The organism is Streptomyces sp. NPDC000075, from assembly GCF_040301925.1.
GTDB lineage: Bacteria > Actinomycetota > Actinomycetes > Streptomycetales > Streptomycetaceae > Streptomyces > Streptomyces polychromogenes.
In genome coordinates, this window is sequence record NZ_JBEPFL010000007.1 from 222,719 (window position 1) to 265,063 (window position 42,345).

The 42,345-nt window shown below is 74.0% G+C and carries 42 protein-coding genes and 2 tRNA genes (1 of these 44 running past the window's edge); 18 read left to right on the forward strand and 26 right to left on the reverse strand.

Translation table 11 applies throughout. From position 1 onward, the window contains the following. Window positions 1–46, forward strand: partial view of a tyrosine-protein phosphatase gene (locus ABT403_RS11685; protein ID WP_344154210.1) — the final stretch only. 890 nt of this gene lie to the left of the window's left edge; only the last 46 of its 936 coding nucleotides appear in the window; its start codon lies beyond the left edge, outside the window; it ends in the stop codon at window positions 44–46. Between the two features lie 81 nt (window positions 47–127). Here the strand turns inward: ABT403_RS11685 and ABT403_RS11690 are convergent, their stop codons facing one another. The 5 genes from ABT403_RS11690 to ABT403_RS11710 all read right to left on the reverse strand — a co-directional run bounded on the left by ABT403_RS11690 (window position 128) and on the right by ABT403_RS11710 (window position 5,011). Beyond that, on the reverse strand, window positions 128–1,804 hold the full coding sequence (locus ABT403_RS11690) for a DEAD/DEAH box helicase (RefSeq protein ID WP_344154207.1): 1,677 nt from the start codon (window positions 1,802–1,804) through the stop codon (window positions 128–130). 119 nt (window positions 1,805–1,923) lie between these two features. Next, window positions 1,924–2,127, reverse strand: coding sequence for a cold-shock protein (locus ABT403_RS11695; RefSeq protein WP_030662250.1), 204 nt, complete (start codon window positions 2,125–2,127; stop codon window positions 1,924–1,926). Window positions 2,128–2,328: 201 nt separating this feature from the next. Beyond that, complete coding sequence (locus ABT403_RS11700) at window positions 2,329–3,486, reverse strand: acetyl-CoA C-acetyltransferase (RefSeq protein WP_344154197.1); 1,158 nt, start codon at window positions 3,484–3,486, stop codon at window positions 2,329–2,331. Window positions 3,487–3,514: 28 nt separating this feature from the next. Further along, a complete protein-coding gene (locus tag ABT403_RS11705; protein WP_344154868.1) occupies window positions 3,515–4,129 on the reverse strand; it encodes a TetR/AcrR family transcriptional regulator in 615 nt (204 codons plus the stop codon). 75 nt (window positions 4,130–4,204) lie between these two features. After that, window positions 4,205–5,011: an SDR family oxidoreductase gene (locus ABT403_RS11710; protein ID WP_344154194.1), complete on the reverse strand. Its 807-nt coding sequence runs from the start codon at window positions 5,009–5,011 to the stop codon at window positions 4,205–4,207. 61 nt (window positions 5,012–5,072) lie between these two features. Between ABT403_RS11710 and ABT403_RS11715 the strand changes: the two genes are divergently transcribed. Beyond that, window positions 5,073–6,218, forward strand: a complete 1,146-nt coding sequence (locus ABT403_RS11715; protein WP_344154191.1) for an acyl-CoA dehydrogenase family protein — start codon at window positions 5,073–5,075, stop codon at window positions 6,216–6,218. Then, window positions 6,218–7,300: an acyl-CoA dehydrogenase family protein gene (locus ABT403_RS11720; RefSeq protein WP_344154188.1), complete on the forward strand. Its 1,083-nt coding sequence runs from the start codon at window positions 6,218–6,220 to the stop codon at window positions 7,298–7,300. Before ABT403_RS11715 ends, ABT403_RS11720 begins: the two co-directional genes overlap by 1 nt. Here ABT403_RS11720 and ABT403_RS11725 read toward each other — a convergent pair. Then, the gene (locus tag ABT403_RS11725) at window positions 7,267–7,992 is read right to left on the reverse strand and encodes a class I SAM-dependent methyltransferase (RefSeq protein WP_344154185.1); all 726 of its coding nucleotides are present in this window, start codon (window positions 7,990–7,992) and stop codon (window positions 7,267–7,269) included. The genes ABT403_RS11720 and ABT403_RS11725 overlap by 34 nt on opposite strands. A 50-nt stretch (window positions 7,993–8,042) precedes the next feature. Further along, window positions 8,043–8,378 (reverse strand): hypothetical protein, encoded by a 336-nt coding sequence (locus ABT403_RS11730; protein WP_344154182.1) that lies wholly within the window; start codon window positions 8,376–8,378, stop codon window positions 8,043–8,045. Window positions 8,379–8,445: 67 nt separating this feature from the next. On the opposite strand from ABT403_RS11730, the gene ABT403_RS11735 reads away from it, so the two are divergent. Both ABT403_RS11735 and ABT403_RS11740 read left to right on the forward strand, forming a co-directional pair. Continuing rightward, window positions 8,446–8,520 (forward strand) — tRNA-Ala (locus ABT403_RS11735). 30 nt (window positions 8,521–8,550) lie between these two features. Continuing rightward, window positions 8,551–8,624, forward strand: a tRNA-Ser gene (locus tag ABT403_RS11740). Here ABT403_RS11740 and ABT403_RS11745 read toward each other — a convergent pair. Both ABT403_RS11745 and ABT403_RS11750 read right to left on the reverse strand, forming a co-directional pair. Continuing rightward, window positions 8,587–9,618 carry an alpha/beta hydrolase gene (locus ABT403_RS11745; protein ID WP_351648785.1) on the reverse strand — a complete coding sequence of 344 codons (1,032 nt, stop codon included), beginning with the start codon at window positions 9,616–9,618 and terminating at the stop codon, window positions 8,587–8,589. The two genes, ABT403_RS11740 and ABT403_RS11745, sit on opposite strands and share 38 nt — an antisense overlap. Beyond that, on the reverse strand, window positions 9,615–10,343 hold the full coding sequence (locus tag ABT403_RS11750; protein ID WP_344154179.1) for an SDR family NAD(P)-dependent oxidoreductase: 729 nt from the start codon (window positions 10,341–10,343) through the stop codon (window positions 9,615–9,617). The genes ABT403_RS11745 and ABT403_RS11750 overlap by 4 nt, the downstream gene beginning before the upstream one ends. A gap of 119 nt (window positions 10,344–10,462) precedes the next feature. Between ABT403_RS11750 and ABT403_RS11755 the strand changes: the two genes are divergently transcribed. From ABT403_RS11755 to ABT403_RS11765, 3 genes are all read left to right on the forward strand, one after another. Further along, window positions 10,463–11,095 (forward strand): PadR family transcriptional regulator, encoded by a 633-nt coding sequence (locus ABT403_RS11755; protein WP_344154862.1) that lies wholly within the window; start codon window positions 10,463–10,465, stop codon window positions 11,093–11,095. Between the two features lie 77 nt (window positions 11,096–11,172). Then, a complete protein-coding gene (locus ABT403_RS11760) occupies window positions 11,173–11,886 on the forward strand; it encodes a VWA domain-containing protein (protein WP_344154859.1) in 714 nt (237 codons plus the stop codon). Window positions 11,887–11,922: 36 nt separating this feature from the next. Then, a complete protein-coding gene (locus ABT403_RS11765; protein WP_344154176.1) occupies window positions 11,923–12,432 on the forward strand; it encodes a pyridoxamine 5'-phosphate oxidase family protein in 510 nt (169 codons plus the stop codon). On the opposite strand, the gene ABT403_RS11770 is transcribed toward ABT403_RS11765, so the two are convergent. Beyond that, window positions 12,425–13,870 carry a DUF1906 domain-containing protein gene (locus ABT403_RS11770; protein WP_344154173.1) on the reverse strand — a complete coding sequence of 482 codons (1,446 nt, stop codon included), beginning with the start codon at window positions 13,868–13,870 and terminating at the stop codon, window positions 12,425–12,427. The two genes, ABT403_RS11765 and ABT403_RS11770, sit on opposite strands and share 8 nt — an antisense overlap. Window positions 13,871–14,132: 262 nt before the next feature. Between ABT403_RS11770 and ABT403_RS11775 the strand changes: the two genes are divergently transcribed. Beyond that, window positions 14,133–15,032, forward strand: coding sequence for a hypothetical protein (locus ABT403_RS11775; protein WP_344154170.1), 900 nt, complete (start codon window positions 14,133–14,135; stop codon window positions 15,030–15,032). 62 nt (window positions 15,033–15,094) lie between these two features. Further along, a complete protein-coding gene (locus ABT403_RS11780) occupies window positions 15,095–15,283 on the forward strand; it encodes a hypothetical protein (RefSeq protein ID WP_344154167.1) in 189 nt (62 codons plus the stop codon). Window positions 15,284–15,332: 49 nt separating this feature from the next. Here the strand turns inward: ABT403_RS11780 and ABT403_RS11785 are convergent, their stop codons facing one another. From ABT403_RS11785 to ABT403_RS11805, 5 genes are all read right to left on the reverse strand, one after another. Next, window positions 15,333–15,533, reverse strand: a complete 201-nt coding sequence (locus ABT403_RS11785) for a DUF397 domain-containing protein (protein ID WP_344154164.1) — start codon at window positions 15,531–15,533, stop codon at window positions 15,333–15,335. Continuing rightward, window positions 15,518–16,354 (reverse strand): helix-turn-helix domain-containing protein, encoded by an 837-nt coding sequence (locus ABT403_RS11790; protein ID WP_344154161.1) that lies wholly within the window; start codon window positions 16,352–16,354, stop codon window positions 15,518–15,520. Before ABT403_RS11790 ends, ABT403_RS11785 begins: the two co-directional genes overlap by 16 nt. A 183-nt stretch (window positions 16,355–16,537) precedes the next feature. Continuing rightward, a complete protein-coding gene (locus ABT403_RS11795; RefSeq protein WP_344154158.1) occupies window positions 16,538–17,998 on the reverse strand; it encodes a glutamate synthase subunit beta in 1,461 nt (486 codons plus the stop codon). Further along, window positions 17,991–22,529, reverse strand: coding sequence for a glutamate synthase large subunit (gltB, locus tag ABT403_RS11800; protein WP_344154856.1), 4,539 nt, complete (start codon window positions 22,527–22,529; stop codon window positions 17,991–17,993). The genes ABT403_RS11795 and gltB overlap by 8 nt, the downstream gene beginning before the upstream one ends. 400 nt (window positions 22,530–22,929) lie before the next feature. Continuing rightward, window positions 22,930–23,661 carry a VIT1/CCC1 transporter family protein gene (locus ABT403_RS11805; RefSeq protein WP_344154155.1) on the reverse strand — a complete coding sequence of 244 codons (732 nt, stop codon included), beginning with the start codon at window positions 23,659–23,661 and terminating at the stop codon, window positions 22,930–22,932. A 269-nt stretch (window positions 23,662–23,930) separates the two neighbouring features. Here ABT403_RS11805 and ABT403_RS11810 point away from each other — a divergent pair, with 269 nt between their 5' ends. From ABT403_RS11810 to ABT403_RS11840, 7 genes are read left to right on the forward strand one after another with little or no spacing between them, the layout of a single operon-like run. Next, window positions 23,931–24,911: an ADP-ribosylglycohydrolase family protein gene (locus ABT403_RS11810; protein ID WP_344154152.1), complete on the forward strand. Its 981-nt coding sequence runs from the start codon at window positions 23,931–23,933 to the stop codon at window positions 24,909–24,911. Next, the gene (locus ABT403_RS11815) at window positions 24,908–26,455 is read left to right on the forward strand and encodes an ADP-ribosylglycohydrolase family protein (RefSeq protein ID WP_344154149.1); all 1,548 of its coding nucleotides are present in this window, start codon (window positions 24,908–24,910) and stop codon (window positions 26,453–26,455) included. The genes ABT403_RS11810 and ABT403_RS11815 overlap by 4 nt, the downstream gene beginning before the upstream one ends. A gap of 7 nt (window positions 26,456–26,462) precedes the next feature. Next, window positions 26,463–27,605 (forward strand): ADP-ribosylglycohydrolase family protein, encoded by a 1,143-nt coding sequence (locus ABT403_RS11820; protein ID WP_344154146.1) that lies wholly within the window; start codon window positions 26,463–26,465, stop codon window positions 27,603–27,605. Next, window positions 27,605–29,161 (forward strand): ADP-ribosylglycohydrolase family protein, encoded by a 1,557-nt coding sequence (locus tag ABT403_RS11825; RefSeq protein ID WP_344154143.1) that lies wholly within the window; start codon window positions 27,605–27,607, stop codon window positions 29,159–29,161. Before ABT403_RS11820 ends, ABT403_RS11825 begins: the two co-directional genes overlap by 1 nt. Continuing rightward, complete coding sequence (gene rbsK, locus ABT403_RS11830) at window positions 29,158–30,069, forward strand: ribokinase (RefSeq protein WP_344154140.1); 912 nt, start codon at window positions 29,158–29,160, stop codon at window positions 30,067–30,069. The genes ABT403_RS11825 and rbsK overlap by 4 nt, the downstream gene beginning before the upstream one ends. Continuing rightward, window positions 30,066–31,400 carry a CaiB/BaiF CoA transferase family protein gene (locus ABT403_RS11835; RefSeq protein WP_344154137.1) on the forward strand — a complete coding sequence of 445 codons (1,335 nt, stop codon included), beginning with the start codon at window positions 30,066–30,068 and terminating at the stop codon, window positions 31,398–31,400. The genes rbsK and ABT403_RS11835 overlap by 4 nt, the downstream gene beginning before the upstream one ends. Further along, window positions 31,397–32,206, forward strand: coding sequence for an HpcH/HpaI aldolase/citrate lyase family protein (locus ABT403_RS11840; protein ID WP_344154134.1), 810 nt, complete (start codon window positions 31,397–31,399; stop codon window positions 32,204–32,206). The genes ABT403_RS11835 and ABT403_RS11840 overlap by 4 nt, the downstream gene beginning before the upstream one ends. Before the next feature lie 300 nt (window positions 32,207–32,506). Here the strand turns inward: ABT403_RS11840 and lgt are convergent, their stop codons facing one another. The 11 genes from lgt to hisI form a co-directional block, all read right to left on the reverse strand. Further along, on the reverse strand, window positions 32,507–33,517 hold the full coding sequence (lgt, locus tag ABT403_RS11845) for a prolipoprotein diacylglyceryl transferase (protein WP_344154131.1): 1,011 nt from the start codon (window positions 33,515–33,517) through the stop codon (window positions 32,507–32,509). An 89-nt stretch (window positions 33,518–33,606) separates the two neighbouring features. After that, window positions 33,607–34,542 (reverse strand): DsbA family protein, encoded by a 936-nt coding sequence (locus tag ABT403_RS11850; RefSeq protein WP_344154128.1) that lies wholly within the window; start codon window positions 34,540–34,542, stop codon window positions 33,607–33,609. Between the two features lie 95 nt (window positions 34,543–34,637). Further along, on the reverse strand, window positions 34,638–35,456 hold the full coding sequence (trpA, locus tag ABT403_RS11855) for a tryptophan synthase subunit alpha (RefSeq protein WP_344154125.1): 819 nt from the start codon (window positions 35,454–35,456) through the stop codon (window positions 34,638–34,640). Next, on the reverse strand, window positions 35,453–36,706 hold the full coding sequence (trpB, locus tag ABT403_RS11860) for a tryptophan synthase subunit beta (protein WP_344154122.1): 1,254 nt from the start codon (window positions 36,704–36,706) through the stop codon (window positions 35,453–35,455). Before trpB ends, trpA begins: the two co-directional genes overlap by 4 nt. A gap of 213 nt (window positions 36,707–36,919) precedes the next feature. Next, on the reverse strand, window positions 36,920–37,129 hold the full coding sequence (gene trpM / locus ABT403_RS11865; RefSeq protein WP_045950210.1) for a tryptophan biosynthesis modulator TrpM: 210 nt from the start codon (window positions 37,127–37,129) through the stop codon (window positions 36,920–36,922). A gap of 8 nt (window positions 37,130–37,137) precedes the next feature. Further along, window positions 37,138–37,947, reverse strand: coding sequence for an indole-3-glycerol phosphate synthase TrpC (trpC, locus tag ABT403_RS11870; RefSeq protein WP_045950211.1), 810 nt, complete (start codon window positions 37,945–37,947; stop codon window positions 37,138–37,140). Window positions 37,948–38,129: 182 nt separating this feature from the next. Next, complete coding sequence (locus ABT403_RS11875; RefSeq protein ID WP_344154113.1) at window positions 38,130–38,630, reverse strand: DUF2752 domain-containing protein; 501 nt, start codon at window positions 38,628–38,630, stop codon at window positions 38,130–38,132. Between the two features lie 53 nt (window positions 38,631–38,683). After that, the gene (locus ABT403_RS11880) at window positions 38,684–38,935 is read right to left on the reverse strand and encodes an HGxxPAAW family protein (protein WP_344154110.1); all 252 of its coding nucleotides are present in this window, start codon (window positions 38,933–38,935) and stop codon (window positions 38,684–38,686) included. A gap of 133 nt (window positions 38,936–39,068) precedes the next feature. After that, entirely contained in the window at window positions 39,069–39,704 is a 636-nt protein-coding gene (locus ABT403_RS11885) for a TIGR02234 family membrane protein (RefSeq protein ID WP_344154107.1), read from the reverse strand. 14 nt (window positions 39,705–39,718) lie between these two features. Continuing rightward, on the reverse strand, window positions 39,719–41,209 hold the full coding sequence (locus ABT403_RS11890) for an anthranilate synthase component I (protein WP_344154104.1): 1,491 nt from the start codon (window positions 41,207–41,209) through the stop codon (window positions 39,719–39,721). Window positions 41,210–41,228: 19 nt separating this feature from the next. Beyond that, window positions 41,229–41,594, reverse strand: coding sequence for a phosphoribosyl-AMP cyclohydrolase (gene hisI / locus ABT403_RS11895; protein ID WP_079425998.1), 366 nt, complete (start codon window positions 41,592–41,594; stop codon window positions 41,229–41,231). Between the two features lie 84 nt (window positions 41,595–41,678). Here hisI and ABT403_RS11900 point away from each other — a divergent pair, with 84 nt between their 5' ends. Further along, window positions 41,679–42,311 (forward strand): TIGR03085 family metal-binding protein, encoded by a 633-nt coding sequence (locus tag ABT403_RS11900; protein ID WP_344154098.1) that lies wholly within the window; start codon window positions 41,679–41,681, stop codon window positions 42,309–42,311. Window positions 42,312–42,345 lie beyond the last annotated feature (34 nt).

Sequence of the window (42,345 nt, forward strand, 5' to 3'; positions counted from 1 at the left end):
GGACCTGCGGACGCTGTCGAAGCTCCAGGACAAGCTGGTCCGCTGACGCGTACCGGGTGACGCGCGACGGCGCCGGGCGGTGTTCCGCCCGGCGCCGTCGTCGGTGTGTGCTTCAGGGGTCCGGGGCTCAGACCGCCCGGCGCCGGCCCTGGGTGCCGACCCGGCTGCGCGCCGAGGCCGCGGCCGCGCCGCCGCCGGAGGCGGAGCCGCCCGTACCGCGCCGGGACTGGCCGGCGGAGCCGGAGCCCTGGCCGCCCTGGCCGCGCCGGGACTGGCCCGAGCCGGAGCCGGCGGGGGCCTGGTTGGTGCCGCCGGACGCGCCGGAGCCGGAGCGGCGGCCGCGACCGCCGGAGGCGGGGGCGGCGGAGGCGCCGGAGCGCTGGCCGCCGCCCGAGCGGCGGCGCGAGGAGCCCGAGCCGGAGCCGTTGCGTGCCTTGGGCTGCGCGGGCGGCTGGGGGACCTCCAGCACGACGGGGATGCCGGAGGGCTCGCGGGCGCCGGTCAGCTCGGCGAGCTCCTCGTCGGAGGACTTGATCTGCGCGGTGCGCGGGGAGATCCCGGCGTCCGACATGAGGCGGGTCATGTCGCGCTTCTGGTCGGGGAGGACCAGGGTGACCACGCTGCCGGACTCGCCGGCGCGGGCGGTGCGGCCGCCGCGGTGCAGGTAGTCCTTGTGGTCGGTGGGCGGGTCGACGTTGACGACCAGGTCGAGGTCGTCGATGTGGATGCCGCGCGCGGCCACGTTGGTGGCGATCAGCGCGGTGACCTCGCCGGTCTTGAACCAGTCCAGGGTGCGGTTGCGCTGCGGCTGGGAGCGTCCGCCGTGCAGGCCGGAGGCGCGCACGCCCTCGGCGAGGAGCTTCTTGACCATGCGGTCGACGCCTCGCTTGGTGTCGACGAACATGATGACCCGGCCGTCGCGGGCGGCTATGCGCGTGGCCACGGCCTTCTTGTCGGTCTCGTCCATGACGTACAGGACGTGGTGCTCCATCGTGCTGACCGCGCCGGCGGACGGGTCGACGGAGAAGGCGACCGGGTCGGTCAGGAACATCTTGACGAGCTTGTCGACGTTCTTGTCGAGGGTCGCCGAGAACAGCATGGTCTGGCCCTCGGGCTCGACCTGCTTGAGCAGGGCGGTGACCTGCGGCATGAAGCCCATGTCGGTCATCTGGTCGGCCTCGTCGAGGACGGTGATCGAGACCTGCGAGAGGTCGGCGTCACCGCGGTCGATGAGGTCCTTGAGGCGGCCGGGGGTGGCGACGAGCACCTCGGCGCCGCGGCGCAGGGCCCCCGACTGCCGGTTGATCGACATGCCGCCGACGACGGTGGTGGTGCGCAGGTTGACGGCCGTGGCGTACGGGGCCAGGGCGTCGGTCACCTGCTGCGCGAGCTCGCGGGTCGGTACGAGGACCAGCGCGAGCGGCTGCTTCGGCTGCGCGCGGCGGCCGGCGGTGCGGGCCAGCAGCGCCAGGCCGAAGGCGAGGGTCTTGCCGGAGCCGGTGCGGCCGCGGCCGAGCAGGTCACGGCCGGCGAGCGAGTTCGGCAGCGTCGCGGCCTGGATCGGGAACGGCTCGGTCACGCCCTGGGCGGCGAGGGTCTTCAGCAGCGCCTCGGGCATGTCCATGTCCTCGAACGCGGCGATCGCCGGCAGCGCCGGGACGGTCGGCTCGGGCATGGTGAATTCCTGGGGCCGGGGAGCGGGGGCGGACTTCTGCCGTCCCGCACCAGCCTTCGGACGCCCCTGGGCCGCTCCTCGTCCCCGGGTGGGGCGGCGGCTGGGTCGTGCGGAGCTGGAGCTGGTCATGCGAGAAAGCCCTCCTGAAACCGGCACCGTCCTAGAACCGGCAGGTGCAAACAAAGGTCGAGACAGCAGACAAGCCGGGGCCCGCACCTCTCGGTGCGGACCCCGGCGTGCTGGAGGAATTAGGCGGGGACGATGTTCTCCGCCTGGGGGCCCTTCTGGCCCTGCGTCACGTCGAAGGACACGCGCTGGCCCTCGGTGAGCTCACGGAAGCCCTGGGTGGCGATGTTCGAGTAGTGGGCGAAGACGTCCGGACCGCCACCGTCCTGCTCGATGAAGCCGAAGCCCTTTTCCGAGTTGAACCACTTCACGGTGCCAAGTGCCATGTTAAATCTCCTGAATAGGCGGCAAGGGCCCCATCCGGGAGATTCCGGCAAAAACAATAAAAGCGCCTGCGGAGCAATCCCGTCAGGCGCACATAAAGTTCATGGGTACCACAACTGCAACACCACCAAGCTAGCACACCTCGCCCGGATCCCGCTGCGCCCCGCCGCCACGGCCCCGCCGGCGGGGCGGGGCCACCGGACTCAGAGGCGCTCGATGATCGTCACGTTGGCCTGGCCGCCGCCCTCGCACATCGTCTGGAGGCCGTAGCGGCCGCCGGTGCGCTCCAGCTCGTGCAGGAGCGTGGTCATCAGCTTCACGCCGGTCGCTCCCAGGGGGTGGCCCAGGGCGATCGCGCCGCCGTTGACGTTCACCCGGGCGGGGTCGGCGCCCGTCTCCTTCAGCCAGGCCAGCACCACCGGGGCGAAGGCCTCGTTGATCTCGACCAGGTCGACGGCGTCCAGGGTCAGGCCCGTCTTCTTCAGCGCGTGCGCGGTGGCCGGGATCGGGGCCGACAGCATCCGGATCGGGTCCTCGCCGCGCACCGACAGGTGGTGGATCCGGGCGCGGGGCGTGAGGCCGTGCTCGGCGACCGCCCGTTCGGAGGCGATCAGCAGGGCGGCGGCGCCGTCGGAGACCTGGGAGGAGACGGCGGCCGTGATGGTGCCGCCCTCGACGACCGGCTTCAGCCCCGCCATCTTCTCCAGGGTGGTGTCGCGGCGCGGTCCCTCGTCCACCCGCACGTCCCCGTACGGGACGGTCTCGCGCTCGAAGCGGCCCTCGTCGATCGCGCGGACCGCCCGCCGGTGGGAGGTGAGGGCGAACTCCTCCATGTCGCGGCGCGAGATCCCCCACTTCTCCGCGATGAGCTGCGCGCCGTGGAACTGGTTGACGGGGGCGTCGCCGTAGCGGGCGCGCCAGCCCGCCGAGCCCGCGTAGGGGCCCTCGGTGAGGCCGAGGGGTTCGGCCGCCTGCCGGGAGGCGAAGGCGATGGGGATCATCGACATGTTCTGGGTCCCGCCCGCGACGACCAGGTCCTGGGTGCCGGAGAGCACGCCCTGGGCGGCGAAGTGGACGGCCTGCTGGGAGGAGCCGCACTGGCGGTCGACGGTGACCCCGGGGACCTCCTCGGGCAGCCCGGCGGCCAGCCAGGCGGTCCGGGCGATGTCCCCGGCCTGCGGGCCCACCGTGTCGAGGCAGCCGAACACCACGTCCTCCACGGCGGCCGGGTCCACCCCGGTGCGCTCGACGAGTGCCTTGAGGACGTGCGCCCCCAGGTCCGCGGGGTGCACCTGGGACAGGCCGCCACCGCGCCGTCCGACGGGGGTGCGCACGGCGTCGACTATGTAGGCCTCGGGCATCGGGGGCTCCTCTGCTGGCTGCTGTTTCCTAGGGGCGTACGGCGATCCCGTCGAGCACCATCGACAGGTACTGGCGGGCGATCTCCTCGGGGCTGTGCTGTCCGCCCGGCCGGTACCAGGACGCCGCGACCCACACCGTGTCGCGCACGAAGCGGTAGGTGAGGCGGATGTCGAGGTCGGCCCGGAAGACCTTGGCGGCGACCCCCCGCTCCAGCGTCCCCAGCCACGCCTTCTCGAACTTCACCTGCGAGTCGGAGAGGTAGTGGAAGCGGGGCTGCGCGGAGAGGGTGCGGGCCTCCTTCTGGTAGATCGCGACGGCGGCGCGGTGCCGGTCGATCTCCCGGAAGGACTCGGTGACGAGGGCCTCGATGGTCTCCCGGGGGCCGAGGCCGGCGGCGAGGACGGTGTCGTACCCGTCCCACAGCTCGTTCAGGAAGGCCGAGAGGATCTCGTCGAGCATCGATTCCTTGGAATCGAAGTGGTAGTAGAGGCTGCCGGCGAGCATCCCGGCGGCGTCGGCGATCTTGCGGACGGTGGTGGCGTTGTAGCCCTGGGCGGCGAAGACCTCGGCGGCGGTGTCGAGGAGCTCGCGCCGCCGCTCGGGCGAGGGGGTCACCTGCGGCTTCTTCTTCGCACGCGGCACGGCGGCGGGCTCTGCGGCGGGCTCTGCGGTCGGCTCTGCGGTCGGCTTGTTCGTTGGCACGGGCCCATTCTGCGCTCAGGCGCGCTGGCTGCTGACCGAGACCGTCTCACCCGTCATGTAGGACGAGTAGCCGCTGGCCAGGAAGACGATGACGTTGGCGACCTCCCAGGGCTCGGCGTACCGGCCGAAGGCCTCGCGGGCGGTGAGTTCGGCGAGCAGTTCCTCGCTGGTGACCTTCACCAGGTGCGGGTGCATGGCCAGGCTCGGGGCGACCGCGTTGACCCGTACGCCGAACGCCGCCGCCTCCAGTGCCGCGCAGCGGGTCAGGGCCATCACGCCGGCCTTGGCGGCGGCGTAGTGGGCCTGGCCGGTCTGGGCGCGCCAGCCGACGACGGAGGCGTTGTTGACGATGACTCCCGCGCGGCCGGAGTCCTTGAAGGCGCGCAGGGCGGCGCGGGTGCAGCGGAAGGTGCCGTTCAGGGTGACGTCGAGGACGCGGTCCCACTGGTCGTCGGTCATGTCGACGAGGTCGGCGGTGCCGCCGAGCCCGGCGTTGTTGACGAGGACGTCGAGGCCGCCGTGGAGCCGTTCGGCGTGCGCGAAGAGGGCCCGGACCTGGTCCTCGTCGGTGACGTCGCAGGGCAGGGAGGCGATCCGCTCCGCGCCGAACTCTGCGGCGAGGGCGGTCTCGGTCTCCTTCAGCCGGCGGGCGTGCGCGTCGCCGATCAGCACGCGGGCGCCCTCCTCCAGGAAGCGGCGGGCGGTGGCCCCGCCGATCCCGGCCCCGGCGGCGGCCGTGACGACGGCGGTGCGGCCGCGCAGCAGGCCGTGGGCGGGGACGTACGCGGGCGCCTCGTTGCGGAACTCCTCGACGCTGCTCATGGCCGTACGTTAACCTACCAAACACTTGTTAGGGAAGGCTCCCGAAGGAGGCGGACGGCTGATGGATCTCGACCACTCCCCCGAGGTGGCGGCCTTCCGGGCCGAGGCCCGGGCCTGGCTGCGCGAGCACGTGCCCGACGGCCCGCTGCCCTCGCTGGAGACGGAGGAGGGCTTCGCGGCGCACCGGGAGTGGGAGGCGGAGCTGTACGCGGACCGCTGGTCGGCGGTGTCCTGGCCCGAGGAGTACGGGGGCCGGGGCGCGGACATCGAGCGGTGGCTGGTCTTCGAGCAGGAGTACTGGGCGGCGGGCGCGCCCGGCCGGGTCTCGCAGAACGGGATCAGCCTGCTCGCCCCGACCCTCTTCGACCACGCCACGCCCGAGCAGCGGGCGCGGGTGCTGCCGTCCATGGCGAGCGGCGAGGTGATCTGGGCGCAGGCCTGGTCGGAACCGGAGGCGGGCTCCGACCTGGCCTCGCTGAGGTCCCGGGCGGAGCGCACCGAGGGCGGCTGGCTGCTGTCGGGGCAGAAGACCTGGTCCTCGCGGGCCGCCTTCGCCGACCGGGCCTTCGGCGTCTTCCGCAGCGACCCGGGGGCCGCGAAACCCCACCACGGGCTGACGTACCTGATGTTCGACCTGCGCGCGCCGGGTGTGACGGTGCGGCCCATCGGCCGGCTCGACGGCAAGCCGGCCTTCGCGGAGCTCTTCCTGGACGGGGTCTTCGTCCCCGACGAGGACGTGATCGGGGAGCCGGGGCAGGGCTGGCGGATCGCGATGTCCACCACCGGCAACGAGCGCGGGCTGACCCTGCGCTCCCCCGGCCGGTTCCTGGCGGCCGCCGGCCGGCTGGCCGCCCTGTGGCGGGAGAAGGGGGACCCGGCGGACACGGCGCTGCGCGACCGGGTCGCGGACGCGGTGGTCGGGGCGCGCGCCTACGAGCTGTTCACCTGGGCCGCGGCCACCCGCTTCGCGGCGGGCGGGGAGATCGGCGCCGAGTCCAGCCTGAACAAGGTGTTCTGGTCCCAGTACGACATCGCCCTGCACGAGACGGCCCTGGACCTGCTGGGTCCGGACGCGGAGCTGGCGGACGGGCCGTGGGCCGAGCCGTGGGTGTTCTCGCTGGCCGGGCCGATCTACGCGGGGACGAACGAGATCCAGCGCGACATCATCGCCGAGCGGCTGCTCGGCCTCCCGAAGGGCCGCCGCTGATGCACTTCCTGCCGACCGGTGAACAGTCCGACTTCGCCCGGACCCTGCGCTCCCTGCTGGGCGCGGCGGAGGTCCCGGCGACCGCACGGGCCTGGGCGGCCGGGGACCGGGGGCCCGGGCTGGCCCTGTGGTCCCGGCTGGCCGGTACGGGCCTGTGGGCGCTGGCCGCGCCGCAGGAGTACGACGGGCTGGGGCCGCTGCCGGTGGAGCTGGCGCTCGGCTTCGTGGAGCTGGGACGGGCGGGGGTGGCGGGTCCCGCGGTGGAGACGGCCGCGGCGGTGGTCCTGCTGGGGGAGCTGGCCCGGCTCGGCGAGGAGGGCCCGGCGAAACGGTTCCTCCCGGGGCTCCTCTCGGGCGAGACCCCGGCCACCCTGACCCTGCCGGGCGGCTCCCCGTACGCCCTGGACGCGGACGCGGCGGGCTGCTGCCTCACGGTGACGGCGTCCGGGCCGCCGCCGGGCGGGGCGGCGGGCACGGGGGCCGGTGCGGCCCCGGCCGCCGGTGGGCTGTGGCTGGCGCCGGGGTGGGGGGAGCGGCTGGCCTCGCTGGACCCCACGCGCGGGCTCGGCGTCCCGGCGGCGGGCGGGGAACTGCTGGCGGCCGGGCCGGCGGTGGCGGCCGCCGCCCGGGTGGCCGCGCGGTGGGCGCGGCTGCTGACGGCGGCCCAGTGCCTGGGCGTCGGCGAGGCACTGCTGGGGCGCACGGTGGAGTACGTGAAGCAGCGCACCCAGTTCGGGGTGCCGGTCGGGAGCTTCCAGGCGGTCAAGCACCGGCTGGCCGACACCCTGCTGGACCTGGAGTTCGCCCGGCCGCTGCTGTGGGCGGCCGCGCTGTCCCTGGCGGACGGGGCCGTCGCGGCGGCGAAGCTGACCGCCGGCGAGGCGGCGTACGCGGCCGCCCGCACCGCCCTCCAGCTGCACGGCGCGGTCGGCTACACGGAGGAGCTGGACCTGTCGCTGTGGCTGCGCAAGGCCCGGCCGCTGCGCGACGCGTGGGGCGGTCCGGCGGAGTGCCGGGCGGAGGTGGTGCGCGGGCTGGAGTCCGGCGCTCAGACGACGGCCACGCGCAGGGTGACGACGTAGGCCTCCTCGACGGTCCCGTCGGGGAAGAGCTCCAGCAGCCGCGCCCGCTCGGCCCCGGTGAACTCCCGGGTGCCGGGCTCTCCGAGGAGGAGGAAGGCGGAGTGGCTGGCGAGGTTGGCGAGGTGCGCGTCCAGCGGGATCCGGCGCGACCAGCGGACCTCGCGGGTGGTGAGGCCGAGCTCCTGCGGATCCTCGCGCGGCTGGGGCCCGGGCCGCGCCCCGAACAGGCGGGCGATCCGCTCGTCCTGCTCGGCGATCCAGGGGACGGAGGGGTCCAGGTCGTTCCACCAGAGGGCGAGGGCCCCGCCCGGGCGCAGCACGCGGCGGGCCTCCGGGACGGAGCGGGCCGGGTCGGTCCAGTGCCAGGACTGGGCGTAGGTCAGGAGGTCGAAGCCGCCGGTGGCGAGCGGGAGGCGGTTCCCGTCGCCGCGCACGACCGGGAGGGCGGGGTGCGCGCGGCGGAACTCCTCGGCCATGCCGTCGCCCGGCTCCACGGCGAGCACCCGGGCGCCCCGGGCGTGCAGCAGGGCGCTGGCGATGCCCGTCCCGGCGCCGACGTCGGCCACGCGGGCTCCGCGCAGCGGCTGCCCGGCGAGGTGCTCGACGGCGTCGAAGAGGGCGTCGGGGTAGCCGGGGCGGGAGGCGTGGTAGAGGGCGGCGGCGGCATCGAAGGACCGGGCACGAGTCGTCATCCCCCCATTCTCCGCAGCCCCGCCAGGGGGCGGGGCGGGGGACGACCCCCTCAGCGACGGCGGCGTCGCGCCGGACGGCGCCGCCTGCCCACCGACAGCCGCAGCAGCGCCCCCGTCTGGAGGACCAGCAGCACCGCGAGCCCCGCCGAGGCCACGGCCCCGTGCCCCTCCCACACCGTGGCCCCGACCCGCGCGACGCCCACGGCGGTGGTCGCGACGAGGAACCGGGCCGCGAACTCCGCGTCGGTGCCGTGCGGTACGGCCGAGCCGGCCACGAACACGGCCAGCAGGACGGGGATCCACGGCGTCCCGGGATCGCGCAGCAGTGCGGCGGCCCCGGACTCCACGGCGAGGAGCAGGCAGGTGCGCAGGAGGAATCCAGGCATGAACACATCATGCCGGGGAAACCCCCGTGCGCACCCGCCACTCGACCGCCTAAGATCGAACACAAGGGCGGGGTCGTAGCACAGAGGTAGTGCGCCTACACAGCATGGAGGAGGACGCCGGTTCGAATCCGGCCACCCCGCCCCCCTACTCCTCTACGATCGTCCGCAAGGACGGGGCCGTAGCACAGAGGTCGTTGCGCCTCCCTGCTCAGGAGGAGGACGCCGGTTCGAATCCGGCCGCCCCGTTCCCCTGCTCCCGCCGCCCCGTTGCGGCCAGCCAGGCCGCCGCCCCCGCGCGTGCCGCCGCCCCGGCCGGCAGCGGCAGGCCGAGGAAGCCGTGGAAGACCCCCGGGTGGAGCCGGACCTCGCAGTCCACCCCCGCCTCCCCCAGCCGGCGCGCGTACTCCAGCCCCTCGTCCCGCAGCAGGTCGCAGTCGGCCAGGACGATCAGCGTGCGCGGCAGCCCGGACAGGTCCGGCGCGCGGAGCGGCGAGACGTGCGGGTGGGCGGGGTCGCCGCCGTACTGGTCCCAGTACCAGGCCATGTGCGCGGCGGTGTGGAAGTACCCCCGCCCGTACGCCGTGACCGACCCGGAACCCATCGAGGCGTCCAGCGGCGGGTACACCAGCAGCTGGCCGGCGACCAGTTCCGGTGCCCGCAGCGCGGTGACGGCCGCCAGGTTGCCCCCGCTGGAGTCCCCCGCCACCACCACCCGCTCCGCGTCGCAGCCCAGCCGGCCCGCCTCGGCGCGGGCCCACAGGAGCACCGCCAGCGCGTCGTCGGCCGCCGCCGGCCAGGGGTGTTCCGGGGCCAGCCGGTAGCCGGCCGAGACGACCACCGCCCCCGAGGCCGCGGCCAGTTCGCGGCACAGGGCGTCGTGCGTGTCGAGCCCGCACATCACCCAGCCCCCGCCGTGGAGGTACACGACGAGCACCCGCCCCCGCCCGCCCGGCGCGGGATCGTAGACCCGCACCGGCACCCCCGAAGCCACCCCCTCCCGCACCACCCCGGCCCGGGGCCACCGCGCCCCGTCCGCCCCCGCCCCGGGCCCCCGCACCCCGTCCGCCACCACCCCGGCCCGGCCCCGCCCGGTCGCCACCGCCCGGTCCCGCCCGGCCGCCGTCACCGCCGCCCGCGACGCCGTCACGTCCCCGGGCTCCGGGAAGACCGCGGACATCGCGTCGCACAGCCGCCGCGCCTGCGGCGACAGCCGGTCCCCCTTCACGCCGTCCCCGCTCATCGCGCCGTCATCCCCCCGTCGACCACGAACTCCGCCCCCGTCACGTACGAGGAGGCCTCCGAGCAGAGGAACAGCACCAGTTCCCCCACCTCCTCCGGCCGCCCCATCCGTCCCAGCGGCACGTGCGACCAGTCCCGCCCGCCGACCGCCCCGGCCACCATCGGCGTGTCGATGGCGCCCGGGTGCACCGAGTTGACCCGGATCCCGTCCCCGGCCAGGTCCAGCGCCGCCGCGCGGGTCAGCCCGCGCAGGCCCGCCTTCGTGGACCCGTACGCCGCGTGGCCCGGGATCCCGACCAGCCCCGCCGTCGAGGAGACGTTGACGACGGAGCCTCCCCCGCCCGCGCGCAGCACCGGGGCCACCGCCCGGATGCCGAGGAACGGGCCCAGCAGGTTGACCCGCAACAGCTCCTCGAACCCCTCCGGGCTCTGCTCCTCGATGTGCGCGGTGCGCCACAGGGCGGCGTTGTTGACCAGCGCCGACACCGTCCCGAAGGCGGTCACCGCCTCCCGCACCACCCCGGCCCAGCTGCCGGCGTCGGTGACGTCGTGCCGTACGAAGAGCCCCCGGCCGCCCAGTTCCGCGGCGACCGCCCGGCCCTCCTCCTCCCGGACGTCCGTGACGACCACCCGGGCCCCGGCCCGTGCGCACAGCCGGGCCTCCTCGGCGCCCTGACCGCGCCCCGCGCCGGTGATGACGAGGACCTTCCCGTCCAGCGAGATCACGCTTCCTCCAAGCGAAAGGCGGGAGTTGGGGGTGGTGCCGCATAGCCATATGACTAATCGAAATACTTCTAGCAGGCACACCCATCAGAGGGAAGGATCCCGGCGGAACCGGTCGTAGACTGCGCTGCGTGGCAGACGAGACGGCAGCAGCGACCCCCGGCGGGGCGGCCCGGCGCGCACTCCCCGCGACCGGCTGGGCGGTCCTCGGGCTGCTCTCCTTCGGCGAGGAACTCTCCGGCTACGACCTCAAGAAGTGGTCGGACCGGTCGTTGCGCTTCTTCTACTGGAGCCCCTCCTTCAGCCAGATCTACAGCGAGCTCAAGCGCCTGGAGAAGGCCGGCTACGCCGCCTCCCGGATGGTCGCCCAGGAGACCGGGACCCGGGACAAGCGCGTGTACCGGATCACCGGCGAGGGCATGGACGCCGTACGGCGCTGGGCGCGCGAGACGCCCGTCGACCCGCCCGTGCTCAAGCACGGGCCGATGCTGCGGCTGTGGCTGGGCCATCTGCTGGAGCCGCGGCAGATGCGCGAACTCCTCCTCCGGCAGCAGGAGTTCGCCGAAGGGATGCGCCTCGGCGCGGAGGCCGACGCGGCGGCCGCGCAGGAGGAGGAGGCCTGGGCGTACCCCACCCTCACCCTCAAGTGGGCCGAGCGGTACTACGCCTCCGAGCGCGATCTGGCGGCGGCCATGCTGAAGGACATCGAGACCCTGGACGCGCCGGGCACGACCGGAACGGACCGCACCCCGTGACCGCACCCGCCGGCGGCCCCGGCAGCGGCCCCGGCCCCGGCCCCGGCCCCGGCCCCGGCCCCGGCCCCGGCAGCGCCATCGACCTCCGCAAGGTCGAACGGGCCGCCCCCGCCCTCGTCAACCTGTACAAGTCCGCCGGCACCTCCCTGCGCGCCCACGGCCTGGAGGGCGGGCGCGCCTGCGTCTACCTGGTCCTGGACTACTCCGGCTCCATGCGCCCCTATTACGACGACGGCAGCGTCCAGGCCCTCGCCGACCGGGTCCTGGGCCTGTCGGCGCACCTCGACTCCGACGGCCGGGTGCCGGTCGTCTTCTTCTCCACCGACGTCGACGCGGTCGAGGAGATCTCCCTCGACGGCCACGAGGGACGGGTCACCGCGATCGCCGCCGGTCTCGGCCACATGGGCAAGACCGCCTACCACCTCGCCATGGACGCCGTGATCGACCACTACCTGGACTCGGGCTCCACCGACCCGGCCCTGGTGGTCTTCCAGACGGACGGCGGCCCCGTGAACAAGCTCGCGGCGGAGAGGTACCTCTGCAAGGCCGCCCGGCTGCCCCTGTTCTGGCAGTTCGTCGGCTTCGGCAACACCCGCAGCAGCCAGTTCGACTTCCTGCGCCGCCTGGACGAGCTGCCCGTGCCGCAGAAACGGGTGGTGGACAACGCGGGCTACTTCCACGCGGGGGCCGACCCGCGCGCCGTACCGGACGCCGAACTGTACGACCGCCTCGTGGCCGAGTTCCCGGCCTGGCTGGCGGCGGCGCGCCGGGCGGGCATCGTGCGCGCCTGACCGGCCGCCGTCAGGGCGGCGCGCTTTGATGGACGTATGACGATGAACAACTGGGCGGCGTTCGAGAAGGCGGAACCGGAGTTCGCGGCGGTGGTGCGGGCCCGCTTCGAGCGGTTCCCGCACCACGTCCTGGCCACCCTGCGCAAGGACGGCTCCCCCCGGGTGACCGGGCTGAACGTCGAGTTCCGCGGCGGCGAGCTGTGGCTGGGCATGATGGCGGGCTCGATGAAGGCCCGCGACCTCCGCCGCGACCCCCGGTTCGCCCTGCACACCAACCCGGGGCCGGGCGACAGGACGCCCGACGGGGACGTCCGGATCTCGGGGCGGGCGGTGGAGATCGTGGATCCGCCCGAGCTGCACCGGTACGCGGAGGAGAAGGGCAGCCCGCACCCCTTCCACCTCTTCCACGCCGACCTGACCGAGGTGGTCCACACCCGGGTCGACGGCGAGGAACTGGTCGTCCGCACCTGGACCCCGGCGGGCGGACCGCGCGTCCTGCGCCGGGGCGACGACGACGAACCCGCCCGGGAGGTCCCGCTCAGCTGACCCGCGTCCCGGCGGGTCGCGGCGCGCGGGCGACGGCGGGCTTACGGGCGGGGCGAGGGGCCTTCGCGGTGGCCGGCTCGCGGGCCGTGCCGGGGGCCGTCGCCCGGGCGGGGAGCGGGGTGAGGGCGGCCGGGTCCACGTCCACGCGGCTGCGGTCGATGTTGATCGTCACCCCGCCGTACGTGGCGTCGTGGTCCCCCTTGTACTGGTGGGCCCGGCGCGGACCGGGCCATTGGGCGGCGCCGGGGGTCAGGCCCATGTCGGCGTCGGTGACGGAGGCCGCGCCGTTCCAGCGGGCCACCCACAGGACGTCCGGCATCGCCCCCGGCGCCTGGGCGTAGTGTGCGGCCAGCGCCTTGGCCCCGGAGCTCGCCGAGACGTAGGCGGCCGCGTGGTACCCCAGCGCGTGCAGGCGTACGGTCCAGGCGGTCACGTAGGCGACGACGGGGGCGTCCCAGGTGTCGCGGTCGTCGTAGTTCTCCAGGTCGGCGTAGAGCGGGGTGCCGGGCGGCAGGCCGAGCGCGCGGGCCGCCCCGGCGGCTCCCTCGGCGGCCTCGCGGCCCTGGTCGTTCGCCTCGGAGGGGTCCGTGGACAGGCCCGTGGTGCTGCTGTTCCAGGGCTGCGGGCCCACCCAGATCGGCATCAGGTGCCAGCCCGCCGCGAGCTGCCGGCGCACCCAGTCGGCCGTCAGCTGCGGCTGGGCGCAGGCGCGGGCGCGGCCGCCGATGTAGACGCCGACCGCGCCGAAGGGGGAGCCGGCCCGCCAGGTGTCCATGGCGGACCGGGAGGGGGCGGTGCAGGCGTCGAAGCCCTCGCCGGTGAAGGCGCCCTGGGCGCGGGCGGGGACGGGGGCCGCGGCCGTCGCGGTCAGTGCCGTCACCGTGTCCGCCGCGTCCGCGGCCGCCTCCTCCGCCGCGTCCTGCGGCCGTCCGGGCGGCTCCCCGACCGCGTCGACGGCGTGGGCGAGCAGGGTGCGGACGGCCTCCGGTGCGGCCCCGTACGAGAGCGTGGCCATCACCCCCGGCCCGCGCAGGGCGTACCGCACCTCGCCGCTGTCCCCCTCGGCCGCCGGCAGCGCGGCCCCGCCGCCGACGGCCAGGGTGGGGACGTCGGCGCGCGGCGGGGCGTCCGCGAGGGGCTCCAGGTGCAGGGTGTCGGCGCGGGTGGCCACGGCACGCGGTCCGGGGCAGCGGGCCTGGGCGCCGGCGTGCCCGAGGTAGAGGGTGGGCAGGTCCAGGCGCAGGCAGGCCCCGGGGTCGCGGTCGAGGTCGACGACCCGCCAGCCGGCGGGAAGGGTCAGGTGCAGCCCCCGGTAGTCGACGGCGCGCCCGCCGTCGGCGGCGAGGGCGGGGGTCGGGAGCACGAGGGGGCCGAGGGGCAGGAGGGGCAGGAGCAGGGCCGCGCCGAGGAGGCGGCGCGCCAGGGTGCGGGAGGGCATGGGGCCCACTGCTACACGGCGTCCCGCGCACCGGGGCCGCGACGCCCCGCGCATGACCCCGTCCGGGCGACGGGGTTCAGTTCCTTAAACGCTAAACAGCTTTCGCGAAACCGCCATTCGGGTCGTATCTCCGCACGTTCGGACGTGTGCGCGCGCGATCGGGCCGCCGCTCGGTGAAGCTCGACGGGTCTGGCGGCCGTGGGAGCCGAAGTGGTTCCAGGCCGGGCCGCCGCTGCCGCGAAACGGAAGGTCAGCCGCACCCATGCTCATCCACCAGCTCGCCCTCGTCTCCGAGACCAAGAGCAACACGATCACCCCTTCACAGATCACCCGGGTCGCCGCCGCGCTCCAGAAACAGGCGACCCGCGACTTCGCGCCGCTCTGGCAGGTGAACGCGACGGTGGACGCCTTCGACCGGCTGGAGGACGTGCCCGTCGGCTACTGGCCGCTGATCGTGGTCGACGACGTACCCGGCGCGGCGGGGTACCACACGGACGAGAACAAGCAGCCGTACTCCCTCATCGAGTACAGCGACAGCTGGTCGCTGACCGCGAGCCACGAGATGCTGGAAATGCTGGCCGACCCGTTCGGGAACCGTCTGGTGTCCGGCAAGTCCCCCCACCCCGACCAGGGACAGGCCCGGTTCCTCGTCGAGGTCGCCGACCCCTCGGAGGCCGAGGAGTTCGGCTACACCATCAACGGCCTGCTCGTCTCCGACTTCTTCACCCCGCGCTTCTACGACCCGGTCACCGTCCCGGGCACGCGCTACAGCTTCGGCGGCCACATCCAGGCGCCGAGGACGATCCTGCGTGGCGGATACATCAGCTTCGAGGACTCGGCCACGGGCGACTGGTGGCAGCAGATCTGGTTCGACAGCAAGGAACCGAAGTTCCGCAAGCTCGGCAAGCTGTCGGGCAGCGGCAGCATCCGCGAGGCGATCGACGCCCAGACCAAGACCGTCAGCCGTCTGGCCGCCAGCGGCCCCTCTTCCAAGCAGTACATGGCCGCGCGGACCCTCACGGCCCGCGTCAAGGAGTCCACCAGCGCCCGGGCCGGCGTGTGGCGCGCCGAGATCGAGCGGCTGAAGGCGGGAAATCCGGCGGCGAAGGCCTTCAAGACCAAGGACAAGGACAAGGCCAAGAGCAAGCCCAAGGGGAAGTAAGGGGCAGCGAGGAGGACAATCGTTCCGGTACGACCCTCAGCCCGCCTGCCAGGGAGGCCGTCGTGAGTGAGGACGCCCAGCAACGCAAGGAGCGCGCGGACCGCCTGCGCGAGCAGATCCGCCGGCCCAAGGCCGAACCCGAGCCGCCGGAGCGGGAGAGCCTGAAGGAAGGCATCGAACGCCGCATGCGGGAGCTCGACGAAGCCGAGCGCAAAACCCGCCGGGACGGCGGCGAAGCCGACGGCACCTGAAGCCCCCGCACCCCGCCCGGCCGGAGCAGTGCCCGGCCGGGCGACGGGGTCAGGCTCGGTCCTTCACCGCCTGGACGAACGGAGCCCACGCGGCCGCCGGGAACAGCAGCACCGGGCCGACGCCCGAGAGCTTGGTGTCCCTGACGGGGACGACACCGGGGAGATCGTCGGACACCTCTACGCAGCTGTTGCCTTCGGAGCCGCTGTACGAGGACGTCCTCCAAGACAGGCCGTTCATGTCTGCGCGCATTTCGCGTACTCCTCCGCCACCGACTCGATCAAGGCCAGGGACGCCTCCGGCGACAGCGCGGCAGCCCTTGCCAAATCGTAGAGTTTCCAGTGTTGGCGGACCAGCGCGGGGTAGTCGAGCAGCTGCCCCACACGGGGCCCCTCCGTGTACACCACGTCGGGCGCGTCAACGAACTGCATGATGGTCACCAGCGATCCCAGGGCCCCTTGGGCACCGGCCGCGAAAGGCACCACTTGCATGGTGATCCGATGACCCCGGACGAATGCGGAGATGTGCCGCAACTGCGCGGCCATCACACCAGGTCCCCCGACTGCCGTCCGCAGTACCGCTTCGTGCAGGACGACCCACATTTCCGGGGTGGCCGGATCGTCGAGCAGCCTTGCGCGCGACAGACGAAAATCGACGAGACCGTCAATGTACTCGGCGAGCGCGGTGGGATTACCACCCCACATCAAGGACCGGGCATAGTCGGCAGTCTGGAGCAACCCGGGAACCAGAGTGGAGGCGTATTCGTAGATAGCCGTCGCCACACGTTCCAGCTCAGCCGCTTCGGCGCAGTAGTCCTCACATCGGCGCTTGAACGCCTTGGACAGGCGAGTGAAGTAGTCCCCAGTGCCAAGCTCCCTGTCGATCAGCACCGCCAGCTCCGGCCTCAACCGTCGCGTGCCGCACTCCATCTGCCCGACGTACGACCCGCTCACGAAGATCCGCTCGCCCAGACCCTCCTGGGTCATCCTGGCCGCCTCGCGGTGCCGCCGCAGCTCCTCGCGGGCGAACTCCTCCGGACTCTGCGCGGCGCCCTCGTCCTTCGACTTGGCCATGAGCCAACTCCCCGCTTCCGCAATCCCCTTGCCTGCGAGAAAGCGTAGCCCCGGCCAACCTGGCGGATCAGCCGAACGCATTCATACGACTACCGAACGCCACCGCGCCCGCCACCCCTGGTCGGGGACGTGGCGGGCGCGGTGTCGGAGTTCCGCACTTCGTTGTACGGACCGTATGAGGGGTTACACCATCAGCGAGCGGTCCGTCGGCTTGATCGGGTACGGGAGGGTGCTGCTGCCCGTCAGGTAGCGGTCCACGCCGCGGGCGGCCGAGCGGCCCTCCGCGATGGCCCACACGATCAGCGACTGGCCGCGGCCGGCGTCGCCGGCGACGAAGACGCCGTCGGCGTTGGTCGCGTACGAGGCGTCGCGGGCGATGTTGCCCCGCTCGTCCAGGTCCACGCCGAACTGCTCCACCAGGCCGTTGGCCTGGTCGGTGCCGGTGAAGCCCATCGCCAGGGTGACCAGCTGCGCGGGGAGGACGCGCTCGGTGCCGGGCTTCTGGGTGAGCTTGCCGTCGATGAACTCGACCTCGATCAGGTGCAGGGCCTGGACGTTGCCGTCCTCGTCGCCCTCGAAGTGGGTGGTGGAGACGGAGTAGATCCGCTCACCGCCCTCCTCGTGGGCCGAGGTGACCTTGTACAGCATCGGGAAGGTCGGCCACGGCATGGCCGCCGGGCGGTCCTCCGACGGGCGGGGCATGATCTCCAGCTGGGTGACCGAGAGGGCACCCTGGCGGTGGGCGGTGCCGACGCAGTCCGCGCCGGTGTCGCCGCCGCCGATGACGACCACGTGCTTGCCCTCGGCCGTGATGGGGGGCGCCACGAAGTCGCCCTCCTGGACCTTGTTCGCGAGGGGGAGGTACTCCATCGCGAAGTGGACGCCCTTGAGGTCGCGGCCCGGGACCGGCAGGTCGCGGGAGACGGTGGCGCCCGCCGCGACGACGACCGCGTCGAACCGCTTGCGCAGGTCCGTCGCCGTGATGTCGCGGCCGACCTCGATGCCGGTGCGGAACTTGGTGCCCTCCGCGCGCATCTGCTCGATGCGGCGGTTGATGTGCACCTTCTCCATCTTGAACTCGGGGATGCCGTAGCGCAGCAGGCCGCCGATGCGGTCGGCGCGCTCGTACACGACCACGGTGTGGCCGGCCCGGGTCAGCTGCTGGGCGGCGGCCAGACCGGCCGGGCCGGAGCCGATGACGGCCACGGTCTTGCCGGAGAGGCGCTCCGGGGCCTGCGGGGTGACGTCGCCGTTGTCCCAGGCCTGGTCGATGATCGAGACTTCGACGTTCTTGATCGTGACGGCCGGCTGGTTGATGCCGAGCACGCACGCCGACTCACAGGGAGCGGGGCACAGCCGGCCCGTGAACTCCGGGAAGTTATTCGTCGCGTGGAGCCGCTCCGACGCCGCCGCCCAGTCCTCGCGGTAGGCGTAGTCGTTCCACTCCGGGATCAGGTTCCCGAGCGGGCAGCCGTTGTGACAGAACGGGATGCCGCAGTCCATGCAGCGGCCGGCCTGCTTGCTGATGATCGGGAGCAGCGAGCCCTTGACGTAGACCTCGTTCCAGTCCTTGACGCGCTCGGCGACGGGACGGGTGCAGGCGGTCTCGCGCGGGGTGGTGAGGAAGCCCTTCGGGTCAGCCATGGGTCGCCGCCTCCATCATCTTCTCGGTGGTCTCGGACTCGGAGAGTCCGGCCAGCTCAGCGGCGTCCTTGGCGGCGAGCACTGCCTTGTACGTGGTCGGGATGATCTTGCTGAAGCGGGCCGCGGCGGCGTCCCAGTCAGCCAGGAGCTTCGCGGCCACGGTCGAGCCGGTCTCCTCCTCGTGGCGGCGCACCACATCGTGCAGCCACAGCTTGTCCTCGTCCGACGGGGCCTCGACGGCCTCCGCGTTGCCCGAGTTGACCTGGCGCGGGTCGAGGTCGATGACGTACGCGACGCCGCCGGACATGCCCGCCGCGAAGTTGCGGCCGGTCTCGCCGAGGACGACCGCGGTGCCGCCGGTCATGTACTCGCAGCCGTGGTCGCCCACGCCCTCCGAGACGACCAGGGCGCCGGAGTTGCGGACGCAGAAGCGCTCGCCGGTGCGGCCGCGCAGGAACATCTCGCCGCCGGTGGCGCCGTAGCCGATGGTGTTGCCGGCGATGGTGGAGTACTCGGCGAGGTGGTCGGCGCCGCGGTCCGGGCGGACCACGATCCGGCCGCCGGAGAGGCCCTTGCCGACGTAGTCGTTGGCGTCGCCCTCCAGGCGCAGGGTCACGCCCTTGGGGAGGAAGGCGCCGAAGGACTGGCCCGCCGAACCGGTGAAGGTCAGGTCGATGGTGTCGTCGGGCAGGCCCGCGCCGCCGAACTTCTTGGTGACGTGGTGGCCGAGCATGGTGCCGACGGTCCGGTTGATGTTGCGGATCGCGACCTGGGCGCGGACCGGCCGGGCCGCCTCGGCGGTCTCGGCGTTCAGCGCGTCGGCGGCGAGCTCGATCAGCTCGTTGTCGAGGGCCTTCTCCAGACCGTGGTCCTGCTCGACGAGGGCGTGGCGGACCGCGCCCTCCGGCAGGTCCGGCACGTGGAAGAGGGGCTCCAGGTCGAGGCCCTGCGCCTTCCAGTGGGTGACGGCCTTGCTGGTGTCGAGGAGCTCGGCGTGGCCGACGGCCTCCTCGATGGTGCGGAAGCCCAGCTCCGCGAGGATCTCGCGGACCTCCTCGGCGATGAACTCGAAGAAGTTCACGACGAACTCGGGCTTGCCGGAGAAGCGGTCGCGCAGGACCGGGTTCTGGGTGGCGATGCCGACCGGGCAGGTGTCCAGGTGACAGACGCGCATCATGACGCAGCCGGAGACGACGAGCGGCGCGGTCGCGAAACCGAACTCCTCGGCGCCGAGCAGCGCGGCGATGACCACGTCGCGGCCGGTCTTGAGCTGGCCGTCGGTCTGGACGACGATGCGGTCGCGCAGGCCGTTGAGCAGCAGGGTCTGCTGGGTCTCGGCGAGGCCCAGCTCCCAGGGGCCGCCCGCGTGCTTGAGCGAGGTGAGCGGGGAGGCGCCCGTTCCGCCGTCGTGGCCGGAGATCAGGACGACGTCCGCGTGGGCCTTGGAGACACCGGCCGCGACCGTACCGACGCCGACCTCGGACACGAGCTTCACGTGGATGCGCGCGACCGGGTTGGCGTTCTTGAGGTCGTGGATCAGCTGGGCCAGGTCCTCGATGGAGTAGATGTCGTGGTGCGGCGGCGGGGAGATCAGGCCGACGCCGGGCGTCGAGTGACGCGTCTTGGCGACCCACGGGTAGACCTTGTGGCCGGGCAGCTGGCCGCCCTCGCCGGGCTTGGCGCCCTGGGCCATCTTGATCTGGATGTCGTCCGCGTTGACCAGGTACTCGGAGGTGACGCCGAAGCGGCCGGAGGCGACCTGCTTGATCGACGAGCGCCGCGCCGGGTCGTACAGGCGGTCCGGGTCCTCGCCGCCCTCACCGGTGTTGGACTTGGCGCCCAGCTGGTTCATGGCGATGGCGAGGGTCTCGTGCGCCTCCTTGGAGATGGAGCCGTACGACATGGCGCCGGTGGAGAAGCGCTTGACGATCTCGGAGACCGGCTCGACCTCGTCGATGGAGATCGACGGGCGGTCGGACTTGAAGCCGAACAGGCCGCGGAGCGTCATCAGGCGCTCGGACTGCTCGTTCACCCGGTCCGTGTACTTGCGGAAGATGTCGTACCGGCGGTTGCGGGTGGCGTGCTGGAGGCGGAAGACCGTCTCCGGGTCGAACAGGTGCGGTTCGCCCTCGCGGCGCCACTGGTACTCGCCGCCGATCTCCAGCGCGCGGTGCGTGGCCGCGATGCCGGAGGCCGGGTACGCCTTGGCGTGACGGGCGGCCACCTCCTTGGCGATGACGTCCAGGCCGGCGCCGCCGATCTTGGTGGCGGTGCCGCTGAAGTACGTGGCGACGAACTCCTCGTTCAGGCCGACGGCCTCGAAGACCTGGGCGCCGCGGTAGGAGGCGACGGTGGAGATGCCCATCTTGGACATGACCTTCAGGACGCCCTTGCCGAGGGCGTAGATCAGGTTCTTGATGGCCTTCTCGGGCTCGATGCCCTCGATGAAGGTGCCGGCGCGCAGGAGGTCCTCGACGGACTCCATGGCCAGGTACGGGTTGACGGCCGCGGCGCCGTAGCCGATGAGCAGGGCGACGTGGTGGACCTCGCGGACATCGCCGGCCTCGACCAGCAGGCCCACCTGGGTGCGCTGCTTGGTGGCGATGAGGTGGTGGTGCACGGCGGAGGTGAGCAGCAGCGACGGGATCGGCGCGTGCTCGGCGTCCGAGTGGCGGTCCGACAGGACGATGAGGCGGGCGCCGGCCGCGATGGCGGCGTCGGCCTCGGCACGGATCTCCTCGATCCGGGCGGCGAGGGCCTCGCCGCCGCCGGAGACCCGGTAGAGGCCGGAGAGCGTGGCGGCCTTCATGCCGGGCATGTCGCCGTCGGCGTTGATGTGGATGAGCTTGGCCAGCTCGTCGTTGTCGATCACCGGGAAGGGCAGGGTGACGCTGCGGCAGGACGCGGCGGTCGGCTCCAGCAGGTTGGACTGCGGGCCGATCGAGGAGAGCAGCGAGGTGACGAGCTCCTCGCGGATGGCGTCCAGCGGCGGGTTGGTGACCTGCGCGAAGAGCTGGGTGAAGTAGTCGAAGAGCAGCCGGGGGCGCTCGGAGAGGGCCGCGATCGGGGAGTCCGTGCCCATGGAGCCGAGCGGCTCGCCGCCCGTGCGGGCCATGGGGGCGAGGATGACGCGCAGCTCTTCCTCGGTGTAGCCGAAGGTCTGCTGGCGGCGGGTGACCGAGGCGTGGGTGTGGACGATGTGCTCGCGCTCGGGCAGGTCCGTCAGCTCGATCTCGCCGGTCTCCAGCCAGTCCGCGTAGGGGGCGGCGGAGGCGAGCTCGTTCTTGATCTCGTCGTCCTCGATGATCCGCTTCTGGGCGGTGTCGACGAGGAACATCTTGCCGGGCTGGAGGCGGCCCTTGCGGACGACCTTGGCCGGGTCGATGTCGAGGACGCCGACCTCGGAGCCGAGGACGACGAGGCCGTCGTCGGTGACCCAGTAGCGGCCGGGGCGCAGACCGTTGCGGTCGAGTACCGCGCCGACCTGGGTGCCGTCGGTGAAGGTGACGCAGGCGGGGCCGTCCCAGGGCTCCATCATCGTGGAGTGGTACTGGTAGAACGCGCGGCGGGCCGGGTCCATGGAGGTGTGGTTCTCCCACGCCTCCGGGATCATCATCAGCACGCTGTGCGGCAGCGAGCGGCCGCCGAGGTGGAGCAGCTCCAGGACCTCGTCGAAGGAGGCGGAGTCGGAGGCGTCCGGGGTGCAGATCGGGAAGATCCGGTCCAGGGCGGCCTCGCCGAAGGCGGAGGTGGCCAGCTGGGACTCGCGGGCGCGCATCCAGTTCCGGTTGCCCTTGACCGTGTTGATCTCGCCGTTGTGCGCGACGAAGCGGTACGGGTGGGCGAGCGGCCAGGACGGGAAGGTGTTCGTCGAGAACCGGGAGTGGACCAGGGCGAGCGCCGAGGCGAAGCGGCGGTCGGAGAGGTCCGGGAAGAAGGGCTCCAGCTGGCCGGTGGTCAGCATGCCCTTGTAGACGATGGTGCGGGCGGAGAGCGAGGGGAAGTAGACCCCGGCCTCGCGCTCGGCGCGCTTGCGCAGGACGAACGCCTTGCGGTCCAGCTCGATGCCGGTCGTGCCGTTGGACACGAACAGCTGGGAGAAGGCGGGCATCGTGGTGCGGGCCCCGTTGCCGAGGAGGTCGGGGGTCACCGGCACCTCGCGCCAGCCGAGGACCGTCAGGTTCTCCTCGGCGGCGATGGCCTCGATCCGCTCCACGGCGACGGCCTGTGCGGAGCCGTCGGCGGGGAGGAAGGCGATGCCGACGGCGTAGGCGCCGGCCTCGGGGAGCTCGAATCCGGCGACCTCGCGGAGGAAGGCGTCCGGGACCTGGGACAGGATGCCGGCGCCGTCGCCGGAGTCCGGTTCGGAGCCGGTGGCGCCGCGGTGCTCGAGGTTCCGCAGGACGGTCAGGGCCTGCTCGACGAGGGTGTGGGTGGCCTCGCCGGTGAGGTTCGCCACGAATCCGACGCCACAGGCGTCCTTCTCGTTGCGCGGGTCGTACATGCCCTGCTGGGCGGGGCGACCGTCCATGGGCGACCAGGCGGTGGTGCTGGGGCCGGTCGCGGAGTGCGTGGATGCGGAACGCATCGGCTCTCCCGTCGTCGTCGTGGCAATGTGCTGGCCGAGGGACGACGTTGGCCCTCTGCGAAATTTCGTGCAGGTTACATGATGACGGCAATTCCGAGAAGCGGATATGGCGTTCCAGCATGCGGACACTGCGCGAGGCAGAAAGAAGGGACCTTCAAGGGATCGCGGGGGTTGGAACGGCCTTGGGAGCTTTCCGCGTATACGACTCGGGGTGAAGGTCCCGGCGCGAAACGGGCATCGTTGCCCGGCGCCCTGGTCTGATGCCCGGCGGGAGCGGAAGTGAAACCACCGGATTCGAGACTACTTATGTTGCGTACTGCATAGTGTCTCACTCCCGGGGCTCTTAGCCTATGGCGCCGCCGATCCAGGTTCCCAGGACGTACGTCACACCGGCGGCGGCACCACCCAGGACAAGCTGGCGCATACCGCTGTACCACCAGGACCTGGCCGTCACCCGGGCCACCACCGCGCCGCAGGCGAAGAGCCCGGCGAGCGCCAGCAGCACGGCCGGCCACAGGGCGGTCGCCCCGAGCAGGTAGGGCAGTACGGGCAGCAGCGCGCCCAGCGCGAAGGAGCCGAAGGAGGAGACGGCGGCGACCAGCGGCGAGGGCAGGTCCTCGGGGTCGATGCCGAGCTCCTCACGGGCGTGGATCTCCAGCGCCTGCTCCGGGTCGCGGGACAGCTGCATGGCCACCTCGCGGGCGAGGGCGGGCTCGACCCCGCGCGAGACGTAGAGCTCGGCGAGCTCCTCCATCTCGTCGACGGGGTGCTTGCGCAGCTGCTGGCGCTCGACGTCGAGCTCGGCGAGGACCAGCTCGCGCTGCGAGGCGACGGAGGTGTACTCGCCGGCCGCCATCGAGAAGGCACCGGCGGCCAGCCCGGCGAGGCCGGTGATGACGATGGTCTGCGGGGCCACCGCGCCGCCCGCCACGCCGGTCATCAGGGCGAGGTTGGAGACCAGGCCGTCCATGGCGCCGAAGACGGCCGGGCGCAGCCAGCCGCCGTTGACGTCGCGGTGGGTGTGGTTGTCGCGGTGGGCGGTGTGCAGCGGCGCTTCGGTGTCGATGATGGACATGCGGCGTATCTCCCCTTTTCGCATGAGTGGGTACGCGAAAGCGACGCGCAGCCGTGCCCTCCCCGGGCACTCCCCTGAACACCTCGAAACTACGCACGATTTACGGCCGCCGCCAGCAAGGAAGGCCGTACTTACCTGGGCTTTCGCGGATCGGCGACCGGGTGACGGGGGTGTTCGGGGGGTGTTTCGCGGCGACCGACAAACCTCATGGCGTGGCACAAATCCCCCAGGGACTCATGATGGGTCCCATCACGTGGGAGAGGCGCGCCATGGAGCTGGTCGCATGCAATCCGCAAGTCCTCCTGGAACGGGCCAGGGGCGCGCTGCTCGGCCTCGCCGTGGGTGACGCGCTGGGCGCCCCCGCGGAGAACATGAAGCCGTCGGAGATCCGCGCGCGGTGGGGCCGGATCGAGGGCTTCGTGTCGGAGGACCCGGCGGGGACGGACGACACGGAGTACGCGATCTTCTCCGGCCTGCTGCTGGCCCGGCACGGCTCAGCGCTGACCGTGGCGCACGTGGAGAGGGCCTGGCACCACTGGATCGCCGACCTGGACGAGGGCCCGTTCCGCGGGGCGGGCTTCTCCGAGCGGGGCACCCTGGAGAACCTGCGCCGGGGCCTGGCCGCGCCCATCTCGGCGCAGCACCGGCACGCGTGGTCGGACGGGCTGGCGATGCGGGCGGCCCCGTTCGGGGTCTTCGCGGCGGGCCGCCCGGCGGAGGCGGCGCGGCTGGTGGCGATCGACGGCACGGTCAGCCACGACGGGGAGGGCATCTACGGCGGGCAGGCGGTGGCCGCCGGGGTCGCCGCCGCGATGGCCGGGGGCTCCCCCGCCTCCGTGGTCTCGGCGGCCCTGTCGGTCATCCCCTCCGACTCGTGGACGGCCCGCTCCCTGCGCCGCGCGGTCACCGCCGCCCCGCGCGGGGAGCGGGCGGTGCGGTCGGCGGTGGTCATCGGGGGCTACCCGTGGACGGACCTGGCCCCGGAGGCGGTGGGGCTGGCGTTCGGGGCGTTCGCCGCCTGCGGGGGCGACTTCCCGGCGTCGGTCCTGACGGCCGTGAACATGGGCCGGGACGCCGACACCACGGCGGCGGTGGCGGGCGCCCTGGCCGGAGCCCTGTCGGGCGCCGCCGCCATCCCCGCCGACTGGTCCTCGGCCATCGGCCCGGTCCGCGGCAGCTGCCTCCCGTCGATGCGCGGCTACCACGTCCTGGACATCGCGGACCTCCTCACCCCGGAGCCCGCCCGATGACCCCACCACCCGCCGGACCGGAGACGGGCGACGCCCGCACCGTCCCGGCGCCGGGAGGACCGGGCCGGGAGCCCGCGCCCCCGGGCGCCGACGGACCCGAGCACCTGACCGTGCCGACGGCCCCCCGCCCGGCGGCCGAAGAAACCGCCGGACCGGGCAAGGGGGCCGCCACCCCGCCTCCCGTCACGGGGGCGGAAGCCCTCCAGACCGTCCCGCCGCCGGGACATGACGCCGGACACCCGACCGCCCGCCCGTACGACCCCGCCCGTTCCGTCCCGGCGCCGGGACACCGCGCCGGGGCCCCGGCCGCCGGCCCCTACGACGCCGCCCTGGCGGGCGCCCCGCCGGAGGCGGCCCGTAGGGACCCGGCCCCGGCCGGGACTCCGGACGCGGCCCGCGCCGCCCCGGTCCCCGTCGCCCCGCCGGAGGCGGACCGGCGGATCGAGGGGCTGTTGCTCGGGCTCGCCGCAGGCGACGCCGCCGGGTGGCCCGCCGCGCGGCACCGGGCCAGCCGGATGCCCCAGTGGACCCGCCGCCTGACCCGCGAGCTCGACACCTTCGCCGAGCAGAACGCCACCACCACCCTCCCCGTCCCCATCGCCCTCAACCAGCCCCCCGAACCCCTGCGCCTCGGCCCCTCCGACGACGCCGAATGGGCCGCCTTCGCCGCCGAGTCCGTCCTCACCGCCGCCGGAGCCCTGCTCAGCGACCTGTCCCGGTCCCGCCGCATGCGCGCCGCCATCGACCTCGCCTGGAACGCCCTGGCCAGCGAGGTCGCCGCCGCGGCGGAACGGGCCCCCGAGGTCGAGTCCGCCGTGCTGCCGATGCGCGCGCGGATCTCCGTACGGGCCGGCCTCGGCAACCTGGCCGCGGGCCTGCGGCCGCCCGCCACCGGCCACGACAACCCGCACTACTTCGACGACGCCGCCTGCGTACGCGCCTGCGTGCTCGCCGTCGTCCACCCCGGCGACCCCCGCGCGGCCGCCGAGCTCGCCGAGTTCGACGCCCGCTACACCCAGGACGGGGACGGGGTCCACGGCGCACGCGCCATGGCCGCCGCCGTCGCCGCCGCCCTGGCCGGGGCCGGCACCGACGCCGCCGTCGAGGCCGCCCTCGAACAGCTGCCCGCCGCCACCGAGATCGGCCGCAACGCCCGGCACGCCGTCGCGCTCGCCCGCGCCGACGGGGAGGGCGCCTTCGCCCTGGTCCCGCTCCTGGAGCACCAGATCGTGGACCACGTCTACAGCTACGGCATCGCCGCCGCCGAGACCGTCCCCGTCGCCCTCGCCCTGGCCACCGCCGCCCGCGGCCGGGCCGCCGAGGCCGTCCCGGCCGCCGCCTGCCTCTCGCGCGTCGCCGACTCCGCCCCCGCCCTCGCGGGCGCCCTCACCGGCGCCCTGGGCGGCGGCGGCTCCCTGCCCGCCTCCTGGCGCGAGGCCTGCCGCGTCCTGTCCGGCTGCGCGCTGCCCCGCCTGGCCGGAACCGACCTGGTCGAACTCGCCGCGCTCCTCACCCGTACGGAACTCACCTCACCCAAGGAATGATTCGGACATGACCCCCACCCTGGAGGACCGGATCACCGGCTCCCTCGTCGGCGCCGCCGTCGGCGACGCCCTCGGCGGACCGGTGGAGGGCTGGTCCCCCGAGCAGATCGCCGAACGGCACGGCGGCCGCGTGCACGGCATCGTGGGCCCCTGGTACGAGGACTGGCGCACCGCCCGCCCCATCGCGCCGTACCACAAGGGCGACGGGCACGTCACCGACGACACCCTCATGACGCACGCCCTGGTGCGGGTGTACGAGACCGTACGGGACCACCTGGACGCGTACGCCATCGCCGACCACCTCGTACCGGACCTGATGTCCGTCCCGCGCTGGATCCCCGAGCTGGAGGCCGAAGCCCTCCCGCTCCAGCGGGTGTTCCTCGCCGAGAAGTGGATCGTGACGCGGCTGCACTACGCGCACGCCGACCCGCGCGAGGCCGGCAGCGGCAACATCGTCAACTGCGGTGCGGCGATGTACATGGCGCCGGTCGGACTGGTCAACGCGGGCAATCCGCACGGCGCCTACGCCGAGGCGCTGGACGTCGCGGGCGCGCACCAGTCCTCGTACGGGCGGGAGGCGGCCGGGGTGTTCGCGGCGGCGGTGGCGGCGGCGTGCCTGCCGGGGGCGACGGCCGCCTCCGTGGTGGACACGGCGCTGGACCTGGCCAAGGACGGCACCCGGGCGGCCATCGCGGCGGTCCGGGACGCCGCCCTGCGCCACCGGGACGTCGAGTCGGCGCTGGGGCCGCTGCGGGAGGCGGTGGCCCCGTACGACTCGGTCGGCCCCGACTACCGGGCGCCCTCACTCGGCGCCCGGCGACCCTCGCGGCTGCACGCGATCGAGGAACTGCCGATCGCGCTCGGGATGCTGCTGGTCGCGGACGGCGCGTACGAGACGGCGGTGCTCGGGGCCGTCAACTACGGGCGGGACTGCGACTCCACGGCCGGGATGGCGGGGGCGCTCGCGGGCGCGCTGGGCGGTGCGGACGCGGTACCGGCCGGCTGGGCCAAGCGGGTCGCCGAGGCCAGCCGGCTGGACCTGCACGCCCCGGCGGCCGCGCTGGCGGCGGTGGCCCGGGAGGTCTTCGCCCGCGACCGCACCCGCCGCCGCGCCCACGAATCCGCCTTCGCCACCCTCACGTCACCATGATGACGACCGACCCCGCCCGGTCTGCGGCCCCACGCGGCGGGGCCCCGCACACCGCCGCCGGACGCGACCGGGCGCCGGCCGGCACGACGGGCCCCGGGGCGGACCCGGCTCCGGGCCGCCCGGAGCTCGTACGGCTGACCTGGGCGCAGCCCGAGGACCTCGTCGGGCACGAGCTGCGGCAGGCCGCCGAGGACGGCCGGGACGCCGGGCCGCTGCTGCGGGCCTGGCTGGCGGCGGGCGGCCGGCCGGCCCCCGCCCGGGCCGGCGCCTCCCCCGACCCGGCGGGGCCGGAACTGCGCGCGCTCGCGACCCGCCTCCTGGACGAACTCGCCGCCCTGCCGGTCCCCTCGGCCGCCGGCGAACCCACCGCGTGGCCCGCCCTCCGGGCGACCTGGCCCCGCGCCGCCGACGCCGCCCCGCGCACCCCCTCGGGAGCCGCTGCGGCCCGGCGGGCGGGGCCGGGGGGTGCCGCCCCCGGGGCGGGCGCCCGGGTGGATCCCGCACTGGCGGCCCGGCTGGAGGCCGCCTGGGTGGGGCGGGCCGTGGGATGCGTGCTCGGGAAGCCAGTCGAGAAGCTGCCGCTCCACGGCATCCGGGCGCTGGCCCGGGCCGCCGGCAACTGGCCGCTCGACGACTGGTTCACCGCCCGCGGCGTCCCCCCGGAGCTGCTCGCCGCCCACCCCTGGAACCGCCGCTCCGCCGGCACCTCCCTCGCCGAGAACATCGACGGCACGCCCGAGGACGACGACCTGAACCACCCCCTGCTCGGCCTGCGCCTCCTCCAGCGCCACGGCAAGGGATTCACCACCGCCGACCTCGCCCGCCTCTGGCTCGACGAGCTCCCGGCCGGCCGGGCCTTCACCGCCGAGCGGATCGCCTACCGCAACCTGCTCCTGGGCCTGGAGCCCCCGCTCACCGCCACCCACCACAACCCCTTCCGCGAGTGGATCGGCGCCCTGATCCGCGCCGACGTCCACGGCTGGACCAACCCCGGCGACCCGGCCGCCGCCGCCGGACAGGCCTGGCGGGACGCCACCCTCAGCCACACCGCCAACGGCGTCTACGCCGCCCTGTTCGCCGCCGCCACCATCGCCGAGGCCGCCTCCGGCCGGGCCGACGTGCACGACGCGCTCCGGGCCGGGCTGGCCGTCGTACCGCCCCGCTCGCGCCTCGCCGAGGCCGTCCGCACCGGGATCCGCACCGCCCGCGCGGAGCGCGACTTCGAGCGGGTCGTCGACCGGCTGCACGCCCGCTACGGCGGCTACCACTGGGTGCACGCCGTACCCAACACCGCCCTGATCGCGGCCGCCCTCACCCACGCCGACGGGGACTTCACCCGCTCCGTGTGCGGGGCGGTGTCCGGCGGCTGGGACACCGATTCCAACGGGGCCACCGCCGGCTCGGTCGCCGGGCTGCTCGCCGGGTCCCCCGACCGGATCCCGGAGCGGTGGACCGCGCCGCTCAAGAACCGTCTCTCCACCACCGTCGCCGGTTTCGACGGCGCCGGCTTCGACACCCTCGCCCGTCTCACCGCCCAGGAGGCAGCCCTACCATGACGGCCATCGCCGTGCTCGGCAGTACGAACATGGACCTCGTCGCCTACGTCCCCAAGGCCCCGCACCCCGGGGAGACCGTCACCGGACGGGAGTTCCGCACCGTCCCCGGCGGCAAGGGCGCCAACCAGGCCGTGGCCGCCGCCCGGCTCGGCGGGGAGGTGGTGATGATCGGCGCGGTCGGCGCGGACGAGTTCGGCGTACGGCTGCGGGCGGCCCTCGCCGCGTCGGGGGTGGAGACCGCCGCCCTGCGCACCGTCGAGGGGGCCAGCGGGACCGCCCACATCACCGTCGACGACGAGGGCGCGAACAGCATCATCGTCATCCCCGGCGCCAACGGCCGCGTCACCGGCCTGGAGCCGGGCGACGACTCCCGCATCGGCGCCGCCGACTGCCTGCTCCTCCAGCTGGAACTCCCCCTGGAGGCCGTGCTCGCGGGCGCCCGCGCCGCCCGCGCCCACGGCGTGCGCACGGTGCTGACCCCGGCGCCCGCGCAGCCGCTGCCCGCCGAACTCCTCGCCGCCACCGACCTGCTGGTCCCGAACGAGCACGAGGCCGCCGCGCTGACCGGGCTCACCGACCCGCACCGGGCCGCAGAGGCACTGCTGCGGGAGGTGCCGGAGGTGGTGATCACCCTGGGCGCGGCGGGCTCCCTGTACGCGGCCCGGGGGCGGGCCCCGCTGACCGTGCCCGCGCCCCGGGTGCGGGCCGTGGACACCACCGCCGCCGGGGACACCTTCGTGGGGGCGCTCGCGGTGGCCCTCGGCGAGGGCCGGCCGGTGCCGGAGGCGCTGCGCTGGGCCTCGGTGGCGGCGGCACTGTCGGTGCAGCGGCCCGGGGCGCAGTCCTCGATGCCGACGCGCACGGAGACGGACACGGCCGCCCTGGCCGCCGACGGGGCCACCCCATGAGCCCCACCGCCCCCGCCCCGGGCCCCGACCGGGCCACCCCGGAGACCGACCCCGCCTCCGGCACCGGCCCGGGCCCCGGCCCGGACCGCACCCCGGCCCCCGGCCCCGGCCCGGGTCCGGGGCCCGGAGCCGGGCTCGGCCAGGCGCCCGGGCCCCTCGCCGGGCTGCGGGTGCTGGACCTGGCCACGCTCTTCGCCGGGCCGCTCGCCGCCACCCTGCTCGGGGACTTCGGGGCCGAGGTGGTCAAGGTCGAGCACCCCGCGCGGCCCGACCCCTCGCGCGGTCACGGACCCGCCAAGGACGGGGTCGGGCTCTGGTGGAAGCTGCTCGGGCGGAACAAGCGGACGATCACCCTCGACCTCTCCACGCCCGGCGGCCGGGACACCCTGCTGCGGCTGGCCGCCACCGCCGACGTGGTCGTCGAGAACTTCCGCCCCGGCACCCTGGAGCGGTGGGGCCTGGGCTGGCCCGAGCTGTCGGCCGCCAACCCCCGGCTGGTGCTGGCCCGCGTCACGGCCTTCGGCCAGCAGGGCCCGTACGCCCGCCGCCCCGGCTTCGGCACCCTCGCCGAGGCCATGAGCGGCTTCGCCGCGATCACCGGCGAGCCGGACGGCCCGCCGACCCTGCCGCCCTTCGGCCTCGCGGACTCGATCGCCGCGCTGACCTGCGCGTACGCCGTGATGACCGCCCTCGCCGGACGGGACCGGACCGGACAGGGGCAGGTGGTCGACCTGGCGATCATCGAGCCCATCCTCACCGTGCTGGGCCCGCACCCGCTCTGGTACGACCAGCTCGGCTACGTCCAGCCGCGCACCGGGAACCGCTCCGCCAACAACGCCCCCCGCAACACCTACCGCAGCGCGGACGGCCGCTGGCTGGCGGTGTCCGCGTCGGCCCGGTCCATCGCGGAGCGGGTGGTCCGCCTCGTCGGGCGCCCCGAGCTGGCCGACGAGCCCTGGTTCGGGACGGGGAGCGGCCGGGCCGCGCACACGCACGTCCTCGACGAGGCGGTCGGCGGCTGGATCGCCCGCCACAAGGCGGAGGAGGTGGTCATGGCCTTCGAGGAGGCGGAGGCGGCCGTCGCCCTGGTCTACGACGTACGGGACGTGATGGCCGACCCGCAGTTCGCGGCCCTCGACACCGTCACCGAGGTCGAGGACCCCGAACTCGGCCCGCTCCGCATGCAGAACGTCCTCTTCCGGCTGTCCGGGACCCCCGGCGGGATCCGCTGGGCGGGCCGCCCGCACGGCGCGGACACCGAAGCCGTCCTCACCGAGCTCGGCCTGACCCGGGCCGAGCTCACCGCTCTGCGCACGGAGGGTGCGTTGTGATCCTGACCTGGCTTTACGCACCCGGGGACCGCCCGGCGGTGGTGGAGAAGGCCCTGCGCTGCGGGGCGGACGCCGTCATCGTGGACCTGGAGGACTCGGTGTCGGCCTCCCGCAAGGAGTACGCCCGCGCCGCCACCGCCGAGCTGCTCACCGAACGCCCGCCGGTGCCGGTGCACGTCCGGGTGAACGCGCTGGGCTCCCCCTGGGCGGGCGCCGACCTCACGGCCCTGTCCCGGCTGCACGGGCTGGCGGGACTGCGGCTGCCGAAGGTGGACGCCCCGGAGCAGATCGTCCGGGTCGCGGACCGGACGGGCGGGGTGGCGCTGTACGCGCTGCTGGAGTCCGCGCTGGGGGTGGAGCGGGCGTACGAGATCGCCCGCGCGCACCCTTCCCTGCAGGGGCTGACCCTGGGTGAGGCGGACCTCTGCGCGGACCTCGGGGTGTGCGCGGAGGGCGGGCTGGACTGGCCGCGCTCCCGGGTGGTGGTGGCCGCCCGGGCCGCCGGGCTGGCGCCGCCGGCGCAGTCGGTGTTCCCGGACATCCGGGACCTGGAGGCGCTGGCCACCTCCTGCGCGCGGGGGCGGGCGCTGGGGTTCCTGGGGCGGGCGGCGATCCACCCGCGGCAGCTGCCGGTGATCGAACGGGCCTTCCTCCCGGGGCCGGAGGAGGTCGTCGCGGCGGAGGAGATCGTCTCGGCGGCCCGGGCGGCGCCGGGGGCCCTCGCCCTCCCGGACGGCCGCTTCGTGGACCCCGCCGTAGTGGCGGCGGCCCACCGCACCCTGTCGCTCGCGCGGCGCCCCCAGTAGCCCTGCGGGGCCTCTCCCCGCCCCACCCTTCGCCCGTTCCCCGGGTCCGGCCCCGGACCCCGTTCCTGGGGGCTCCGCCCCCAGACCCCCGCGCCTCAAACGCCGGCGGGGCTGGATTTCGCGCAGCGAAATTCCAGCCCGCGCGGCGTTTGAGCGCACCGGGCGCGGAGCGCCCGGAACGGGTCCGGGCAGCGCCCGGGGAACGGAGGAAGGGCGGGTAGGGGACTTCGCCCCGCGCAGCGGAGCCCCGGTACGCCGGAGGGGCGCCGCAGCACCTGCGACGCCCCTCCGGGTACGGGTTCAGCTCTTGTCGGCCTCCGGAGCCGACTTCGTCAGCCCGACCGGCTTCGCGTCGGCCTTCGCGTCCTCCTCGGCCGGCGCGGCGGCAGCCTCCGGCTTCGCGTCCTTCGGCCCCTCGGGGGCGTCAGCGGCGTCCCCGGCCCCGGCGGAGCCGCCCGCGTCCCCGGCGGAGCCGGCCGTGTCCCCCGACCCCCCGGAGGGCTCCGGCTCGACGACCTCCTCGCGGCCCGGCCGCAGCTTCGCCGAGAGGACGAAGTAGACCACCGCGAGGACGAAGACCACGATGGCCGTCCACACGTTCAGGCGCAGGCCCAGGATGTGGTGCGCCTCGTCGACCCGCATGTACTCGATCCAGACCCGCCCCGAGCAGTACGCGGCCACGTACAGGGCGAAGGCCCGCCCGTGCCCGAGCTTGAAGCGGCGGTCCGCCCAGATGACCAGGGCGGCGACGCCCAGGCACCACAGGGACTCGTACAGGAAGGTCGGGTGGTAGAGGCCGGCGACCCGGTTCGGGCCCTCGCTGATCTTCAGCGCCCACGGCAGGTCGGTGGGGCGGCCGTACAGCTCCTGGTTGAACCAGTTGCCCCAGCGGCCGAAGGCCTGGGCGACGGCGATGCCGGGGGCGAGGGCGTCGGCCCAGGCCGGCAGCGGGATGCCGCGCAGCCGGCAGCCGATCCAGGCACCGACCGCGCCCAGCGCGATCGCGCCCCAGATGCCGAGGCCGCCCTCCCAGATCTTGAAGGCGTCGACCCAGTCCCGGCCCTCGCCGAAGTAGAGCTGGTAGTCGGTGATCACGTGGTAGAGGCGACCGCCGACCAGGCCGAAGGGCACCGCCCACACCGCGATGTCCGCGACCGTGCCCGGCTTTCCGCCGCGCGCGATCCACCGCTTGTTGCCGAGCCAGACGGCGACGAAGACGCCGATGATGATGCAGAACGCGTAGCCGCGGAGCGGGATCGGCCCGAGATGGAGCACGCCGGTCGACGGACTGGGGATGTAAGCAAGGGTCATGGCAAGGCTGACGCTACCCTGCCGGGCGGTGGCCTCCGCAACCCGCCCGGCAAGCTGAAACCAAAACCACACACGGCGGTCGCCGCGGCTCAGTCCTCCGTAGTCCCCTTGGACACCGTCTTCGATCCGGCGGTGCCCGAGGCGCCCGAGGCGCCAGCCTTCGGCACGGAGCCCGGCTTCCCCGAGGCCGAGGCCGACGGGGAGGCGGAAGCGGAAGCCGACGGCTTCGGGGTCACTCCGGCGTTGGCCTCGACCTTCTCCTTCAGCTTCTGCGGGGTCAGCGGGTTGGCCTGGTCACCGAAGATGTCCTTGCCGTCGAGCAGGACGGTCGGCGTGCCCTTGAACTTTCCGGCCCGGAAGGCCTCGTGCGATTTCGCGACCCAGCTGTTGTGGGTGCCGCCCTCCACACAGGAGCGGAACGCGGGGGTGTCGAGTCCGTCGACCTTCCCCGACAGTTCCAGCAGCTTGGCGCTCTTGGCGTAGGCGTCGTCCGTCTCCTGCGGCTGGTTCACGAAGAGGACGTCGTGGTAGGCGCTGAACTTCCCGGCGTCCTGCGCGCACGCCGCGGCGTTCGCGGCGTTCAGGGAGCCGGAGCCGCGCATGTTGCCGTCGATCAGGGTCACCAGGTGGTACTCGATCTTGAGCAGGCCCCGGTTCTCCAGGTCGTGGAGGGTGTCCCGGTAGTTGTCCTCGAAGGCCTTGCACGCGGGGCAGCGGAAGTCCTCCCAGATCGTGAGGGTGGACTTGGCGCCGTCCTTGCCGGTCTGGATGGCGAGCGCGTCCTTGCCCGTGGCGCCCGAGGGGGCCGCGACGGGGCCCTTGGCGGACTTGTCGCCCTTGCCGGTGTTGGCCGCGATCACGCCGACGACGGCGGCGAGGCCGAGTACGCCGACCACCGCCCCGCCGACCACGAGGGCGCGCCTGCGCTTGTCCTTCCTCTTCTGCTGCTCGCGCTCCGCCTGGAGTCGCTCCCGGGCCGATCGTTTCGTCACATCGCGGTTCGCACCGTCGTTCTTCTCGCTCACGTTCCGCCAAACGAAGCGGGGAGGCACTCGCGTGCCTCCCCGCTCCCGATTCCACCCGATCGGGCTACAGAACCCCGATCCGGGCCCGTCCCGCGTCAGGACCTGCGTACGCCTTCCGCAAGGTCGCCCGCCAGTGCCCGCACGGCCTCCAGGCCGGTCGGCAGGTCCGGGGCGTCCAGCAGCAGCTTCACGAAGGCCGAGCCGACGATCACACCGTCGGCGAAGCCGGCGACCTGCCTGGCCTGGGCGGCGTTGGAGACGCCCAGGCCCACGCAGACCGGGAGCTCGGTGGTGGCGCGGGTGCGGCGGACCAGTTCCTGGGCCTCGTCGCCGACCGACTCACGGGTGCCGGTGACCCCCATGAGGGAGGCGGCGTAGACGAAACCGGAACCGGCCGCGGTGATGGTGGCCAGCCGCTCGTCCTTGCTGCTGGGGGCCACGACGAAGACGGTCGCCAGACCGTGCTTCGCCGCGTGCTCGCGCCACAGCGCGGACTCCTGGACCGGCAGGTCCGGCAGGATGCAGCCCGCGCCGCCGGCGGCGGCCAGCTCGGCGGTGAACCGCTCGACGCCGTAGCGGTCGATGGGGTTCCAGTACGTCATGACCAGGATCGGGACGCCGGTGGCCTCGTGGGCCTCGCGGACCGTGCGCAGCACGTCCGCGATCTTCACGCCGCCGCGCAGGGCGATGTCGTCGGCGGTCTGGATGACGGCGCCGTCCAGGACCGGGTCGCTGTGCGGCAGGCCGATCTCGACGACGTCGGCGCCGCCGGCGATGACGGCCTTGACGGCCTCGATGCCGCCGTCGACGGTGGGGAAGCCGGCCGGGAGGTAGGCGACGAGGGCGGCGCGGTCCTCGGACTTCGCCTTGGCGAGGGTCGCGCTCAGCAGTTCGACGTTGCCCTGGTTGCTCACTTGTTCTCCCCCTCGGTCTCCGTGCCGTCGTACAGCCCGAAGTAGCGGGCCGCCGTGTCCATGTCCTTGTCGCCGCGACCGGACAGGTTGACCACGATCAGGCCCTCCGGGCCCAGCTCCTTGCCCAGGTCGAGGGCGCCCGCGAGGGCGTGCGCCGACTCGATGGCCGGGATGATGCCCTCGGTGCGCGACAGCAGGCGCAGGGCCTGCATGGCGGCGTCGTCGGTGACGGCGCGGTACTCGCCCCGGCCGCTGTCCTTGAGGTAGGAGTGCTCGGGGCCGATGCCCGGGTAGTCCAGGCCCGCGGAGATCGAGTAGGGCTCGGTGATCTGGCCCTCCTCGTCCTGGAGGACGTAGGAGCGGGAGCCGTGCAGGATGCCGGGCTCGCCCGCGGTCAGGGTGGCGGCGTGCTCGCCGGTCTCCACGCCGTGTCCGGCGGGCTCGAAGCCGACCAGGCGGACGTCCGCGTCGGGGATGAAGGCGTGGAAGAGGCCGATGGCGTTGGAACCGCCGCCGACGCAGGCCGCGACGGCGTCGGGGAGGCGTCCGGCGCGCTCGATGATCTGGCGGCGGGCCTCGACGCCGATGACCCGGTGGAAGTCGCGGACCATGGCCGGGAAGGGGTGCGGTCCGGCGACGGTGCCGAAGAGGTAGTGGGTCTGGTCCACGTTGGCGACCCAGTCGCGGAAGGCCTCGTTGATGGCGTCCTTGAGGGTCCGGGAGCCGGACTTCACGGCGATGACCTCGGCGCCGAGCATCCGCATGCGGGCCACGTTGAGGGCCTGGCGCCGGGTGTCGATCTCGCCCATGTAGATGGTGCAGTCGAGGCCGAAGAGGGCGCAGGCGGTGGCGGTGGCGACGCCGTGCTGGCCGGCGCCGGTCTCGGCGATGACGCGGGTCTTGCCCATGCGCTTGGTGAGCAGTGCCTGGCCCAGCACGTTGTTGATCTTGTGCGAGCCGGTGTGGTTGAGGTCCTCGCGCTTGAGGAAGATCCGGGCGCCGCCGGCGTGCTCGGCGAAGCGGGGGACCTCGGTCAGGGCGCTGGGGCGGCCCGTGTAGTTGACCATGAGGTCGTTGAGTTCGGCGGCGAAGGCGGGGTCGCCCTTGGCCTTCTCGTACTCGACGGCGACCTCGTCGACGGCGGCGACGAGGGCCTCGGGGATGAACTTGCCGCCGAAGTCGCCGAAGTAGCCCTCGGCGTTGGGGACGTGCCCCTCCGGGTCCGGGATGAAGAACGAGCTGGTGGACATGCCACTACTCCTACGTGGTGCGATATGCGATGCCGACGGGTGGCTGGGATGCACCGTATTGCGCCGTCGGTCCGCCGCCCGCGCACCCCGCTGGAGGGGGTGGGGGTACGGACGGAGCGGCCCTCGCCGGGAGCCGGTGGACGGCTCGGGGCGCGGGCCGTACGCGGTCGGCCGCGCCCGGCGCCCAGGGGTGCCGGGCGGGCGGAGCCGTCGTTACGACGCGGCTCCGCCGCGCCATCGCATGCCGTTGACCTGACCGGGCTCGGAGCCGATCACATAGCGCACCCGCCGCCCGTGGACGCGCCGGGCCGGGGCGCGGCAGCCGCGGGGGCGGCAGCCGCGCGCCAGGGGCGCGTGCGCCGTCGGCACGCCGGCCGGGCCGTGGCCCGGCCGGGTGCGGACGGAGGGGCGGGAGGGGGCCATGGGAGGGGTCAGCTCCGCCCGTGGCGCAGGGCGGGGTGGGCGCCGGCGGCGACGAGGTCGGCCACGGCCGCCTTCGGGTCGCGGCCGGTGACCAGGGACTCGCCGACGAGGACGGCGTCGGCGCCCTCGTTGGCGTAGGCGATCAGGTCGTGGGGTCCGCGGATGCCGGACTCGGCGACCTTCACGATGTGGGGCGGGATCTCGCCGACGACGCGCTCGAAGGTGGAGCGGTCGACCTTGAGGTCCTTGAGGTTGCGCGCGTTGACGCCGATGATCTTGGCGCCTGCGGCGACGGCCCGTTCGATCTCCTCCTCGTCGTGGACCTCCACGAGCGGGGTGAGGCCGATGGACTCGGCCCGCTCGATGAGGGAGACGAGGGCTTCCTGGTCCAGCGCCGCCACGATCAGCAGCACGAGGTCGGCGCCGTAGGCGCGGGCCTCCCACAGCTGGTAGGCCGTGACGATGAAGTCCTTGCGCAGGATCGGGATGTCGACGCGGGCGCGGACGGCCTCCAGGTCGGCCAGGGAGCCGCCGAAACGGCGCTGTTCGGTGAGGACGGAGATGACCGCCGCACCGCCCGCCTCGTAGTCGGCGGCGAGCCCGGCCGGGTCGGCGATCGCGGCCAGCGCGCCCTTGGAGGGGCTGGAGCGCTTGACCTCACAGATCACCTTGACGCCGTCGCCGCGCAGGGCCGCGACGCCGTCCTTGGCCTGGGGCGCCTTGGCGGCACGCTCCTTGAGCTCGTCGAGGCTCACGCGGGCCTGCCGTTCGGCAAGGTCTTCGCGGACCCCTTCGATGATCTCGTCGAGCACACTCACGCGAGCGGCCCCCTTCCGGGTCGATGACGTTCGGCCGCCTTGCGGACACGTACCACTGCAAGGTCAGCACTCAAATGGTATCCGCAGGTCGCCACGGCCTCCGCACGGACTTCACGGCGTCCCAGGGTCTGGACACTCGGAATATGGGGTTCCTCCAGTCGTCCGGCAGGCCCTTCGCCAACTCAGGGGGCCAAAGCGGATCCGATCGGTAGGTTTCGGACAATCGAGAAGCCCAGCGCCAGAGCGCCGATCGCCCACCACCAGCCCGGCCGCAGGACGATCCGGGGCACCGGACGGCCACGGAAGGCCCGCAGCAGCCACAGCGCCGTGAAGGCCGCGAAGACCAGGTAGCCGGCGACGGCCATGGCGTTGTCCCCCAGGGCCGTGACGAGGTCCCCGCGCGCGAAGGCGTGCGCGCTGCGCAGTCCCCCGCAGCCGGGGCACAGCAGGCCGGTGAGCCGGAACAGCGGGCAGACCGGGTAGTGGCCGGGCTCGTTGGGGTCCACGGCGCCCACGTACGCGAAGGCGGCCACGGCCCCGGCCAGGGTGAGCGCCGGAGCCGCCAGCCGCCGCGCCCGGGAGGCCGGCACGGGGGCCGGGGCCGGCGGCCCGGGCGGCCACGGCGCGGCGGCCGGACCGGGGGGAGTACTGGAGGCGTCCACCCGCTGATTCTCTCCGCTCATGACAAAAGGCGCAGCCCGACCGGGCCGCGCCTTCCGTGCGCCAGGGGGCAGGCTCAGGCCTTCGCGGCGAGCTGCTTGGCGGCGATGACCTCGGCGAGGTCACGGTAGGCGGGCTTCGGCATGCCCATGCCCGCGGCCTTCATCGCGAGGCCGACGACACCGCCGAGCGCGACGACGACCAGGCCCGCCCAGAACCCGACCGGGTTCGCCAGCACCATGAAGGCGCCGGAGACGCAGAAACCGATGAAGGAAATGACGACACCGGTCCAGGCGGCCGGGGTGTGTCCGTGGCTCGTGCCCGCCATGAGTTGCTCCTCGTTGATCTGTCGGGCGTGACGTCTCGCACGCTCGGTGCCATTGTCCCGCACGCGGGGTGCGGATTAACCGGGGGGTGGCCCGTTCCAGGGGGTGAGCCGCGCGCCGGGCGGGGCCGGGGTCTCAGCCCGTCGGGTCCTCGCCCCGGTCCAGGGCCTTCCACAGGTCCTCCGGCCGGTCGGGGTCCACCGGCGCGGGCGTACGCCGGCGGGGGCTGCCGTCGCGCTCGTAGCGGCCGCCCATCGCGGGCCAGCTGCGGCCGAAGCGCAGCGCCAGCAGCCCGGCGAGCAGGATCAGGGCCGCGCCCGCCGCCGTGATGTACGGCCAGGCCGTATGGCTGAGCTCCACCACCCGTGCGGCGGTGTCAGCGGTCGCCACGGCGGCCCGCTCGTCCAGCGCCCGGCGGTCGTCGGCGGCGGCCACCGCCGACAGGGCGGCGCCCAGGCCGCTCAGCGCGAGCAGCGCGGAGACCAGCAGCCGGCCCCGGCCGCGTACGGCGAACACCGCGACGAGGGCGGCGAGGCCGACGATGGCCAGGGCGGCCGGGAGGCCGGTGACGGCCCGCCCGTCGGCGGTCAGCGGGAGCGAACCGCCCCCGACGGCGGCGCTGCCCCGGGCCCAGACGCGGCCGGAGGCGAGCAGGACGACGGTGGCGCCGAGCGCGCCGAGCAGCAGGGCGACGGCCACCGTGCGGCGGCCGGCCCCGCTCTCGGGGGCGTCGGCGTTCGGGGACAGGGGTACGGCACTCACGTACCCCACTATCCCCTACGCCCTCAGCCGCGGTGGAGGCGGTTCGCCGCTCCCACCGCGCGGAGCACGGCGGCGGCCTTGTTGCGGCACTCCCGGTCCTCCAGCTCGGGCACCGAGTCGGCGACCACACCGGCGCCGGCCTGGACGTACGCCGTCCCGTCGCGCAGCAGGGCGGTACGGATGGCGATGGCCGTGTCGGAGTCCCCGGCGAAGTCCAGGTAGCCGACGCAGCCCCCGTACAGGCCGCGGCGGGAGGGCTCCAGCTCCTCGATGATCTGCATGGCGCGCGGCTTGGGCGCGCCGGAGAGGGTGCCCGCGGGGAAGCAGGCGGTGAGCACGTCGAAGGCGGTCTTCCCCTCGGCGACCCGTCCGGTGACGGTGGAGACGATGTGCATGACGTGCGAGTACCGCTCGATCGACATGAAGTCGACGACCTCCACCGAGCCCGGCTCGCAGACCCGTCCGAGGTCGTTGCGCCCGAGGTCGACGAGCATCAGGTGCTCGGCGCGTTCCTTGGGGTCGGCCAGCAGCTCGTCGGCGAGGTCGTTGTCCTCCTGCGGGGTGGCGCCGCGGTGGCGGGTGCCGGCGATGGGGTGGACCATGGCCCGCCCGTCCTCGACCTTCACCAGCGCCTCGGGGCTGGAGCCGACCACGTCGAAGCCGTTCTCGAAGCGGAAGAGGTACATGTACGGGGACGGGTTGGTGGCGCGCAGGACCCGGTAGACGTCCAGCGCGGAGGCCTCGCAGGGGGTCTCGAACCGCTGGGAGGGCACCACCTGGAAGGCCTCTCCGGCCCGGATGCGCTCCTTCACGTCCTCGACGGCGGCCTGGTACTTCTCGCCGCCCCACAGGGCCTCGAAGGCCGGGAGCTCGGACTCGGGCAGCGCGGCCGGCGCGTAGGGGGCGGGCCGGGCCAGGTCGGCCTCCATCGCGTCGAGCCGGGCCACGGCGTCCGCGTAGGCCTCGTCCACGCCCGTGTCGAGGTCGTTGTGGTTGATCGCGTTGGCGATGAGCTGGACCGTGCCGTCCCAGTGGTCGAGGACCGCCAGGTCGGAGGTGAGCAGCATGGTCAGCTCGGGGAGCCGGAGGTCGTCCTCCGTGTGGTCCCCGATGCGCTCCAGGCGGCGGACGATGTCGTAGCCCAGGTAGCCGACCATGCCGCCGGTGAAGGGGGGCATGCCGCCCGCCAGGTCACGCGGAGTGTGGAGGGCCTGGACGGTGGCGCGCAGGGCCTCCAGGGGGTCGCCGTCGACCGGGACGCCGACGGGCGGGGTGCCGATCCAGTGGGCCTCGCCGTCCTTGACGGTGAGGGTGGAGTCGCTGCGCACGCCGACGAAGGAGTAGCGGGACCAGGAGCGGCCGTTCTCGGCGGACTCCAGCAGGAAGGTGCCGGGCCGTTCGGCGGCCAGCTTGCGGTAGAGCCCGACCGGGGTGTCCCCGTCGGCGAGCAGCCGGCGGCTGACGGGGATGACACGGCGGTCGGCCGCGAGCTTGCGGAAGGTCTCGAGATCCATGGGGTGGGACCCTAACTGGCTAGTCGGCGTCGCTGAGCAGGACATCGGCGTCGAAGCAGGTGCGCGCGCCGGTGTGGCAGGCGGCACCCACCTGGTCGACCTTGACGAGCACGGTGTCGGCGTCGCAGTCGAGGGCGACGGACTTCACGTGCTGGTAGTGGCCCGAGGTGTCGCCCTTGACCCAGTACTCCTGACGGCTGCGCGACCAGTAGGTGCAGCGGCCGGTGGTGAGGGTGCGGTGCAGGGCCTCGTCGTCCATCCAGCCGAGCATGAGCACCTCTCCGGTGTCGTACTGCTGGGCGATGGCCGGGACCAGGCCGTCGGCGGAGCGCTTGAGGCGGGCGGCGACGGCGGGGTCGAGGGGGGACGTACTCATGGGCCCCATTGTGCCGCGCCGCGCCGGCCGTTATGGATCTCCGTCCGCCTGATGGGCAGCGGCGGGGCGGGTCCCGGCCGTAGGCTGGCCGGTATGTCTACCCATGCGAAGCGCGAACGTCTGCTCCTGGCCGACCTGTTGGAGGCCGCCGGGCCGCAGGCCCCGACGCTGTGCGAAGGCTGGACCTGCCGGGACCTGGCCGCGCACGTGGTGGTCCGCGAGCGCCGGCCGGACGCGGCGGGCGGGCTGCTGCTGAAGGTCCTCAAGGAGCGGCTGGACCGGGCCATGGCCGAGTACACGGCCAAGCCGTACGAGGAGCTGATCCGGCTGATCCGCACCGGCCCGCCGAAGCTGTCCGTGTACGCGCTGAAGCAGGTGGACGAGGCGGCGAACGCGGTGGAGTTCTTCGTGCACGCGGAAGACGTGCGGCGGGCCCAGCCGGAATGGTCGCCGCGCACGCTGGACCCGGTGTTCTCGGACGCGCTGTGGTCCCGGCTGGAGAAGCTGGCCCGGCTGACGGGCCGGCGCTCGCCGGTGGGCCTGGTGCTGCGCCGCCCGGACGGGCGCACGGCGGTGGCGCACAAGGGGGTGCCGGTGGTGACGGTGACGGGCGAGCCGGGTGAGCTGACGCTCTTCTGCTTCGGCCGGCAGGCCGCCGCCGCGGTGGACCTGGAGGGCGAGAAGGAATCCGTCTCCCGCCTGACGACGGCCCAGCTGGGCATCTGACCGGCGCCGCGCGGGGCGGGGAGACCGCCCCGCG

What these genes read in the sequence shown, in the direction of transcription:
- ABT403_RS11690 (WP_344154207.1), bottom strand. Translation starts at nt 1,804, where the DNA reads ATGACCAGCTCCAGCTCCGCACGACCCAGCCGCCGCCCCACCCGGGGA.
- ABT403_RS11695 (WP_030662250.1), bottom strand. Translation starts at nt 2,127, where the DNA reads ATGGCACTTGGCACCGTGAAGTGGTTCAACTCGGAAAAGGGCTTCGGC.
- ABT403_RS11700 (WP_344154197.1), bottom strand. Translation starts at nt 3,486, where the DNA reads ATGCCCGAGGCCTACATAGTCGACGCCGTGCGCACCCCCGTCGGACGG.
- ABT403_RS11710 (WP_344154194.1), bottom strand. Translation starts at nt 5,011, where the DNA reads ATGAGCAGCGTCGAGGAGTTCCGCAACGAGGCGCCCGCGTACGTCCCC.
- ABT403_RS11715 (WP_344154191.1), top strand. Translation starts at nt 5,073, where the DNA reads ATGGATCTCGACCACTCCCCCGAGGTGGCGGCCTTCCGGGCCGAGGCC.
- ABT403_RS11720 (WP_344154188.1), top strand. Translation starts at nt 6,218, where the DNA reads ATGCACTTCCTGCCGACCGGTGAACAGTCCGACTTCGCCCGGACCCTG.
- ABT403_RS11725 (WP_344154185.1), bottom strand. Translation starts at nt 7,992, where the DNA reads ATGACGACTCGTGCCCGGTCCTTCGATGCCGCCGCCGCCCTCTACCAC.
- ABT403_RS11730 (WP_344154182.1), bottom strand. Translation starts at nt 8,378, where the DNA reads ATGCCTGGATTCCTCCTGCGCACCTGCCTGCTCCTCGCCGTGGAGTCC.
- ABT403_RS11745 (WP_351648785.1), bottom strand. Translation starts at nt 9,618, where the DNA reads ATGAGCGGGGACGGCGTGAAGGGGGACCGGCTGTCGCCGCAGGCGCGG.
- ABT403_RS11765 (WP_344154176.1), top strand. Translation starts at nt 11,923, where the DNA reads ATGACGATGAACAACTGGGCGGCGTTCGAGAAGGCGGAACCGGAGTTC.
- ABT403_RS11770 (WP_344154173.1), bottom strand. Translation starts at nt 13,870, where the DNA reads ATGCCCTCCCGCACCCTGGCGCGCCGCCTCCTCGGCGCGGCCCTGCTC.
- ABT403_RS11775 (WP_344154170.1), top strand. Translation starts at nt 14,133, where the DNA reads ATGCTCATCCACCAGCTCGCCCTCGTCTCCGAGACCAAGAGCAACACG.
- ABT403_RS11785 (WP_344154164.1), bottom strand. Translation starts at nt 15,533, where the DNA reads ATGCGCGCAGACATGAACGGCCTGTCTTGGAGGACGTCCTCGTACAGC.
- ABT403_RS11790 (WP_344154161.1), bottom strand. Translation starts at nt 16,354, where the DNA reads ATGGCCAAGTCGAAGGACGAGGGCGCCGCGCAGAGTCCGGAGGAGTTC.
- ABT403_RS11795 (WP_344154158.1), bottom strand. Translation starts at nt 17,998, where the DNA reads ATGGCTGACCCGAAGGGCTTCCTCACCACCCCGCGCGAGACCGCCTGC.
- gltB (WP_344154856.1), bottom strand. Translation starts at nt 22,529, where the DNA reads ATGGACGGTCGCCCCGCCCAGCAGGGCATGTACGACCCGCGCAACGAG.
- ABT403_RS11805 (WP_344154155.1), bottom strand. Translation starts at nt 23,661, where the DNA reads ATGTCCATCATCGACACCGAAGCGCCGCTGCACACCGCCCACCGCGAC.
- ABT403_RS11810 (WP_344154152.1), top strand. Translation starts at nt 23,931, where the DNA reads ATGGAGCTGGTCGCATGCAATCCGCAAGTCCTCCTGGAACGGGCCAGG.
- ABT403_RS11815 (WP_344154149.1), top strand. Translation starts at nt 24,908, where the DNA reads ATGACCCCACCACCCGCCGGACCGGAGACGGGCGACGCCCGCACCGTC.
- ABT403_RS11820 (WP_344154146.1), top strand. Translation starts at nt 26,463, where the DNA reads ATGACCCCCACCCTGGAGGACCGGATCACCGGCTCCCTCGTCGGCGCC.
- ABT403_RS11825 (WP_344154143.1), top strand. Translation starts at nt 27,605, where the DNA reads ATGACGACCGACCCCGCCCGGTCTGCGGCCCCACGCGGCGGGGCCCCG.
- rbsK (WP_344154140.1), top strand. Translation starts at nt 29,158, where the DNA reads ATGACGGCCATCGCCGTGCTCGGCAGTACGAACATGGACCTCGTCGCC.
- ABT403_RS11835 (WP_344154137.1), top strand. Translation starts at nt 30,066, where the DNA reads ATGAGCCCCACCGCCCCCGCCCCGGGCCCCGACCGGGCCACCCCGGAG.
- lgt (WP_344154131.1), bottom strand. Translation starts at nt 33,517, where the DNA reads ATGACCCTTGCTTACATCCCCAGTCCGTCGACCGGCGTGCTCCATCTC.
- trpB (WP_344154122.1), bottom strand. Translation starts at nt 36,706, where the DNA reads ATGTCCACCAGCTCGTTCTTCATCCCGGACCCGGAGGGGCACGTCCCC.
- trpM (WP_045950210.1), bottom strand. Translation starts at nt 37,129, where the DNA reads ATGGCCCCCTCCCGCCCCTCCGTCCGCACCCGGCCGGGCCACGGCCCG.
- ABT403_RS11875 (WP_344154113.1), bottom strand. Translation starts at nt 38,630, where the DNA reads ATGAGCGGAGAGAATCAGCGGGTGGACGCCTCCAGTACTCCCCCCGGT.
- ABT403_RS11880 (WP_344154110.1), bottom strand. Translation starts at nt 38,935, where the DNA reads ATGGCGGGCACGAGCCACGGACACACCCCGGCCGCCTGGACCGGTGTC.
- ABT403_RS11890 (WP_344154104.1), bottom strand. Translation starts at nt 41,209, where the DNA reads ATGGATCTCGAGACCTTCCGCAAGCTCGCGGCCGACCGCCGTGTCATC.
- hisI (WP_079425998.1), bottom strand. Translation starts at nt 41,594, where the DNA reads ATGGGGCCCATGAGTACGTCCCCCCTCGACCCCGCCGTCGCCGCCCGC.
- ABT403_RS11900 (WP_344154098.1), top strand. Translation starts at nt 41,679, where the DNA reads ATGTCTACCCATGCGAAGCGCGAACGTCTGCTCCTGGCCGACCTGTTG.